The 51,481-nt window shown below is 64.2% G+C and carries 47 protein-coding genes; 25 read left to right on the top strand and 22 right to left on the bottom strand.

Features of this window, described 5'->3' with window-relative positions; all coding sequences use genetic code 11:
• From V7P99_RS09680 to V7P99_RS09670, 3 genes are all read left to right on the top strand, one after another.
• Positions 1 to 185 (top strand): F0F1 ATP synthase subunit C (locus tag V7P99_RS09680; RefSeq protein ID WP_442909892.1); only part of this gene is annotated, 185 nt, incomplete at its 5' end.
• A gap of 79 nt (positions 186 to 264) precedes the next feature.
• The gene (locus V7P99_RS09675; protein WP_333794604.1) at positions 265 to 846 is read left to right on the top strand and encodes a F0F1 ATP synthase subunit B family protein; all 582 of its coding nucleotides are present in this window, start codon (positions 265 to 267) and stop codon (positions 844 to 846) included.
• Between the two features lie 6 nt (positions 847 to 852).
• Complete coding sequence (locus V7P99_RS09670) at positions 853 to 1,344, top strand: F0F1 ATP synthase subunit B family protein (protein ID WP_333794603.1); 492 nt, start codon at positions 853 to 855, stop codon at positions 1,342 to 1,344.
• A 169-nt stretch (positions 1,345 to 1,513) separates the two neighbouring features.
• Here the strand turns inward: V7P99_RS09670 and V7P99_RS09665 are convergent, their stop codons facing one another.
• Complete coding sequence (locus V7P99_RS09665; protein ID WP_333794602.1) at positions 1,514 to 2,167, bottom strand: hypothetical protein; 654 nt, start codon at positions 2,165 to 2,167, stop codon at positions 1,514 to 1,516.
• Positions 2,168 to 2,392: 225 nt separating this feature from the next.
• Between V7P99_RS09665 and ispH the strand changes: the two genes are divergently transcribed.
• From ispH to rnhA, 3 genes are read left to right on the top strand one after another with little or no spacing between them, the layout of a single operon-like run.
• Complete coding sequence (ispH, locus tag V7P99_RS09660) at positions 2,393 to 3,358, top strand: 4-hydroxy-3-methylbut-2-enyl diphosphate reductase (protein WP_333794601.1); 966 nt, start codon at positions 2,393 to 2,395, stop codon at positions 3,356 to 3,358.
• Positions 3,359 to 3,413: 55 nt separating this feature from the next.
• Complete coding sequence (locus tag V7P99_RS09655) at positions 3,414 to 4,385, top strand: homoserine kinase (RefSeq protein WP_333794600.1); 972 nt, start codon at positions 3,414 to 3,416, stop codon at positions 4,383 to 4,385.
• Positions 4,382 to 4,840, top strand: coding sequence for a ribonuclease HI (gene rnhA / locus V7P99_RS09650; protein WP_333794599.1), 459 nt, complete (start codon positions 4,382 to 4,384; stop codon positions 4,838 to 4,840). Before V7P99_RS09655 ends, rnhA begins: the two co-directional genes overlap by 4 nt.
• A gap of 208 nt (positions 4,841 to 5,048) precedes the next feature.
• On the opposite strand, the gene V7P99_RS09645 is transcribed toward rnhA, so the two are convergent.
• The 3 genes from V7P99_RS09645 to V7P99_RS09635 form a co-directional block, all read right to left on the bottom strand.
• On the bottom strand, positions 5,049 to 5,573 hold the full coding sequence (locus tag V7P99_RS09645; RefSeq protein ID WP_333794598.1) for a hypothetical protein: 525 nt from the start codon (positions 5,571 to 5,573) through the stop codon (positions 5,049 to 5,051).
• Positions 5,574 to 5,738: 165 nt separating this feature from the next.
• Positions 5,739 to 6,230, bottom strand: a complete 492-nt coding sequence (locus tag V7P99_RS09640; RefSeq protein ID WP_333794597.1) for a peroxiredoxin — start codon at positions 6,228 to 6,230, stop codon at positions 5,739 to 5,741.
• Between the two features lie 88 nt (positions 6,231 to 6,318).
• Complete coding sequence (locus V7P99_RS09635; protein WP_333794596.1) at positions 6,319 to 7,206, bottom strand: protein-disulfide reductase DsbD domain-containing protein; 888 nt, start codon at positions 7,204 to 7,206, stop codon at positions 6,319 to 6,321.
• 161 nt (positions 7,207 to 7,367) lie between these two features.
• On the opposite strand from V7P99_RS09635, the gene V7P99_RS09630 reads away from it, so the two are divergent.
• Positions 7,368 to 7,979 (top strand): YqgE/AlgH family protein, encoded by a 612-nt coding sequence (locus V7P99_RS09630; protein ID WP_333794595.1) that lies wholly within the window; start codon positions 7,368 to 7,370, stop codon positions 7,977 to 7,979.
• 53 nt (positions 7,980 to 8,032) lie between these two features.
• Here the strand turns inward: V7P99_RS09630 and V7P99_RS09625 are convergent, their stop codons facing one another.
• Positions 8,033 to 9,769, bottom strand: coding sequence for a serine hydrolase (locus V7P99_RS09625; protein ID WP_333794594.1), 1,737 nt, complete (start codon positions 9,767 to 9,769; stop codon positions 8,033 to 8,035).
• Between the two features lie 443 nt (positions 9,770 to 10,212).
• Here V7P99_RS09625 and V7P99_RS09620 point away from each other — a divergent pair, with 443 nt between their 5' ends.
• The 3 genes from V7P99_RS09620 to clpA all read left to right on the top strand — a co-directional run bounded on the left by V7P99_RS09620 (position 10,213) and on the right by clpA (position 13,603).
• Positions 10,213 to 10,539: a phasin family protein gene (locus V7P99_RS09620; protein WP_333794593.1), complete on the top strand. Its 327-nt coding sequence runs from the start codon at positions 10,213 to 10,215 to the stop codon at positions 10,537 to 10,539.
• Positions 10,540 to 10,803: 264 nt separating this feature from the next.
• Entirely contained in the window at positions 10,804 to 11,142 is a 339-nt protein-coding gene (gene clpS, locus V7P99_RS09615) for an ATP-dependent Clp protease adapter ClpS (protein ID WP_333794607.1), read from the top strand.
• A gap of 7 nt (positions 11,143 to 11,149) precedes the next feature.
• Positions 11,150 to 13,603, top strand: a complete 2,454-nt coding sequence (gene clpA, locus V7P99_RS09610) for an ATP-dependent Clp protease ATP-binding subunit ClpA (RefSeq protein ID WP_333794592.1) — start codon at positions 11,150 to 11,152, stop codon at positions 13,601 to 13,603.
• Between the two features lie 134 nt (positions 13,604 to 13,737).
• Here clpA and V7P99_RS09605 read toward each other — a convergent pair whose 3' ends face one another.
• On the bottom strand, positions 13,738 to 14,745 hold the full coding sequence (locus V7P99_RS09605; RefSeq protein WP_333794591.1) for a zinc-dependent alcohol dehydrogenase family protein: 1,008 nt from the start codon (positions 14,743 to 14,745) through the stop codon (positions 13,738 to 13,740).
• 44 nt (positions 14,746 to 14,789) lie between these two features.
• Here V7P99_RS09605 and V7P99_RS09600 point away from each other — a divergent pair, with 44 nt between their 5' ends.
• Positions 14,790 to 15,359 carry a hypothetical protein gene (locus tag V7P99_RS09600; protein ID WP_333794590.1) on the top strand — a complete coding sequence of 190 codons (570 nt, stop codon included), beginning with the start codon at positions 14,790 to 14,792 and terminating at the stop codon, positions 15,357 to 15,359.
• A gap of 3 nt (positions 15,360 to 15,362) precedes the next feature.
• Here V7P99_RS09600 and scpA read toward each other — a convergent pair whose 3' ends face one another.
• Together scpA and V7P99_RS09590 are read right to left on the bottom strand one after the other, a co-directional pair.
• A complete protein-coding gene (gene scpA, locus V7P99_RS09595) occupies positions 15,363 to 17,543 on the bottom strand; it encodes a methylmalonyl-CoA mutase (RefSeq protein WP_333794589.1) in 2,181 nt (726 codons plus the stop codon).
• Positions 17,544 to 17,595: 52 nt separating this feature from the next.
• Complete coding sequence (locus V7P99_RS09590) at positions 17,596 to 19,512, bottom strand: methylmalonyl-CoA mutase family protein (protein ID WP_333794588.1); 1,917 nt, start codon at positions 19,510 to 19,512, stop codon at positions 17,596 to 17,598.
• A gap of 350 nt (positions 19,513 to 19,862) precedes the next feature.
• On the opposite strand from V7P99_RS09590, the gene V7P99_RS09585 reads away from it, so the two are divergent.
• Positions 19,863 to 21,368, top strand: coding sequence for a helicase HerA-like domain-containing protein (locus tag V7P99_RS09585; RefSeq protein WP_333794587.1), 1,506 nt, complete (start codon positions 19,863 to 19,865; stop codon positions 21,366 to 21,368).
• Positions 21,369 to 21,458: 90 nt separating this feature from the next.
• Positions 21,459 to 22,742, top strand: a complete 1,284-nt coding sequence (locus tag V7P99_RS09580) for a hypothetical protein (protein ID WP_333794586.1) — start codon at positions 21,459 to 21,461, stop codon at positions 22,740 to 22,742.
• Between the two features lie 177 nt (positions 22,743 to 22,919).
• On the opposite strand, the gene V7P99_RS09575 is transcribed toward V7P99_RS09580, so the two are convergent.
• On the bottom strand, positions 22,920 to 23,510 hold the full coding sequence (locus V7P99_RS09575) for a superoxide dismutase (RefSeq protein WP_333794585.1): 591 nt from the start codon (positions 23,508 to 23,510) through the stop codon (positions 22,920 to 22,922).
• A 673-nt stretch (positions 23,511 to 24,183) separates the two neighbouring features.
• Between V7P99_RS09575 and V7P99_RS09570 the strand changes: the two genes are divergently transcribed.
• From V7P99_RS09570 to V7P99_RS09540, 7 genes are all read left to right on the top strand, one after another.
• Positions 24,184 to 25,665, top strand: a complete 1,482-nt coding sequence (locus V7P99_RS09570) for an efflux RND transporter periplasmic adaptor subunit (protein ID WP_333794584.1) — start codon at positions 24,184 to 24,186, stop codon at positions 25,663 to 25,665.
• Positions 25,666 to 25,670: 5 nt separating this feature from the next.
• A complete protein-coding gene (locus V7P99_RS09565; protein WP_333794606.1) occupies positions 25,671 to 26,456 on the top strand; it encodes an ABC transporter ATP-binding protein in 786 nt (261 codons plus the stop codon).
• Positions 26,453 to 27,685: an ABC transporter permease gene (locus V7P99_RS09560; protein WP_333794583.1), complete on the top strand. Its 1,233-nt coding sequence runs from the start codon at positions 26,453 to 26,455 to the stop codon at positions 27,683 to 27,685. Before V7P99_RS09565 ends, V7P99_RS09560 begins: the two co-directional genes overlap by 4 nt.
• Positions 27,686 to 27,927: 242 nt before the next feature.
• Positions 27,928 to 28,239 carry an H-NS histone family protein gene (locus V7P99_RS09555; protein ID WP_333794582.1) on the top strand — a complete coding sequence of 104 codons (312 nt, stop codon included), beginning with the start codon at positions 27,928 to 27,930 and terminating at the stop codon, positions 28,237 to 28,239.
• Positions 28,240 to 29,018: 779 nt separating this feature from the next.
• Positions 29,019 to 29,333 carry a co-chaperone GroES gene (gene groES / locus V7P99_RS09550; RefSeq protein ID WP_333794581.1) on the top strand — a complete coding sequence of 105 codons (315 nt, stop codon included), beginning with the start codon at positions 29,019 to 29,021 and terminating at the stop codon, positions 29,331 to 29,333.
• A gap of 39 nt (positions 29,334 to 29,372) precedes the next feature.
• Entirely contained in the window at positions 29,373 to 31,016 is a 1,644-nt protein-coding gene (groL, locus tag V7P99_RS09545) for a chaperonin GroEL (RefSeq protein ID WP_333794580.1), read from the top strand.
• Positions 31,017 to 31,203: 187 nt separating this feature from the next.
• Complete coding sequence (locus V7P99_RS09540) at positions 31,204 to 31,386, top strand: hypothetical protein (RefSeq protein WP_333794579.1); 183 nt, start codon at positions 31,204 to 31,206, stop codon at positions 31,384 to 31,386.
• A 150-nt stretch (positions 31,387 to 31,536) separates the two neighbouring features.
• Here the strand turns inward: V7P99_RS09540 and V7P99_RS09535 are convergent, their stop codons facing one another.
• Genes V7P99_RS09535 through V7P99_RS09525 form a run of 3 tightly spaced genes read right to left on the bottom strand, consistent with a single transcriptional unit; the run spans position 31,537 to position 33,711 of the window.
• Positions 31,537 to 32,808 (bottom strand): CCA tRNA nucleotidyltransferase, encoded by a 1,272-nt coding sequence (locus V7P99_RS09535; RefSeq protein ID WP_333794578.1) that lies wholly within the window; start codon positions 32,806 to 32,808, stop codon positions 31,537 to 31,539.
• 7 nt (positions 32,809 to 32,815) lie between these two features.
• The gene (locus V7P99_RS09530; RefSeq protein ID WP_333794577.1) at positions 32,816 to 33,115 is read right to left on the bottom strand and encodes a DUF6111 family protein; all 300 of its coding nucleotides are present in this window, start codon (positions 33,113 to 33,115) and stop codon (positions 32,816 to 32,818) included.
• Complete coding sequence (locus V7P99_RS09525) at positions 33,112 to 33,711, bottom strand: CoA pyrophosphatase (RefSeq protein ID WP_333794576.1); 600 nt, start codon at positions 33,709 to 33,711, stop codon at positions 33,112 to 33,114. The genes V7P99_RS09530 and V7P99_RS09525 overlap by 4 nt, the downstream gene beginning before the upstream one ends.
• A gap of 375 nt (positions 33,712 to 34,086) precedes the next feature.
• Here V7P99_RS09525 and V7P99_RS09520 point away from each other — a divergent pair, with 375 nt between their 5' ends.
• Both V7P99_RS09520 and V7P99_RS09515 read left to right on the top strand, forming a co-directional pair.
• Entirely contained in the window at positions 34,087 to 35,331 is a 1,245-nt protein-coding gene (locus tag V7P99_RS09520; RefSeq protein ID WP_333794575.1) for a hypothetical protein, read from the top strand.
• A 120-nt stretch (positions 35,332 to 35,451) separates the two neighbouring features.
• Positions 35,452 to 36,228 (top strand): carbonic anhydrase, encoded by a 777-nt coding sequence (locus V7P99_RS09515; protein ID WP_333794574.1) that lies wholly within the window; start codon positions 35,452 to 35,454, stop codon positions 36,226 to 36,228.
• 192 nt (positions 36,229 to 36,420) lie between these two features.
• On the opposite strand, the gene hemF is transcribed toward V7P99_RS09515, so the two are convergent.
• Positions 36,421 to 37,332, bottom strand: coding sequence for an oxygen-dependent coproporphyrinogen oxidase (gene hemF / locus V7P99_RS09510; protein ID WP_333794573.1), 912 nt, complete (start codon positions 37,330 to 37,332; stop codon positions 36,421 to 36,423).
• Positions 37,333 to 37,497: 165 nt separating this feature from the next.
• Between hemF and V7P99_RS09505 the strand changes: the two genes are divergently transcribed.
• A complete protein-coding gene (locus V7P99_RS09505) occupies positions 37,498 to 39,339 on the top strand; it encodes an ABC transporter ATP-binding protein (protein WP_333794572.1) in 1,842 nt (613 codons plus the stop codon).
• A 306-nt stretch (positions 39,340 to 39,645) separates the two neighbouring features.
• On the opposite strand, the gene V7P99_RS09500 is transcribed toward V7P99_RS09505, so the two are convergent.
• The 9 genes from V7P99_RS09500 to ruvX form a co-directional block, all read right to left on the bottom strand.
• Positions 39,646 to 40,155 carry a nucleoside-diphosphate kinase gene (locus tag V7P99_RS09500; protein ID WP_333794571.1) on the bottom strand — a complete coding sequence of 170 codons (510 nt, stop codon included), beginning with the start codon at positions 40,153 to 40,155 and terminating at the stop codon, positions 39,646 to 39,648.
• A 412-nt stretch (positions 40,156 to 40,567) separates the two neighbouring features.
• A complete protein-coding gene (locus tag V7P99_RS09495; protein WP_333794570.1) occupies positions 40,568 to 42,043 on the bottom strand; it encodes a catalase in 1,476 nt (491 codons plus the stop codon).
• A gap of 180 nt (positions 42,044 to 42,223) precedes the next feature.
• The gene (gene groL / locus V7P99_RS09490; protein ID WP_333794569.1) at positions 42,224 to 43,858 is read right to left on the bottom strand and encodes a chaperonin GroEL; all 1,635 of its coding nucleotides are present in this window, start codon (positions 43,856 to 43,858) and stop codon (positions 42,224 to 42,226) included.
• A gap of 137 nt (positions 43,859 to 43,995) precedes the next feature.
• On the bottom strand, positions 43,996 to 44,286 hold the full coding sequence (locus V7P99_RS09485; protein ID WP_333794568.1) for a co-chaperone GroES: 291 nt from the start codon (positions 44,284 to 44,286) through the stop codon (positions 43,996 to 43,998).
• A 264-nt stretch (positions 44,287 to 44,550) separates the two neighbouring features.
• The gene (locus V7P99_RS09480; RefSeq protein WP_333794567.1) at positions 44,551 to 44,820 is read right to left on the bottom strand and encodes a hypothetical protein; all 270 of its coding nucleotides are present in this window, start codon (positions 44,818 to 44,820) and stop codon (positions 44,551 to 44,553) included.
• A gap of 10 nt (positions 44,821 to 44,830) precedes the next feature.
• Positions 44,831 to 46,003, bottom strand: a complete 1,173-nt coding sequence (dprA, locus tag V7P99_RS09475; protein ID WP_333794605.1) for a DNA-processing protein DprA — start codon at positions 46,001 to 46,003, stop codon at positions 44,831 to 44,833.
• 16 nt (positions 46,004 to 46,019) lie between these two features.
• On the bottom strand, positions 46,020 to 46,646 hold the full coding sequence (gene plsY / locus V7P99_RS09470) for a glycerol-3-phosphate 1-O-acyltransferase PlsY (protein ID WP_333794566.1): 627 nt from the start codon (positions 46,644 to 46,646) through the stop codon (positions 46,020 to 46,022).
• A gap of 407 nt (positions 46,647 to 47,053) precedes the next feature.
• Positions 47,054 to 47,521 carry a MarR family winged helix-turn-helix transcriptional regulator gene (locus V7P99_RS09465; RefSeq protein WP_333794565.1) on the bottom strand — a complete coding sequence of 156 codons (468 nt, stop codon included), beginning with the start codon at positions 47,519 to 47,521 and terminating at the stop codon, positions 47,054 to 47,056.
• Between the two features lie 516 nt (positions 47,522 to 48,037).
• Complete coding sequence (gene ruvX / locus V7P99_RS09460) at positions 48,038 to 48,562, bottom strand: Holliday junction resolvase RuvX (protein WP_333794564.1); 525 nt, start codon at positions 48,560 to 48,562, stop codon at positions 48,038 to 48,040.
• A 234-nt stretch (positions 48,563 to 48,796) separates the two neighbouring features.
• Here ruvX and V7P99_RS09455 point away from each other — a divergent pair, with 234 nt between their 5' ends.
• Entirely contained in the window at positions 48,797 to 51,112 is a 2,316-nt protein-coding gene (locus V7P99_RS09455) for a fused MFS/spermidine synthase (RefSeq protein WP_333794563.1), read from the top strand.
• An 83-nt stretch (positions 51,113 to 51,195) separates the two neighbouring features.
• A partial coding sequence (gene gatC, locus V7P99_RS09450; RefSeq protein WP_333794562.1) for an Asp-tRNA(Asn)/Glu-tRNA(Gln) amidotransferase subunit GatC occupies positions 51,196 to 51,481 on the top strand: 286 nt, incomplete at its 3' end.

Raw genomic sequence — 51,481 nt, 5'->3', positions numbered from 1 at the left:
CCTGCTTCGCGCTCATCGGCGCCGGCATCGGCATCGGCAACATCTTCGGCAACTATCTGTCGGGCGCCCTGCGCAATCCGTCGGCTGCTCCTGGGCAGTTCACGAACCTGCTGATCGGCTTTGCTCTTGCCGAGGCGACCGGCCTCTTCGGTCTTCTCATCGCGCTGATCATCCTCTTCGGCTGATTTCCATCGAAGGCGGCAGGCCAGGGGTCGGCATAGCGCCGGCCCGTTGGCCCGTCGTCGTTTCATCCTGGAGTGACCCATGCCTGCAGCGATGACCGCGCTCGTCGCGGCTGCGATCGAAATCCGTGAAGACGTGGCGGAGGCCTTCGATGCGGGGGCGCAGAACGGCGGCCTTCCGCAGCTTCATTCGCCCGACTTCGCGCCGCAGCTCTTCTGGCTCGCGCTCACCTTCGTGCTGCTTTACTGGATCATGGCCAAAATCGCCCTGCCGCGCATCGGCGAGGTGATCGAGGAGCGCCAGGACCGTATCCGGCGCGATCTCGCCGCAGCCGAGCGTCTCAAGAGCGAGACGGAGACGGCTTTGCAGGCGTACGAGAAGGCGCTTGCGGATGCGCGCGCCAACGCCTCCTCCATCGCCAGCGAGACACGCGATACGCTCAACGCCGAGGTCGAGCGCGAGCGCAAGGCGGTTGAGGATCAGCTGACGAAGAAGCTTGCCGACGCCGAGGCCGCTATCGGCGCCACCAAGGCCAAGGCCCTTGCCGGCGTGAAGGACATCGCTGGCGAAACGGTGACGGCCATCGTCGGTGCGCTTTCCAACGTCGCGGTATCGAAAGACGAAGTGGACAGTGCGCTGGCAGCATCCGGCGCGAAGAAGTGAGGCATCATGTTCGATCCTGCGCAGCCTGATTTCTGGGTTCTGGTTTCATTTTTGCTGTTCTGCGGCCTCCTTGTCTGGAAGGGCGTTCCAGGGCTCGTCGGCAAGGCGCTCGACAAGCGCGCCACGTCCATCCGTACCGAGCTGGACGAGGCGCGCCGCCTGCGCGAGGAGGCCCAGCAGCTTCTTGCGGACTACCAGCGCAAGACGCGGGAAGCCGAGGGCGAAGCCAAGTCGATCATCGAGGCGGCCAAGCGCGAAGCTGGAAACCTTGCCAGCGAGACCCGCGCCGCACTTGACGAGCAGGTTCAGCGGCGCACCAAGGCTGCGGAAGAGAAGATCGCCCGCGCCGAGGCTCAGGCTCTTGCTGACGTCCGTGCCGCGGCCGTCGACCTCGCTGCGAAGGCGTCCGAGAGCATCCTGAAGTCGAAGCTTGCGGGCGAGAGCGGCGCATCGCTCGTCGATTCCGCGATCCGCGATCTCAAGGGCAAGTTGAACTGATTGCCGATATCCGAGAATTTCGAGCCGGGCGGTAGCGCCCGGCTTTTTTTATGGCGTGGATCACATGCAGGTGCCGCTGCGAGCAGCGGGCGGTGTTGCCGGTTGCATGAGCTGGGGCCGGGTGGGCTCGTAAAAGCCTTCTCGCCGTATCAGACCGGCCTGTGTGATTTTAACCTGCGTTCGGGGTGTTCCGGTCGAAGCCGACGTAGACCTCGAATTCACCGGGGCGGGAGCCTTCCGGCACGCTGAACGTCACCTCGCGCACGGCAGAGAAGTAGCCGATCGGGTTCTCCACCGCGACGGACGCGTCGACTCGCAGGTTGTCGGTCGTGATGCGCTCGCGCTTGGCATCGGTGACGAAGACGTTGATCGGGAGCGAGATCGGCCCCGAGTTGCCGCGCGGCCCGAGCAGGATACGCCCCGAGAAGCCGTATTTGACGGTCACTTGCGAGCCGTTCACATGGCACTCGCGCGCCGTCTTGGTGATCTCGCCGCGATGCATGATGGCCAAACCGTCGCCCACACGGCCCGGCTCATAGATGGTGATGTAGCTGTCGCGCGGCCAGGTGACGAAGCGCGGGCAGCCTGGCTGCGAATCCGCGCCTGAGAAGGACGGCGTCGCATCTCCTCCCGCCTTCGCCGCCGCGATCAGGTCTTGCTCGCTGACGCTCGTCGATTCGCTCGATGAGCCGCCCCCGAGCACGCTGGTGCCAAGGCCCGACGTGATCGAGCCCATGCCGCATCCATTAAGCGTGAGCGCCGCCAGAATGGCGGTCGCCGCGCCGAGCCCCCGCGCGCGGCTCTTCATGACGGATTGCGTCATCCCGCTCCGATCCGCATAATCCCCGTACCTTGTCCGATCGTCGCGCTGGCCGCGGAGGGCGTGCCCCCGGCCTGTCGCGCCGCTATGATGCCCGAACGATCGATTCAAGCTCTATCACCCCTGTATCGAAGCACAAAGCGGCCCGCCGTGCTGATAAACATCATGGATGCCGCACCACTTGAGGACACTGCTGCGATGCCGTCACCCCGAGCCGAGAGTTCCGAGATGAATGCATCGAGGCGTCCGGCCCTGAATGTGCTTCTCGCCGCCCCGCGCGGTTTCTGCGCTGGCGTCGACCGCGCCATACAGATCGTAGAATTGGCGCTCGCCAAGTTCGGGGCCCCCGTCTACGTGCGCCACGAGATCGTTCATAACAGATACGTGGTCGAGTCTCTGAAGGCCAAAGGTGCCGTTTTTGTGGAGGAGTTGAGCGAGATTCCGGACACGGACCAGCCTGTGATCTTTTCGGCACACGGAGTGCCCAAGTCCGTGCCGGCGGCGGCCAAGTCCCGTAACCTCTTTGCGATCGACGCCACGTGCCCGCTGGTCTTCAAGGTCCACATGGAAGCGGCACGCCATTACGCTGAAGGCTGCAAGATCGTGCTGATCGGGCACGCCGGCCATCCGGAGGTGGAGGGCACCACCGGCCAGCTGCCGGAGGGCGCCGTGACGCTCATCCAGTCGGCGGCCGATGCCTGGGCTTTCGAGGCCGAGGATCCCAACCGGCTCGCCTACGTGACGCAGACGACGCTTTCGGTCGACGATACGGCCGAGATCGTGGCCATCCTCCGTGAGCGGTTCCCGGCCATCGTCGGACCGCATAAGGAGGATATCTGCTACGCCACCACGAACCGCCAGGCAGCCGTCAAGGCCATCGCCGGCAAGGTGTGTCTGACGCTGGTGGTGGGCGCGCCGAACTCCTCGAACTCGCTGCGTCTCGTCGAAGTGGCCCAACGCGCCGGCTGCCCGAAGGCGATTCTCATTCAGCGCGCGAGCGACATTCCCTGGGAGGAGCTGGACGGTCTGTCCGGAGTTGGGATCACAGCCGGCGCCTCGGCTCCGGAGACGCTCGTCGACGAGGTGATTGCGGCGCTGCGGGACCGTTTCGAGGTGACCATCGAGCAGGTGACGACAGCGAGCGAGCGCATTGCCTTCAACGTCCCGCGTGAGCTGCGCGAGCCGGCAGCCTGAGAAGCCCCTGCCTCTTCCTTAGATATCAAGCCATCCCAAAAGAAGAACGACATCCATGGCCGTTTACACGGAAGTGACGGACGACGAGCTTGCGGCATTGATCGCCGACTACGGACTTGGCGAGCTACTGTCCTACAAAGGCATTGCCGAGGGAGTGGAGAACACCAACTTCATGGTGCACACCACCAAGGGCGCCTATATCCTCACGCTCTACGAGCGCCGCGTGGATGCGGCGGACCTGCCGTTCTTTCTCGGCCTGCTCGAGCATCTCCATGCGCGCGGCATCTCGTGCCCGCAACCGGTGCGTAATCGTGCCGGCGACGTGCTGACCGCGATCGCGGGGCGCAGCGCGGCCGTCGTCACATTTCTCGAAGGCGTCTGGCCGCGCCACCCGCGCGAAAGCCATTGCCAGGCGGTCGGGCGGGCGCTCGCTGAGCTGCATCTGGCGGGCGACGGCTTCGCACTCGAGCGGCCCAACGCGCTCGGCCTCGAGGGCTGGCACGATCTCTATGAGCGTTTTGCCTCGCGGGCGGATGAGATCGCGCCAGGCCTCGGCACGCTGATCGCCCATGAGCTCGCCTTCCTGGACCGGGCTTGGCCGAAGGATCTTCCGTCGGGCGTCATCCACGCTGACCTCTTCCCCGACAACGTTTTCTTCATCGGCGACAAACTTTCCGGCCTTATCGATTTCTATTTCGCCTGCAACGACGCCTGGGCCTACGATCTTGCGATCTGCCTCAATGCCTGGTGCTTCGAGCCGGACGTTTCGTTCAGCGCCGCGAAAGCCCGCGCACTGCTGTCCGGCTATCAGACTTTGCGTCCGCTGACGGAGGCCGAGCAGGCGGCGTTTCCCGTGCTGGCGCGCGGGGCGGCACTGCGCTTTCTGCTCACGCGCGCTTATGACTGGCTGCATACGGACCGCAATGCGCTGGTGAGACCGCACGACCCGAAACCTTACATCCGCCGCCTGCGGTTCCATCAGGAGGTCGAGGTCGCGGCTGACTATGGCGTGGAGGCATCCTCGTGAGCGGCGACGCGAAATCGGTCGAGATCTATACCGACGGCGCCTGCTCGGGAAATCCCGGCCCGGGTGGCTGGGGCGCCATCCTGATCTGGAATGGCCACCGCAAAGAGATCAAGGGCGGCGAGACCCTGACGACCAACAACCGTATGGAGCTGATGGCGGCGATCTCGGCTCTGGAGGCGCTGAAGGTCGGCGTGGATGCGGACCTTTATACGGACAGTAGCTACGTGCGGAACGGCATCTCATCTTGGATCCATGGCTGGAAGCGCAATGGATGGCGCACGGCGGACAAGAAGCCGGTCAAGAACGCGGAGCTCTGGCAGCGGCTCGAGACGGCGCTCGCCCGCCATCAGGTGCGCTGGCATTGGGTCAAGGGCCACGCCGGACATCCCGAGAACGAGCGCGCGGACGAGCTGGCCCGTGAGGGCATGGCCGCGTTCAAGCCGAAGCGACCATGACGGGCTGAAAAGCGTGCAGCGCGGATGATAGCAAAGGACCGCCGGTTTATGGCCGGCGGCCCTTTGAAGCCAGAATGCTTCCGTAAACTGGAAGGCCAGAGTGCTTCCGAAAAGTGGGAACCGGTTTTCCGGAAAGAAGCACGAAGAACATAATCTTAGAGCCGTTCCCCGAGTCCACTTAAGCCGGAACGGCTCTAAACCGAACCGATCAGCCGACGCGGAAGACGGCCCCGGCCACGGAGCGCGCGCGTGTGCGCACGGCGCCGCCGTCGTTTCCGGAGCGAACCAGCCACTGTCCGTTCGGCGCCTTGCCGACGATCTCGCCCACATGGTGGCGCCAGACGACGACCGCGCCCACCTGCGGCCCGCTCGGACGGCCCCACTTGCTCCAGTTCCAGGCGACGTTCAGGTGTGCGCCGCCGCCGCGCTGCGTGCGCATCCACCAGCCGCACCAGGCGCGCGGACGCGGGCCTGCGTTGTGGCGGCCCGTGCTGTGCGAGGCGTGCCGGGCTTTCTGATGGCGGGCGGCGTAGCGCATGTGCTGGCCGCGCTGGCGGGAGGCGGAGCGTTGACGCTTCGCCTGGGAATGTGTGGCGCGGCTCTCGCTCGAAACGGACGAGGACTGCTGCACGAATGGATTCCAGCTTTCGTCGCGAGCGGGACGCGCATCCGCAGACGTCACACCGGCGCACGCCAGCAGCGTCGCCGCGGCGGCGAGAACGGTCTTTCTCATGTCTTGGATCCCCTAACTTGCTTACTGAACAGCGGCGCAGTCGCATGGGCAGTTGGCATAAACAAGGAAAGGGAAGGCGGGCGCGTCAATATGACCACCGCGGTGGAGCCGAAGGCGCCGCCGCGGTTTGTAAGTAGAGTCCAAGTATAAAACCGTTAAATTATCTCAGAAGGACGCAAGTAGCTTCTCTGCCGTGGCTTTTTCGTGAGCTGCAGTACTGTCTTCAATTGCGAAATACTTGATAACCCCATCATCGACGATCATGGCGTAGCGGTGCGAACGAGTACCCAGGCCGGCTGCGGACAGATCCACGTCAACTCCGATCGCCCTTGCGAAGTCGGCTTTATCGTCGGCCAGCATGGTGATGCAGTCGTCGGCGCCGCTCGCCTTGGCCCAGGCGCGAAGAACGAACGGGTCGTTGACGGAGGTGCAGGCGATGGTGGCGACGCCCTTGCCCTTGATCGCGTCCGCTTGCGCGACGAACCCGGGAAGGTGCTGTTCGCTGCAGGTGGGAGTGAACGCGCCCGGCACGCCGAACAGCACGACCGTCTTGCCCTTGAACACGTCGCTGGATGAGACCGTCTCGAGACCGTTCTCGCCCATGGTCATGAATGTTCCCTCGGGTATCCTGTCGCCGACTTTGATGGTCATCGTCATTCGTCTCCATGCTTGGGTGTGAAAGGTTGCGTGTGTCCTGGCCGGCTGCCCCAGCCGTTTTGAACGGCGGCGGCCGAGCGCATGCGCTTCAAGGCACTCCGAACGTTGCGACGGAGGCACCGGATCGCCCGACCAGCGTCACCGTGACGGTTTTGCCCCGGAGTTGGGCGACATCCACATCCTCGCCGAGGGGCGCTTCGAACACGACCAATCCATCGCTGCTGGCCCGGTTCAGGCGCTTGGGAAGCGGCAGGAAAATTCCATCAGGCGCCTCGAGGAACGCATCGGCCGAGATGGCGTCGTCTTTTGTAAACCGCGCTTCGATCAGGATCTTCGGCGCGGGCTCGCTCAGGATCGCCTGTGCCTGAACAAGCACCGGATCTCCCGGACGCAGCTTGTCCTGCGGCCTTGGAACGTGTTTGAGCGCCTCGAGCGCGTCTGCTGGTGCCGCATCCGTGGCGCCAGCTGCCGGTACCTCCAGAGCCAGCTCCGCTTCGCCGGGAATGCAGATGTCCTTGCAGATGCCGTAATGCATTCCGACGACGAGCGAGATCGGCTGCCCCGCCTCTTGCGGCCTGAGGGCAATGGGAAGCACGACGCCGTTCTCATAGCCGATCGTGTTGCCCGACCTGTCAGTGAAACGGCGTGGCGCCGGGAAGGCCACATCGGCGGCAGCGAGGTTTGACGATTTCGACCAGTCGAACGATGGCGGCAGGCCGCCGGCATCGCCCGGCGTTCGCCAGTACGTTTTCCATCCCGGCTCGAGGGCGATCTGGACGAAGGCATGGATCGCCCCGTCCTGGTCCGGAACGCGACCGGTCAACAAGCGCACTTTGCCCTTCGGTCCCTCGGCCCACGGCGTGGCGCCTGCAGCGGCGGCCGCCGTTAGGGGAAGGGCCCCGCTTGAAGCGACCGCCATCAGAGCGAATATGAGTGTGGAAACGATGTGTGCGAGGTGGAGTTCGGATCTGATCATGAAGGGTGGGAACTCTCCAGGCTTGCCGGGCGTGTCCATTCACTTAGCATACATCGCGCAGCTTTTTTACATCGCGACACGAACGGATTGAGCGCAATGCACCGATGCCTCTCGCATTTCCAAGCTTCACAGAGGACCCTCACGGGAGCTAGTCTCTCCTCATGAATACGACGAGACTGAAGCGAAAGCGCTCCGAAGCCAATCTCAAGGGCCAGCTTCTCGTTGCCATGCCCTTGATGACCGACCGGCGGTTCGCCCGTTCCGTAATCTACATGTGCGCCCATTCGGATGATGGCGCCATGGGTCTGATCATCAATCACCGTGCCGACCACATCAACTTTCCCGATCTTCTGGAGCGTCTTGGGATCGTTACGCAAGGTGCCGAGGACGGCATTCCGAACGACATTCTGGAGCGGCAGGTGCACGTCGGCGGCCCCGTCGAAACCGGACGCGGCTTTGTGCTTCACAGCTCCGACTATCATTCCGATGATGCGACGCTCCCGATAGACGCCGACGTCAGCCTCACGGCCTCGATCGACATCCTGAAGGCCATGGCCTCGGGCGAGGGGCCGATGCACGCCATGTTGGCGCTTGGCTATGCGGGCTGGTCGGCGGGGCAGCTCGAGAGCGAGATCCAGGCCAATGGCTGGCTGCACTGCCCGCCTGACCTGAACCTCCTGTTCGATGATGATCTCGAGGGCAAATACGCGCGCGCGCTTGCGAAGATCGGCGTCGATCCGTCTCATCTCGTGAGCGATGCCGGGCACGCCTGAGCGGTGATCAAAAAACGGATCGCAATTCCGTGCGCCGACGCGGATGACCCTGTTTAGTCCGCCCGCATGACGAAGCAGTCGACGGCAATGCGGCGCAGTTCGAGGCACGTGTTCGAGGCAGCTCGCTCGTCGAAACCGACGAAGCGCGCGCGGAAGAGACGGCCGTTGTTTCTCTCCACGGCAAGCGTAACGCCCTGGTGGCCTTCGAGCAGGCTGGCGGCGCGGGCGCGGACGGTTTCGAGCCGAGCCTGAGCCTCGTCGGCGGACCGATAGGCACCGATCTGCACCTCATAGCCTGGGCCCGTATGCGCCGCCGGCGCGAGAGCCGCGACTTGCGTCGCCGCGTGGGGCGGGGGAGCTGCGCGAGGCTGCGGCTCGGACGGCTCCGCAAGGGCGGCGAGTGCCGTCGCCTGCTGGTTGAGCGTCGAGGGCGCGCGCACACGCGTGGCAGGCCCCGGGGTGCCTTCGACGATGGTCTCGCGCATGCGGCCAAATTGTTCGGACTGCGTGCCAGCGCCCGGCGTTCCGAGCGAGCCCGTGAGGGCCGCTCCAGGGTGCGGGTGAGCATCGCCGTTTTCCGATATCGCCTGGCGCAGGCCTTCGAGATCGAGACGGGGCGCAGTGACGGCGGGAGACGGCGGCCAGGCTTCGTCGCTTTCCGCAGGCGACTCATCACCTTCCGCCAGGACGGCGGCGATGGCGTCGTGTCTGGGGGCGGGCTCCAGCTGCTTTTTTGCGCTGCGCACCGGAACGGGGATGGGTGCCGATATCGGCGAGGGGGCCTGCGCCGCGGGTCTCGCAGCAGCCTGGACCTTTTCCGGGCGCGACGGCGTCTGCGTTGCGGACGCCCACGTGGCGTCGATGCGGGCCTGCGCACGCGGCGGAGAGGCCGCCCGCGCCTCCGCGACGAGCATCGGTCCGCCCTGTCGTGTCCGCGTCGTCGAGGCCTTCTCCAGGGCCGCAAACAGCAGCGAGCGCATGTGCGCGTTGCGCGTCGCCGCGGTCTTGCCGCCGAACACGGCGCCGACGACATGTTTTCCGCCCGCACGCACGGATGAGACGAGATTGAACCCCGAGGCGCGCGTATAGCCCGTCTTGATGCCGTCCATGCCCGGGAAGGCGAGCATCAGCGTGTTGTGCGTGCGGTAGGTCTTGCCGCCGTGCGCGAACGAGACCGTCGAGAATAAATGGTAGTGCTGCGGGAAGTCGTCTTGCAGCCGGAGCGCCAGGGTCACCATGTCGCGCGCGGTGGAATGCTGGGAGGGCTCCGGCAATCCCGAAGCGTTGCGGAACGTCGTTGACTTCATGCCGATCTGGCGGGCGCGCTCCGTCATCATGCGCGCGAACTGGTGCTCGGTTCCGCCGATGTGCTCGGCCACGGCCACGGCCACATCGTTGGCCGACTTCACGACGAGCGCCTTGACGGCATTGAGAACCGTGATCTCCTCTCCGACCTTGAGCCCGAGCTTCGACGGCGCCACGCCGGTCGCCCGCACGCTGAAGCGGATGCGGCTCTGAAACGTCAGCCGCCCCCGCTCGATCTCGCCGAACACCATGTAGAGGGTCATCATCTTGGTGAGCGACGCGGGGAAGCGGGGCTCGTCCGCGGCCTGGGCGTGAAGGGCTTTGCCCGTGTTGGCGTCGATCACGAAGGCTGCCTGCTTGGGCGCCGCCGCTTGTTTCTGTTTGGACTTGGCCTGCTGGGCGAGCGCGGCCTGGGGATGCGCCGTCACCGCAACTGCGCACGCCGCAAACGCCAGAACCATCGATCGTATGACGGCGATCGCCAAAGATCCCCTCTCTCGTGCTCTAGCGTGCTGCGGAACCCGGTTTTCCGGCCTGGAGCACGGCATCACGGGCTGCTTCCAGAAAAAAGCACGATCAATCAAACCCAAAGCCGTTCCGCGACGCGGCTTGAACCGAACAGGCCTCAGGCGAGAGCCCCCCTCCCGCTGCAGCCTCGAACCTATCTGATCCGGTTCTGCATGCCTACGCTTCACGGCCACTTTGCGGCCTTTGCGCCCAATAATTGGGACAGCACCCGCCCGCGGCGGTATCGGCGAGGCTACCGACTGGGACGCTTCGATTTGGTTAACGACGCGGCAATTGTCTTCAGGCGCTCATTGCTGCGCCGCAACAGGATGCTTGAAGCCATGATGCAGTGCGTCTAAATTAAGGCCAAGGCATGCGTCGCCGACTATGGTCCCCATCGCAGCAGCAGGCAGACAATCCCATGATCGACAATTTCCAGGACTTCCAGAAGCTCGGCCAGAATAATCTCGGCACCGCATTGAAATTCTTTGGTGATTGGAACAAGGGATGGCAGGCCATCGCGGCTGAGATGTCGGACTATTCCAAGCGTGCGTTCGAGGACGGCACGGCCACATTCGAGAAGCTCGCGGCTGCGAAGTCGCTGGAGCAGGCGTTCGAGATACAATCCAATTTCGCCAAGCGCGCGTATGAGGACTATCTCCACCAGGTCACCAAGATCGGCAGCATGTGCACCGCGCTCGCGCAGGATGCGTATAAGCCGGTGGAGAATGCCTTCCAGGGCAGGTGAGCATGCCTCTTTGGCGCGGCCTCAAGTGCGAGGTCCGATGCGAAAGGTCCGGCGGCGCACGCCCCGGGCCTTTTTTATTTGGCGCGCCATCCCACTTTCTTTTCGCCCGATTGCTTTGATGATCTGCGATTGTTGGGCCCAGAGAAACTCAAGGAGGGCATTGCTGGCGCAAGCTACCTGCGCGAACATGAGCCACACGCCCCGACCTTCTTTGGGCGACGGGGGATAAGAACGATAACGGATACGATGACACTGGGACTGACAATGGCGGGCAAGAACGGTGCCGGCAACGATCGGGGCGGGGACGAGGGCAAAACCGGCCTCGTAACGAAGACACGCCCGAAGACGAAGAAGCCGTCACTCTACAAAGTGCTGCTCCTCAACGACGACTACACCCCCATGGAGTTCGTCGTCCTCGTGCTGGAGAAATATTTCAGCAAGGGGCGGGAGGAGGCGACACGGATCATGCTGCACGTGCACCACAAAGGTGTCGGCATCTGCGGGGTGTTCACCTACGAAGTCGCCGAAACGAAGGTGACACAAGTTATGGACTTCTCGCGCCAGCATGGCCATCCTCTGCAATGCACCATGGAGAAAGAGTAGGTCGATCGTGCCATCCTTCTCGAAGAGCCTTGAATCCTCTCTGCACCGTGCGCTCGAGTTCGCCAACGAGCGCAGTCACGAATTTGCAACGTTGGAGCATCTGCTCGCAGCCCTGATCGACGATCGGGATGCGGCGGCGGTCATGCGCGCCTGCAACGTGGATCTCGACCAGCTTCGCGCGCGTGTCGGGGAGTATCTCGATACCGAGCTCGGCGCGCTCGTGCACAAGGGCACCGCCGAGGCGCAGCCGACCACGGGCTTCCAGCGCGTGATCCATCGTGCCGTCGTACATGTGCAGTCCTCGGGCCGCGAGGAGGTGACCGGCGCCAACGTGCTGGTCGCCATCTTTGCCGAGCGCGAGAGCCATGCCGCGTTCTTCCTGCAGGAGCAGGAGATGACGCGCTTCGATGCGGTTCAGTACATCAGCCACGGCATCGCCAAGCGTGCTGGCATGTCGGAGCCGAGAGGAGTACGCGGCGTGGACGACGAGCAGGCGAGCGAAGCTGGCGACGACAAGAAGCCCGGTCAGGACGCACTCAATACCTACTGCGTCAATCTCAACAAGAAGGCGCGGGAAGGCCGCATCGATCCGCTCATCGGGCGGGAGCAGGAGGTGCTGCGCACCATCCAGGTGCTGTGCCGGCGCCAGAAGAACAATCCGCTGTTCGTCGGTGATCCGGGCGTCGGCAAGACGGCGATCGCCGAGGGCCTGGCGCGCAAGATCCTGCGCGGCGAGGTGCCCGAGGTTCTGAAGCACGCCACCATCTTCGCGCTCGACATGGGCGCGCTGCTCGCCGGCACCCGCTATCGCGGCGACTTCGAGGAGCGCCTCAAGGCGGTGATGAAGGAGATCGAGAACTATCCCGGTGCGATCCTGTTCATCGACGAGATCCACACCGTAATCGGCGCTGGCGCCACGTCCGGCGGCGCGATGGATGCGTCCAACCTTCTCAAGCCCGCGCTGCAGTCGGGGACCGTGCGCTGCATCGGCTCCACGACTTACAAGGAGTACCGGCAGCATTTCGAGAAGGACCGCGCCCTCGTGCGCCGTTTCCAGAAGATCGACGTCAAGGAGCCGACGGTCGAGGACTCAATCGCCATCCTCAAGGGCCTCAAGCCCTACTTCGAGGAGTTCCACAAGCTCAAGTACACGGGCGACGCCATCAAGGCGGCGGTGGAGCTGTCGGCGAAGTACATCCATGACCGCAAGCTGCCCGACAAGGCGATCGACGTCATCGACGAGACGGGCGCCTCGCAGATGCTGCTCCCGGAGAGCAAGCGCAAGAAGAAGATTACGGTGAAGGAGGTGGAGGCCACCGTCGCCACCATGGCGCGCATCCCGCCGAAGACGGTCACCAAGTCCGACGCCGAGGTGCTCTCGAACCTCGAGAAGGACATGAAGCGGCTCGTGTTCGGACAGGACAAGGCCATCGAGGCGCTGTCCGCCGCCATCAAGCTTGCGCGGGCCGGGCTTCGCGAGCCTGAGAAGCCCATCGGCTGCTATCTGTTCTCGGGCCCGACCGGTGTCGGCAAGACCGAGGTGGCAAAGCAGCTTGCGGCGCAGATGGGCGTCGAGCTCCTGCGCTTCGACATGTCGGAGTACATGGAGAAGCACACGGTCTCGCGTCTGATCGGCGCGCCTCCGGGCTATGTCGGCTTCGACCAGGGTGGGCTTCTGACCGATGGCATCGACCAGCATCCGCATTCCGTGCTTCTGCTGGACGAGATCGAGAAGGCGCACCCGGACCTATTCAACATCCTGTTGCAGGTGATGGACCACGGCAAGCTGACCGATCACAACGGCAAGCAGGTGGACTTCCGTAACGTCATCCTGATCATGACGACGAACGCCGGGGCGGCCGACATGGCGCGTCCGCCGATCGGCTTCAACCGCGAGAAGCGGGAGGGCGAGGATACCGAAGCCGTGAACCGCTTGTTCACGCCGGAGTTCCGCAACCGTCTCGACGCGGTCATTCCCTTCCAGGGGCTTTCGCCGGAGATCATCGGGAGGGTGGTCGAGAAGTTCGTGTTCCAGCTCGAGGCTCAGCTCGCCGATCGTGGCGTGATGATCGAGCTTTCGGAAGGCGCGCAGAAGTGGATTGGCGAGAAGGGCTACGACGAGAAGTTCGGTGCCCGTCCGCTGGCCCGCATCATCCAGGAGCACATCAAGAAGCCGCTCGCCGACGAGCTTCTGTTCGGCAAGCTCGAGCACGGCGGCACCGTGAAGGTGCTCGTCCAGGGCAAGGGCGAGGACAGCAAGCTAACCTTCGAGATCGTTCCCGCCGATCCCTCGAAGAAGCGCGTCCGTGAAGAGGATGACGACGACGAGGAGGGCGCGGAGCCGGTGCTTGTCGACGCGACGCCGCCGCGCAAGGCTCTTCCGGGGCCGAAGGAGAAGAAGGAGCGCGCCTCGCGCTCCGGCGGCGCCGTCCCGAGCGTGCCCCGCAAGAAGGAGGAGTGAGACGTCAGCCGCGCTTCTCCTCCGCACGAAAAAAGAACGCCGCGAAGCTTGAGCCTCGCGGCGTTTTTGTTCTCGATAGCCGCCAGCCCGGGCGGTGATGCCTTCATGTCCCTCAGGCCGCGCAGCGGTCCGCTTCAGATCTCGACGCAGATCTTGCCGAAGTGGGCGGCCTCTTCCTCGTAGCGGAACGCGTCCGCCAGATCCGCGAGCGGAAATGTCTTGTCAACTACGGGACGGATGCCCGTCGCTTCGAGGCCGCGGATCATGTCGCGCTGATGCGCGCGGCTGCCGACGATGATGCCCTTGAGCTTGATCTGCTTGGCCATCAGCAGCATCGTCGGCACCTCGCCCTTGGTGCCGGTCAGGATGCCGATCATCGAGATGTGCCCGCCGATGCGCACCGCTGTGATCGATTGCGCGAGCGTTCCCGGGCCTCCGATCTCGAGCACATGGTCCACCCCGCGCTTGCCCGTCCACTCGCGCACGGTGCTACCCCACTCGGGATCGGTCTTGTAGTTGACGGTGAAGTCCGCGCCCATCGCGCGAGCCCGCTCGAGCTTGGCGTCCGACGACGAGGTGACGATCGCGGTCGCGCCCATCGCCTTGGCGAACTGCAGCGCGAAGATCGCGACGCCGCCGGTGCCGAGGATCAGCACGCTGTCACCGGCCTTGAGCTGCCCCTCGACGACGAGCGCGCGCCACGCCGTCAGCGCCGCGCAGGGAAGCGTCGCGGCTTCCAAATGGCTCCAGCCTTTCGGCGCATGCGTGAACCAATCGGTCGGCACGACGATCGCCTCGCGCGCATATCCGTCGAGCCCATCGCCCGGCACATGAGAGAAGTTGCCGTGCGGGGCTTCCCCCTCCTGCCAATAGGGAAAAAAGCACGAGACCACATGATCGCCGGCCGCGAACTCGGTGACGCCCTCGCCAACCGCTTCGACGACGCCCGCGCCGTCCGACATCGGGATGCGCCCGTTGGCGGTGGGAATGGCGCCGATGGCGACGGCATAGTCGTGATAGTTGAGCGAGCTGGCATGCAGCCGCACACGAACCTCGCCCGGCCCCGGCGCGCCCGGATCGTCGATATCCGTTACGAGAAGCTTGTCGAGCCCGCCGGGTCTCGCGATCTTGATGGCTTTCATAAAAGCGTGATCTCCTTTCGAATCCTAGCCCTGCGAGGCTTGCTATGCTCAAAATTGAAGTAGCGCGACGGCAGCTCGGAGTCGCCACGTATCTATTCGTGAACGATCTTGATCCAATCTCTGTGCACACGCTTGCCTGCGCGTCCAGAGAGATCCTAGAGAGGTTGTGTGCTGTATCCGCTCAAGCTTCTATTATGGGGCAGATTGCTGCCAACGCAGATCGGCCAATCACTGACATTCGCAGGTTAGCTAATCAATACTGCCGTGCATTCAAGCATCATGCTCCCGAGCGAAATGATGATGAATTATTGAATGCGTTCTCAGATCAACAGAACGATTTTCTGCTCTTTATTGCATGGCATGACTACAATCGACTGACTAGAAAAATGCCTGTCGAAGCTCAAGCTCTGTATAGTTGGATTGAAGCTCTGTACCCGGAAAAGATGTCAATTAAGAGAGAGTTTGAAAATTTCCCGCCGTTCCTCAGGCTGATCAGCCTAGGAAGGCGCGAGCAAAAGGCTCGCCTCCTTGAGGCTGTGCGAATTGCGACCCAGATTAAGGAACTCTCTATGCATCCCCAAACGGAGGCACTTGATCTCGTCCTGTGCACATAGAAGCTACTCCGCCGCCGATCTCGCGTATCCATACTTATCGTTGAGCTTGTTGATCAGATCGCCCGCCGCTTTCGGGATGTTTGTTCCAGGGCCGAAGATGGCTTCCGCGCCGGCTGCGTAGAGCGCCTCGTAGTCATGCGGCGGGATTACGCCGCCGACAACCACCATGATGTCTTCTCGCCCGTCCTTCGCGAGTGCGCGCTTGAGTTCGGGCACCAAAGTGAGATGGCCGGCCGTCATGGTCGAGACGCCGATCACATGCACGTCGTTCTCGACCGCCTGCCGTGCCGCCTCGTCGGGGGTCGCGAACAGCGGGCCGATGTCGACGTCGAAGCCGAGATCGGCAAATGCCGAGGCGATCACCTTCTGCCCGCGGTCGTGTCCGTCCTGGCCCATCTTGGCGATCAGGATGCGTGGGCGGCGGCCGTCCACCTTCTCGAACGCGGCCGCCATCTGGATGACCGTGCCCACCTCGTCGCTCATGGCGCCAGCCTCCGATCTGTAGACGCCCGAGATCGCGCGGATCTCGGCGCGGTGCCGTGTAAACACACGCTCCATCGCCTCCGACATTTCGCCGACGGTCGCCTTGGCGCGCGCCGCCTTCACGCAGAGATCGAGCAGGTTGGCGTGGCCCTTGGCGCCCTCGGTCAATGCCGCGAGCGCCGCCTGTGTTTCGGCCTCGTCGCGCTCGGCCCGCAGCCGCTCGAGCTTGGCGATCTGACGCTCGCGCACAGCGGCGTTGTCGACCTTGAGGAAGTTGATCGGGAGGTCGTCCTTCGCCTGTAGCTTGTTGATGCCGACGATGGTCTGCCGGCCGCTGTCGATGCGCGCCTGCGTGCGGGCCGCCGCCTCCTCGATGCGGATCTTCGGAATGCCCGCCGCGATGGCCTTGGCCATGCCGCCGAGCTTCTCCACCTCGCCGATGTGCGCCTTTGCCTTGATGGCGAGCTCGTAGGTCAGCCGCTCGATGAAGTGGCTGCCGCCCCAGGGGTCGATCGGCCGCGTCGTGCCGCTCTCCTGTTGCAGCACGAGCTGCGTGTTGCGCGCGATGCGGGCCGAGAAGTCGGTCGGCAGCGCGATGGCCTCGTCGATGCCGTTCGTATGGAGACTCTGCGTGTGCCCCTGCGTTGCTGCCATGGCCTCGATGCAGGTGCGCGTCGCGTTGTTGAAGATGTCCTGTGCGGTGAGGCTCCAGCCTGACGTCTGGCAGTGGGTGCGAAGCGAGAGGGAGCGCGCATCCTTGGGCGCGAACTCGCGCTTGATGAGCTTAGCCCAGAGGAGCCGCGCGGCCCGCATCTTGGCGATCTCCATGAAGTAGTTCATGCCGATCGCCCAGAAGAACGAGAGGCGCGGCGCGAAGGTGTCGATGTCGAGGCCTGCGGCCACGCCCGCGCGTGCGTATTCGATGCCGTCGGCGATGGTGTAGCCGAGCTCGAGGTCTGCCGTCGCGCCGGCTTCTTGCATGTGATAGCCGGAGATCGAGATCGAGTTGAACTTCGGCATCTTGGCCGAGGTGTAGGCGAAGATGTCCGACACGATCCGCATCGAGGCTTCGGGCGGATAGATGTAGGTGTTGCGCACCATGAACTCTTTGAGGATGTCGTTCTGGATAGTGCCTGCGAGCTTGGCGGCCGGCACGCCCTGCTCCTCGCCGGCGACGATGAAGAGCGCCAGCACCGGCAGCACGGCGCCGTTCATGGTCATGGAGACGGTCATCTGCTCGAGCGGGATGCCGGCGAACAACGTGCGCATGTCGTAGATGGAATCGATGGCGACGCCCGCCATGCCGACATCGCCCGTGACGCGCGGATGGTCGGAATCGTAGCCGCGGTGCGTGGCGAGGTCGAAGGCGACCGAGAGGCCTTTCTGGCCGGCGGCGATGTTGCGCCGGTAGAACGCATTGGAGTCTTCTGCCGTCGAGAAGCCCGCATATTGCCGGATGGTCCACGGCTGCGTGACGTACATCGTCGGATAGGGGCCGCGCAGATAAGGCGCAATGCCGGGCCAGGTGTCGAGGAAGTCGAGGCCCGCGGTATCCGCTGCGGTATAGATCGGCTTGACGGGAATGCCTTCCGCGGTCGTGAACGTTTCCTCGGCTCGGGGGGGTGCCGCCTCGTGCGCCGTGGCGCTCGCCTTGCGGGCGTCATCGAGGTCGATCGTGGTGAAATCCGGAATGCTGGTCATGCCTTGAGCCGTTCCTGGAGCCTGATCGTTCCGATATCGGCAGCGCCGAAGCTTACGAAATTCCAAGTCTCTCCTGAAGTCCCGCGAGGATCGCGATTGCGTCGGCGCCGGCATAGAGGAACTGGTCGACCCCGGCAGCCTTGAGCGCCGCTTCCCGCTCGCCCGGGCGGCCTGCCATCAGGACGAGTTTTGCGTCCGCTTGCTTGAGGGCTTTGGCCGTCGCCTCGGCGTGCTCCGCATAGAGCGCGTCCGACGATGCGATGCAGGCGGCAGCGGCGCCGGAGGCCTGAAACGCACGGGCCGCTTCCTCGGGCGAGGCATAGCCGTCCGAGGTCAGCACAGCGATGCCACCGGCGGCGAGATAGTTCTTGATCCAGGTGGAGCGCTGGGTGTGTTCGATGACCGGGCCGAGGCTCGCTAGGAAAACGCGAAGCTCATGGCCCGTCTTCGCCGCATGCGCATCGGCCGCGTCGCGCAGCACCTCGAACGGCTCGGCGAGCCGGTACGGGGTGAGGGGGCGCACCATCTCCGCGCCGGCGACGGGCGGCGCTTCGCGCGGCGGCTTCACTGTGACGCCATCGTCGCCGAGTAGCGGAAAGGCCGAGACGCCGGTGAGTTCCTGCCGTCCCGTTGCGATGGAGCCGGCGCGCTTCGCGGCATCGGCGGCAATCCTGTCCTGCACGAAGCCCTGCTCGAGCGCGGCGGCGATGCCGCCCCGGCTCTCGATCTCCTGCAGCAGGGCCCAGGCCGCCTTGGCGGTCTCGTCCGTCCGCGCTTCGATGTACCAGGAGCCGCCCATGGGATCGATCACGCGGCCGAGCCAGGATTCCTCCTGCAGCACGATCTGGATGTTGCGCGCCATGCGCCGCGCGATGTCGTCCGGCTCGCCGATCGCGGCGGTGAACGGCAGCACGGTGATCGCGTCGGCACCCCCGAGCACCGCGCCCGCGCAGGCAAGCGTCGAGCGCAGCATGTTGGTCCAAGGATCGCGCCTGGCCATCATGCGGAAGGAAGCCTGTGCGGAGAGATGCAGCCGCGAAGCAGCCTCTCCCGCGCCCGACGCATCGGCGATCCGCCAGATGAGCCGGCGCGCCGCCCGCAGCTTGGCGACGGTTGCGAAAAGATCCGTGTCCGCAGCCAGCGTGAACGAGATCTGTGCCAGCGCGTCAGCCGGTGAGACACCGGCAGCCTCGAACGCGCGGAGATAGGCGATGAGAGTGGCGCCAAGCGCCGCCAGCTCGAACGCTTCCGTGGCGCCGGCTTCATGATAGAGCGCGGCGTCGACCTTGATCGTGCGTGCGGAGGGCATGGCCTCGCGGGCCTCGCGCGCGATTGCAAGGGTTTCGGTCAACGCTTGCTGGAGGGGCGAGGGCAGCCTGCCCCAGCGGGCGAGCGATCCGATCGGATCGAGCCCGATGAACACCTGGGCGGCGTGTGGCGGCACGCCGAGCTTCGGAAGCGCCGCCAGGAGATGGCGCGCCGCATCCCCTGCGCCGAGGCCCGCGCGAAGCTCGAGAGGGGCGAGATCGAGGCGCATGCCGGCGAGCGCGGACGCCATGTCCTCCGCGCTCCCGATGCGGCAGCCGGCTTGTCCCGGTGCTTCGATCACGAGCGCGACGCCGTTGCTGCCGCCGTCGAGCTCGGTGAGGATTTCGCGGTTGGCCCCCCCTGGGCTTGCTGCCCCGACGCGCTGCCGGATCTCCCAACCGAGCCCATCGAGGACCGCGCGGGCGCCGCGCGTGTAAGGGGGCTTGCCCGGCACGGCAGCCTGCAGCTCTGCAACGCTCGTCTCGCGTGCGTAAATGGGTTCGATGCGAAGCCCGTCCGCCGTCCGGGAGACGAGCTTCTTCTCGTAGTCCGCCCCTTTCAGCACCTTTTCGACCAGCGCCATCCATTGGGCGCGCGTGGCGGGCTCGAAATCCGCAGCAAGCGCTGCAGAGGCGTCTTTGGGTGTGTCGGCGGCCGTCATCGGGGCTCCGAGCTCTGTTTACGCAGATGAGTGTCGCACGCTCAGCCGAGCATCGCGATAAATTCGCTCTATAAGAAAGATGGCACGTCCGCGCACGAGGAAATCGCGGCTGGGGCAGCGGGACGGCCATGGCGCGCGCGGCCGGTCGCCAGTCCGCTGCCTGTAAAAAACTTTCCCCAACATGGGGGGAGAGGGCCATGCAACTGGTTTGCAATGGTCTCGGCACCATGCAATGAGGGCTTGTGGTCGAGAGCGGCCCGAGTCGGCGTTTTGCGTGCCGCGGGCGTCCGGTGGCTGAGCCGGGCGGCAAGTCCGCGGGTGCCGGGGGGGGTGTCAATTCGGAGAGCGCGATGAGCCAGTCAGTGCTTCAGGATGGAAAGATCTTTGTCGGCAAGAGCACGAAGCCTGAATACCTGGATCTGCGCTTCGCCAACCGCCACGGCCTGATCACGGGAGCCACCGGCACCGGCAAGACGGTGTCGTTGCAGGTGCTGGCGGAAGGCTTCTCGGCCGCCGGCGTCCCGGTTTTCGCAGCCGACATCAAAGGCGATCTGTCCGGCCTCGCCGCTGTCGGCGAGCCCAAGGATTTCATTCTCAAGCGCTCGGAGGAGGTCGGCCTTTCGGCTGATTGGAGCGCCAAAGCCTTCCCCACCATTTTCTGGGATGTGTTCGGGAAGGAAGGCCATCCCGTCCGCGCCACGGTGCTGGACATGGGCCCGCTGCTGCTGGCGCGCATGCTCGAGCTCAACGAGGTGCAGGAGGGCGTGCTCAACATCGCCTTCCGCGTTGCCGCCGACGAGCAGATCCCCGTCCTCGATCTCAAGGATCTGCGCTCCATTATCAGCAATGTGGCCGAACGCTCGAAGGAGCTCGCGCAGAAGTACGGCAACGTGGCGACGGCGTCTGTCGGCGCCATCCAGCGCCGCCTTCTGGTGCTCGAGGAGCAGGGGGCTGATCAGTTCTTCGGTGAGCCCTCGCTCGACATCCAGGACTTCATGCGCGTCGCGCCTGATGGCCGTGGCGTGGTGAGCATCCTGGCCGCCGACAGGCTGATGGAGAAGCCGCGCCTTTACACTACGTTCCTGCTTTGGATGCTGACCAAGCTCTGGCAGACGCTGCCCGAGGCGGGTGATCTGCCGAAACCAAAGCTCGTCTTCTTTTTCGACGAGGCGCATCTCTTGTTCAACGAGGCGCCGAAGGCGCTGCTCGAACGTATCGAGCAGATCGCGCGTCTCATCCGCTCGAAGGGCGTCGGTGTCTACTTCATCACGCAGAGCCCGCTCGACGTGCCGAACGCCGTCTCGGCCCAGCTCGGCAATCGCGTCCAGCATGCGCTGCGCGCCTTCACCCCGCAGGAGCAGCGCGCCGTTCGCGCCGCCGCGGAGACGTTCCGCAAGAACCCGGAGCTCGATACGGCGCGTGTGATCCTCGAGCTCAAGGTCGGCGAGGCGCTGGTCTCCATGCTCGAGAACAAGGGCGAGCCGTCGATCGTGCAGCGTACGCTGATGCGCCCGCCGGAAGGCCGCATCGGCCCCATCTCCAACGACGAGCGCTTGAGCGTCATCGAGTACAGCCCCGTCTACGGCAAATACGAGGAGGCTGTCGATCGCGACAGCGCCCATGAGATTCTCGCCAGGCGCGCCAACAAGGCTGCGGAGGAGGCGGGGGGTGCGAGCGGCGGCGGCTGGACCGACATCATCTTCGGCGGCGGCGGTGCAGGCTCCGGCGGCAAGGGACGTCCGCGGCAGGGAATGGGCGAGATGATCGGCCGGGAATTCCAGCGCTCTCTTTCGCGGACCATCGCTACCACGATCAAGAACATCATTGTGAAGTCGATCACCGGACGGAGCCGTTGAGGCCCGCCCACCGGGCACGTCCGGCGGTGTAATGTCTCTCGCCGGAAACGGCGTTTCAGGCGCGGGGCTTGAGGAAAAAACGAAACCAGCATGGCACGCGTCCTCCTCTGTCATGTTCCGAAGGATGGCCATATCGCCCGCGACCTTGGGGCCGCGCTCATGGGGCGGGACCACTTTGTCTCCTTCGATGGAGAGCCCGACACGCCGCGTCCGGACCGCCTCACGCGTTTGCGCCAGTTCGAGGCGGTAATCGTGCTCTGGACGGAGACGTCGGCGCAGAGCGCCGGGCTCGCCGCCATCGCCCGCGAAACGCTGCCGCTCAACGTCCTGGTTCCGGTGCGGGATGCCGATGTCGCCGCGGCGCGGCTGCCGCTCGCCTTCCGCAAGCTCAACATGCCGGCACCGCGCGACTACGACGGCATTGCACGGATCGTCGCCCGCATGAGCGCGGCTGCCGCATCGCTGCGCGAGATGGCCGAGCGCGAGATCGCCCGGCGCTCCGGCGTCTTGCCCGCGCCATCGGCGGAGGCTTCCCCGTGGCCGCAGAGTTACATGCGCCCTCTGCCGCCTCCGCGTTTGTCCTCGCCGCCACCAAAGGCGGCCGAGGAGCCGGCTCAACCTATCGCTCTGCAGCCCGTCGCTGAGCCGGGGTCCGGTATTCGGGTGCGGCCGCTCCTGGACTTGCCGGAGGTGGGCACGCCGCTTGAGACCGAGGCTGAACTCGAGCCCGAACCCGAGATCGAACTCGAGGTTGAGACTGAGTATCCGGCGGAGCCGGCTGGCGGGGAAGGTGCGCCTGAGAGCGAGCCTCAAACCGAGTACGAGGATGTTACGCTCGCCGCGATGCCATCCGCGCCCACGCCGGCCCCAGTTGCGCGCCTCATTACCGCAGAGGACCTCGCACAGGCCGTCGAGGCGGGTCTTCTTTTGCACCACATTCCCGCCGCCATGTGGCTCGGCGCGCCGACGATGGTCGAGATTGCGCTCTGCCGCGACGTGCTTGCCGAGCTTTTTCCGCCGCGCCAAGGCCGCAGCGGCCCGGCGCAAAACCTCGAGACGCTGTCCGTCAGCCTCTATGGCATGCCTGAAGTTTTCGAGATCGAACGCCAGTCCGAGCGCACTCAGTTCGTCGCCGCAAAGCATGCGCTGGCGTCGCGCGATCCGGCGACGCTCGGGCGTTGGACATGGCTTGTTACGCCGACCGCGGCTGGGCCGCACGATCTCATTGTCCGCGTCTCAGCCCTCTTACGCGACGCAAAGGGTGTTCCGGCTCCGGTCGCTTTGCCGGATCGGCGCCTTTCAGTCGAAATCCAGGTACCGGAGGAAGAGAGCTTTCTTGCAGCACCTGCCGGCTGGAGCAGCGCCGATCGATAGCGTGCTTCCAGGGAGAAACACGACCAAACAAAAAAACTTAGAGCCGTTTCCACTTAAACCGGAACGGCTCTGGCGCAGGCCGCCTTTGGCACCGGCGCTCTGCCAGAAGCGGGCATAAAAAAGCGCGAGCCGTTTGGGCCCGCGCTTTTCCTTTTACCTCGAAAGGGGCCGTTGAACTCAGCCGGCCAGCTCTTCGACGTGCTCCCAGTTGACGAGGTTATCGAACCACGCCTCGAGATACTTCGGGCGAGCGTTGCGATAGTCGATGTAGTAGCTGTGCTCCCAGACATCGACGCCGAGGATCGGCTGGGCGCCGTGCATCAGCGGGTTCTCGCCGTTGAGGGTTTTCGTCACTTCGAGCTTGCCGTCACGGATGGCAAGCCACGCCCACCCAGAGCCGAACTGCGTCACGCCCGCATTGATGAAGTCGGCGCGCATCTTATCGAACCCGCCGTATCCGTCGACGAGCTTCTGAACGCTGCCAGGCAGCTTGTTGCCCCCGCCGCCCTTTTTCATCCACTGCCAGAAGTGGATGTGGTTGTAATGCTGGCCGATGTTGTTGACGAGCGGCTGGTTCTTGCCGTCGTAGGCGGCCTTGCAGACTTCCTCGATGGACTTGCCCTCGAGGCCGGAGCCGACGATCAGCTTGTTGCCATTGTCGACATAGGCCTTGTGATGCTTGTCGTGATGGTACTCGAGCGTTTCAGCGGACATGTAGGGCGCGAGCGCATCGTAGGCATAGGGCAGATCGGGGAGCTTGAAGGTCACGGCATTACTCCGGTTGGCGCAAAAATATTTCACTCTGAATGCGTACCGGCTCAGGGAGTTCCGTTCAAGCCTTTGTGGGGGCAGAAGCTTCGCACCGGCCATTCATGACCGCGCGCTAATGTCGAAAATGGATAAAAGGTTGGGGGTGGGGGTGCACCGACCCTGAGCGATGCACCCCCGTGGATCACGCCGGGGAAGATAGGATCTCAGGGTAGGCACACGCTAGCTCAGCGCTGCTGAACCCGCCCTGAATGGCGTATTCATCCCCCGTTCATCGTCGCGGCTCTTTGCGTCATCGCGCCACAGCGGGATGCAGATCCAGCGAAAGCGACGGAAACGGCTTCAAGATCCGTCTTTGGATCATGGGTCGTGCTTGGTGCCATCGTGCCCGCGCGCGATCCCGTGTCTGGGAGCCGTTGTTTGGCGAAGGGAGCTGGCCCACGTTGCGTGTGCGTCCACGGCGCGCAACACCTTTCGCCTCTCAGCCTCTATTGGTGCCCGCAACTAGGCTTCGGAGCGAGCTTCGAAATCACCAAGGGCACTGGAAATATGGACTTGCTAGTGTGATCCCCTCGAAAGGCACTCAAAGCCGCCGAACAGCATGGTCGGGTGAAGTTTTTCGATCATTACACTGGAACATGATGAGAACTGCAGAGCCGAGCGAACAAAGATCATGGCAAAACGCCTGAGTTCCCTTTTTACCCTAGCAATTCCGGTCGCTGCGGCCGGGGTCCTCGCCCTTTGGCTTTTCAATCCCGGAGGCGGGGGCGACCGGAGCGTGGTCTACGAGACGGTTCCCGCCACCAAGGGCCAGATCCGAAAGATCGTGTCCACCTCGGGTCCGGTGCGCGCCCTCGTGACGGTCAAGGTCGGCTCTCAGCTCTCGGGGCAGGTCGAGGACGTCCGTGTCGATTTCAACAGCGAGGTGAAGCCCGGCGACATCCTGGCGACCATCGACGCTCAGACGTTTGCTGCCAAGGTGGCCCAGGCGGAGGCGGACCTCGAGGCGGCGGACGCCGCGCTGCATAACCAGGAAGCGGCGCTGTTGAAATCAAAGGCGATACTGGAGGCGGCGGAGCTCAACGTCTCGCGCCAGGAAAGCCTGGCCGAAAAGCGTCTCTCACCGCAGCTCACCTACGAGACGGCTCTGCGCGACCGCGACGTGGCGAAGGCCGACATCGCGGTGGCGGAGGCGCAGGTCATGAGCGCCCGTGCGACCATCGCCCAGCGTAAAGCCGCTCTCGATCAGGCCAAGATCGACCTCGAGCGTGCCGACATCCGCTCGCCCATCGACGGCACGGTGATCTCGCGCACGGTGGATCCCGGGCAGACCGTCGCGGCGAGTCTTCAGGCGCCGGAGTTGTTTCAGATAGCGGAGAACCTGTCGCGCATTCGCATTGAGGCGCAGGTCAACGAGGCCGACGTCGGCGCGGTTTCCGAGGGAAATCCGGCCACGTTCACAGTCGATGCCTATCCTGATCGCCAGTTCGAAGGGCGCGTGACGCAGGTTCGCCTCGCCGCGACCGAGCTCAATAGCGTCGTGACCTATACCGTCATCATCGAAGCGGACAACGAGGGGCGCAAGCTCTTCCCCGGCATGACGGCGAGCGTGCTTATCGTGTCCGATACGCGTGAGGGAACGCTGCGCGTCTCAAACGATGCGCTCCGCTTCCGTCCCAAGACGCTGGCTCCGCAATCGGATGCGCCCCGCTCTGGCGGCCCGGGTGAGCGTGGCAGCCAGATGGTCGAGAGGCTTCAGGCCGACATAGAGCTTTCCGACGCGCAGGCCGCCGCCGTGCGCGAAGCCATGGAGCACCTGCGCAGCGAGGCGCGGGCGGAAGGCGGAGCGGCGAGCTTTGGCGGCGGTGGTGGTCGCGGCGGTGATCGCGGCAACTTCCGCCAGAAGATGGTGTCACGGATCGAGCAGGCTCTTGCCCCGACGCTCACGGACAGCCAGCGTCTCGCGTTCCAGCGCTGGAAGGATGGGCGCGAAGCGGTCCGGCCGGCGACGATCTGGGTGCTCGGCCGCAACGGACAGCCTGAGCGCCGCAACATTCGCACCGGTCTCTCCGATGACCAGTTCACTGAGGTGGTCGGCGGCGATCTCAAGGACGGCGATCCGATCATCGTGCGTGCCCGGGACGTGAAATCGTGACTCTTATCGAGCGCCCGTCAGGCTCTGAGCCGCAGCAGCGGGCGGACCCCGCCCTTGGTCCGCCGCTCGTTTCCGCCCGCGATCTGAGCAAGATTTATCAGATCGGCGACCAGCGCGTCGTCGCGCTCGATCACGTCTCGCTCGAAATCGCCACCGGAGACTTCGTCGCCATCATGGGCCCGTCCGGCTCAGGCAAGTCGACGATGATGAACCTGATCGGCGCGCTCGACGTGCCGACCTCGGGTCAACTCGTCCTCGACGGGCGTGACATTGGCGCCCTCTCGGTCGATGAGTTGGCCGATCTGCGCAACCGCACCATCGGCTTCGTTTTCCAGCAGTTCAATCTCCTGGCGCGCACCTCTGCGCTCGAGCAGGTGATGCTGCCACTGCTTTACGCCAAGCCACGCCCCGCAGAGAGCGAGGCGATGGCACGCCGGCGGCTCGAACAGGTCGGGCTCGGAAACCGTATGGATCACACGCCGCGGCAACTTTCGGGCGGACAGCAACAGCGCGTCGCCATCGCGCGGGCGCTCGTCAACAACCCGAAGCTCATTCTCGCCGACGAGCCGACGGGCGCTCTCGACAGCCGCACGTCGGAGGAGATCATGCAGGTTTTCACCGATCTCAATCGTGAAGGCATCACGATCGTCGTCGTGACGCATGAGCCCGAGATCGCTCTGTGGGCCGGCCGGCGCATCACGTTCCGCGACGGGCATATCGTGGACGACATTCGCCAGACGCCCTATGTCGCGGGCGGCGGCGTAGCCACGAAAGTAGGGAGTTCGACATGAACCTCCTGGACAGCATCGCCATCGCCATCCGCGCGCTCCGCACCAACCTTCTGCGCTCGGTTCTGACGACGCTCGGCATCGTCATTGGTGTCGCGTCGGTCATCATCCTGGTCGCTGTGGGCACCGGCGCCTCGAGCGAGGTGGACAAGCAGATCAAGGCGCTCGGCACCAACATGCTGGTGGTGTTTCCGGGCTCCATGCGGGTCATGGGCCGGGCGAGCGGGGCGGGCACAGACATTCCGCTGAGCGAGACCGACGTTGCCGGCATCCGTGACAAGATCCCGGGCGTCGTGGCCGTGTCCGGCCAGATCGATGACTCGGGGCCGATCGTGCGCGGCAACGCCAACTGGACGTCGAGCCTGAATGGCGTGCATGCGGAATACACGATGGTGCGCGATTGGCCCGTGGTCTCAGGTCGTGAGATCGAGCCGTCGGATGTGCGTACCGGCGCCAAGGTTGTCGTGATCGGCGATACGGTCGCGAAGGAAGTTTTCGCGGGCGAAAATCCGGTCGGCGCCACGATCCGCATCAGGAACGTTCCGTTCGAGGTGATCGGCGTGCTGGCAGCCAAGGGCCAGTCGGTCATGGGGCGCGATCAGGACGATATCGTGCTCATTCCCATCACGACGGCGCGGCTCCGGGTGTCGGGACGCAGCCAGGTGCAGAACGATCGCGTCGGGCGCATTTACGTCAAGGTCGACGAAGGCGCCGACATCGATGAGGTGCAGGAGGAGATCGAAAGCCTTCTGCGCCAGCGCCGCCGGACGCGGGCCAATGCCGAGGACAGTTTCTCGGTGCGCAATTTGGCGGAAACGATGAAGGCAAGGAGCGAGGTGCTCACGACGCTCAGCTATTTGCTCGCGGCAACCTCGGTCATTTCGCTCGTTGTCGGCGGGATCGGAATTATGAACATCATGCTGGTCTCGGTGACGGAGCGCACGCGTGAGATTGGGCTCAGAATGGCGGTTGGCGCCCGCAGGCGCGATATAATGCTGCAGTTTCTGGTCGAAGCTGTTTCTCTTTGTCTTCTTGGCGGATTGATCGGCATTGCCGCAGGCGTGTCCGCGTCTGCAATCATCGCTTTTGCGGCAAATTGGCCAGTTTTGGTCTCTCCGTCGGTTCTCGGCGGCGCCCTTGCTGCTGCGGCTGCAACTGGTATCTGTTTCGGATTGTTTCCGGCCCGCCGGGCGGCTCGCCTCAATCCGATTGATGCATTGCGAAGTGAATAAAGGCCGAGATTATTTTCTCGGCCTTGACGAAACCTTCTAAAAGATTTTATTGACCTGGTGAATCCGCGGCCGTTGGTTGCGGATCGCTTGGCACTGCCAGAATCCATGAAAGTTTGTGAACATATCAAGGGGTGAAGAAGACTTTCATCAATTCTGGGTGCTTTGATGCGTTGAGAATTGAAGGGGCAATGCCTCGTCCCCGACATCCTATCCCGACCAGATACCCACCAATGGAGTACGGAATGGCCGCTATCAATTACGACAAGATGTCGGTTAAGGAGCTTTCGGATATCATTGCTCGTGCACAGAAGGCTTTGAATGCAGCCAAAGAGCGTGAGCGGTCCGAGATAAAGCAAAAAATCACGACCCTCGCCGAGACGGCCGGGTTTTCGGTTGGCGAGCTGTTTGGCCAGCGTGGGCGCGGCAAGTCTGTGACCGTGAAATACATGAACCCCGACAATCGGGCAGAGACCTGGACTGGCCGTGGCCGCAAGCCAAATTGGCTCGTTGCCAAGCTGAGCAAGGGTGCGAAAATCACGGATTTCGCTGTCTAGTGTCCCGATTTTGAAGTTCGCGGAGCGTGCCAGTTGCGGGACCGGCTTCGGGATCATAAAAGAACGCGAGAATTAACCCGGAACTGCGCTGCGTAAGGGGTGAATTTTTAGATCATCGCACGAGAGCTCGATCGTTCTCGATACGAGCAGTCTTGTTTGCCCGCCTCGTTAGGAGGCCGCGTATCAAGAGTGTGAAAGAGCCTCTCAAACGAAGACCTGGAGCGCGTTTCTCGCACGGTTCTGACCCGAGTGAACGCAATCGCTTCCCTGCGAAAATCTGCCGCATTCAGTGCGCCGCCAATCTGGCGGCGCACTTGTTATTTGGCCCGTTTGCTCCTCGAAACGCCGTGCACGGTTGAATCTGTAAAGCAGCTTTCGTAGGGCAGGAACGTTAATGCCAAAACGCCTCCCCGACTGTGGGGATCATAAGCAAAGCGATCCCGCTGAACGGTGGGTGGGGATTGAAGGGGATTGAAAAGGTGTCCGGAGCTATGTCGGTCCAGGACCGGGCTTGGGCGCCGTATGAGTCTTTTAAGCGAGAAAGCCTTACCTCCACAGCGAGCCGTCGAGCGCTTGGCGCGCTCACGATGCCGCCCGCGGGCGCCGCTATCTGGCACTCCACCCTTGACAGTGCTAGCACCCTTTCTCATATAGGCGCTGCGTCTCCGTCGTTCGAGGTCGCGAAGACGGGTCGCAGACTGTCCGAAGAGCGCGGCGCAGCCCCTCTATCGGATTAAATTTCTTAACATGATCAACCATATGCATCATGAGGGTAGCCCATGAAGTTCCGTCCCTTGCATGACCGCGTTGTCGTCAAGCGCGTCGAAGAGGACACCAAGACCGCTGGCGGCATCATCATTCCCGACACGGCTAAGGAAAAGCCCCAGCAGGGCGAGGTTGTCGCCGTCGGCCCCGGCGCTCGCGACGAGCAGGGCAAGATCGTTCCCCTCGAGGTGAAGGCCGGTGACCGCGTCCTGTTCGGAAAGTGGTCTGGCACCGAAGTCAAGATCGACGGCGACGATCTCCTGATCATGAAGGAGAGCGACATCCTCGGTATCCTCGAGGGCAACGCGTCGGCCAAGGCCGCGGCCTGATAGAATTATTTCTCAAAGTTTTCAACGGAGTTGCATCACATGGCAGCTAAGGACGTAAAATTCTCGCAGGACGCGCGCGAGCGGATGATCCGCGGCGTCGACATCCTCGCCAACGCGGTCAAGGTGACGCTCGGCCCCAAGGGCCGCAACGTCGTCATCGAGAAGAGCTTCGGCGCTCCGCGCATCACCAAGGACGGCGTTTCCGTCGCCAAGGAGATCGAGCTCGAGGACAAGTTCGAGAACATGGGCGCGCAGATGCTGCGCGAGGTGGCTTCGAAGACGGCGGATCTCGCCGGTGACGGCACCACCACGGCCACCGTGCTCGCCCAGGCCATCGTGCGCGAAGGCGCGAAGTCGGTCGCGGCCGGCGCCAACCCGATGGATCTCAAGCGTGGCATCGATCAGGCGGTTCAGGCCGTCGTTGACGAGCTCAAGACCAAGGCGAAGAAGGTCACCTCCAACGACGAGATCGCCCAGGTCGGCACCATCTCCGCCAACGGCGATATCGAGATCGGCTCCAAGATCGCCGAGGCCATGAAGAAGGTCGGCAACGAGGGCGTAATCACGGTCGAGGAAAGCAAGAGCCTCGAGACCGAACTCGATGTCGTCGAGGGCATGCAGTTCGACCGCGGCTATCTCTCGCCGTACTTCATCACCAACGCCGACAAGATGATCGCGGAGCTCGAGAGCCCGTACATCCTGATCCACGAGAAGAAGCTCTCGGGCCTCCAGGCCATGCTTCCGGTGCTCGAGGCCGTGGTGCAGACGGGCAAGCCGCTGCTCATCATCGCCGAGGACGTCGAGGGCGAGGCTCTCGCCACGCTGGTCGTCAACAAGCTGCGCGGCGGCCTCAAGGTCGCGGCCGTCAAGGCCCCGGGCTTCGGCGATCGCCGCAAGGCCATGCTCGAGGACATCGCCATCCTGACGGGCGGCACGGTGATCTCCGAGGATCTCGGCATCAAGCTCGAGACGGTCACCCTCGATATGCTTGGTAAAGCCAAGCGTGTCTCGATCGACAAGGAGAACACCACCATTGTCGACGGCGCGGGCAAGAAGGCCGACATCGAAGGCCGCGTGAAGCAGATCAAGGCGCAGATCGAGGAGACGACCTCGGACTACGACCGCGAGAAGCTTCAGGAGCGTCTGGCGAAGCTCGCGGGCGGCGTTGCCGTGATCAAGGTCGGTGGCGCTACCGAGGTCGAGGTGAAGGAGCGCAAGGATCGCGTCGACGACGCGCTGCACGCGACCCGCGCCGCCGTCGAGGAAGGCGTCGTCCCGGGCGGCGGCGTTGCGCTGCTGCGTGCGGCCAAGGCCCTCGATGCACTCAACGTCCAGAACGAGGATCAGAAGGTCGGCGTCTCCATCGTGCGGAAGTCGCTTCAGGCGCCGGCGCGCCAGATCTTCCAGAACGCGGGCGAGGATGGTGCCGTCGTTGCCGGCAAGATCCTTGAGAACGCGGAGTATGCCTACGGCTTCAACGCCCAGACCGGTGTCTACGGCGACCTGCTCGCTGAGGGCGTCATCGACCCCGCCAAGGTCGTGCGTTGTGCGCTGCAGGACGCTGCCTCCGTGGCTGGTCTCCTGATCACGACTGAGGCCATGGTTGCCGAGAAGCCGAAGAAGGATGCTCCGGCAATGCCGGGCCCCGGCGGCATGGGTGGCATGGGCGGCATGGACTTCTAAGGTCCGCCGTGCGGGGCTCGATGAGCCCCGCGCGTGTCGCAGAGATTGGGCCGGAGCGGTATGCTGCTCCGGCTTTTTTTGTGGCGTGAGTTCATGGGGCGGGGACTTGCCTGGCCGTGCAAGGAACCCACATGGAGACGAGACGGAAGATTGCCCGATCTTGGAAACGAGCAAAGGAGGTCGCGCCATGCTTGCCGTTCAGATCGAGGAGCACGCCCGCAAGCTGATGGAGGTTCAGGGCCCGAAGGCCATCGCCGAGGCTGCGCAGAAGGCCCGCCTGTTCGAGGAGCAGGGCGCGGCGGATGAGGCGGCGACCTGGCGCCGGATCGAGGGTGCGATGCGCCGTCTGCAGGGGCCGCGGGCGAAATAAGTGAAGCACGGCGGACCGAGTGCTTCCGGAAAAGTGGATGCCGGTTTTCCGATCAGAAGCACGATAAAACGAGTGCTTCCGGAAAGGTGGATGCCGGTTTTCCGATCAGAAGCACGATAAAACGAGTGCTTCCGGAAAAGTGGGCACCGGCTAATGGGGGTCGCGGTTCGCCTTGATGATGTCGGACAGCTTGTGCGCGAGCAGCACCTCGTCCGTTGCAAAGTCCTCGCCGATCCACCAGTCCTCGAACGTGCGCATCACACGCCCGATGGCAGGGCCTTCCGCAAGGCCGCGCGCGAGAAGGTCGCTACCGCGCACCGGCAGCGTCGGGACGGACCAGTGGCTTGGAACCGCGAAGCGCTCACGCCAGTGCGAAGACTCGGCCGCCGCCCCGCCCTGGGCCCAGGCCAGCATGACGCCATCGCGAAAGGCCTCTTCGCCGAAGCGATAGAGAAAGGCCCGCGCCTCCCGCACGTCCGTCGCGGGATCGAAAGCGCGGTCCCGAAGCATGAGCCGGGCCAATCGCTCGCCCTCGGTGTTCGAGAGCCGGAGACGTGTGGCGAGCCCGATCATGGCCCGCCCCCCGCCGGCGAGCGCCGCCAGTCGCAAGAGAGGATCGGGATCGAGAGCCAATCCTGCCTCGATTTCTGCCAACCGTTCGAGAAGGCCGATATCGCCGGCCGTTCCGATGAGGGCCCTGATAAGCTCTGCGTCCGCCATGACGCGCGCGATCTCAACCGCCCGCGGTGCGCTGAGCAGTCTTAGGAGCTCGGCGCGCACCCGTTCGGCGGAAAGCTGCGCCAGACCGTCTGCAAGATCGATCGCGGCGGCGAGCCCTTCGGGGTCGGGCGTGCCCTCTGCATACGTCGCCGTGAACCGGAAGAAGCGCAGGATGCGCAGATAGTCCTCCCGGATGCGCGCCCGGGCGTCGCCGATGAAGCGAACGCGCCGCGCGAGGAGATCGCCATAGCCGCCCACGGGATCGTGCACCGTGCCGTCGAGTCCGCAGTAAAGTGCATTGAGCGTGAAGTCGCGCCGAGCGGCGTCCTCCGCCCACTCCGTCGTGAACGTCACGCGCGCATGCCGGCCGAAGGTCTCGACATCGCGCCGGAGCGTCGTCACCTCGATCGGATCATGATGGGCGATCACCGTCACGGTGCCGTGTGCGAGGCCAGTCGGAATGGCGCTCAATCCCGCCGCCGCGGCGAGGTGCATCACCTCCTCGGGAGGGGCTGTGGTTGCGATGTCGATGTCTTTTACAGGCGCGCCGATCAGGGCGTTGCGCACAGCTCCGCCGACGACGCGCCCCTCGAAGCCACCGCCTTTAAGCGCTTCGAGCACCGCCTGCGTACTCGCGCGCTCGAGCCAGGACGAGCCCTTGAGGCTCGGCGGCCGCTCCGGCAGATGGTCGTCGCCGCTCATCGTCGCATTACTCGATATGGCCCGGCTGTATCTTACCGTCCTGGAGTGAGGGCGGCGTGTAATGCTGGCCGGGCTTGCCGCCGGAGGAGGAGCCGAATACCGCCAGCGTAACGATGACGACGAGCGCGCCGCTTGCGAACAGCCAGAGCAGGGGCGCATCGTCGAGCACGCGCGTGAAGTGGCTTTGAGCGGCGCCGTCCTCGCCGGTCTCCGTTTCCGCACGTGAGCGCCGGACAAGCACCCAGGCCACATAGAGGAAGGTCGGCAGCAGAAACAGCAGGAGGTTCTCGATGACGGTGCGGATCATGATGCGAAGAGCCTCTGATGCATGTTGCGGAGAATACCGGCCGTTGCCCCCCAAATGAAGCGGTCGCCGAACGGAACGGCATGGAAGTGCTGCTCGAGCCCATCGATCATGAGCGTGTGCCGCTGATAGTTCATGGGATCCATCAGAAACGGCAAAGGCACTTCGAAGGCATCAGCAACTTCGTTGCTGTCGAGAGTAAGCTTGAAATCGGGATCGACGAGTCCGATCACCGGTGTGATCCAGAAGCCGGTGCCCGTGAGATAGCGGTCGAGTATGCCGAGCGGGACGACGAGCGAAGGGTCGAGGCCGATCTCCTCGCGTGCTTCCCTCAGCGCAGTGTCCAGCGGACCGGTATCCGAAGGTTCCGTTTTGCCGCCCGGGAACGCGATCTGGCCTGCGTGCGCTGTGAGATGGGCCGTGCGCTGCGTTAGGAGCAGCGAGACGGTTTCGCGCGCGATGGCAGGAATGAGCACGGCGGCCGGGCGTGCCTTGGCAAGGGCATCGGGAAAGGGGCGCGCGGCCGCAAGTTCCGGAGTGAGGTCGAAATCGCTGGGACCATAGGGCTCGTCCGGTGGCGGATTGGCCAGGGCACCCATGGCCAGATCGCGAAAGGCGGTCGGGCTGAAGCGGTGCAAATTGGACGGAGTTAAAGGAATCATAAAGCTTCGTAAGCCAGAAGTGCGCGAATGGGAATGGCCCTGGGGATTCGCAGAACGGCCGAAAACGCAGCGTTCGCCCGCCGCACGTCCAAGGAAATGCCCCATTCTCCTGGCAATCGCGCGCCTGTTGGCCCCGTTCGGTTGGCCGGCAAGGTGTGAATTTACTGCCAAGTCGCGTATGAGACGTCTGAGTTCGCCTTCGGTGCCGGCGCTTCAAGGCACGGCGTAGCGCCTGCTCCGACCGACAATCCGCTTCCCTGTCAGCACGCCCGGTGCGGCCGCGCGTGAGCTCGATCCGGAGGATGGCTTGCTATGAGACCCACTCGCAGTCTTGCTGTTCCAATGCTGAGCCCGAGGTCGCTCGCCCTTGCGCTCGCGAGCCTCCTGCTCGCGCTCGCCGTTGCGTCGCCCGGCGCCGCGGCGCGCAGCGTGGACGCATTCGCCCGGACGCTGACGGCAGCCGAGCGGAAGGTGTTCGAGGACTATCTCTCCGCCCAGGCCACGCATGAGTTCAAGAGCGATGCCTATTGGCGCGAGGTCACGAACCGGAAGGCCCTGCGGCGCGGCAAACGGAGCCGGGGCGAGGCGATCGCGCCCGCGGACTACGTGCGCAGTTTCCCGCCGAAATACGCAGGTCCCGAGCTTCCGCCCGCGCTCGCCAAGCGCTGGCAGGCGTACCAGGCTGCTGATGATGTGAAAAAGGACAGGCCGCCGCCGCGCTCGCTGCCGGGCCTCGATGATTTTCTGGCGGCAGCGAGGACGGAATACGGTTTCCGTCCAGAACGCATTCCCGAACAGGAATTCAAGCTGCGCTATGCGCGCGAGGCCGTTTCGCTCGGGCTCACTGGCGATCAGGTCGTGCGGGTTTATGCGCTGGAGACGAGTGGCCTCGGCACAGCCGACATGGTGGCTGGCATTCACCCGATCCGCAAAACAGGAAAGCCGATCTCGTCGGCGATCGGCTATGCGCAGCTCCTGTGCGCCAACACCAGCGACGAGCTTGCACGGCATGGACCGAAGTTTCTTACCCGCCTGAAGAAGATGGCGGCTGACCGCCGCCTGCCGCCGCCGCGTCGCCAGGCGCTCGCCGAGAAGCACGCGAGGCTCGCCGTGATGGTGAAAGCCGCGCGCTCGATCCCGCATAAGTGGGACCGCCATGTCGCGTTCGCCCGCACGCAGCGCGGGATGGGGCTTCACGCCATAAATCTCGATGGCGACATCGGGCCTTGGCTGCAGGCGGTGAAGCTTCATGGATTGAAGCAGATGGCCGAGAAAGCGGGTCTGCCGGCGCTCACCGGCGCTGAGATCGAGCTGATGAACCTCGCGGGTCCCGGCACCGGCCTCGAGATGATGCGGCCGGCTGCGCGCAATGCCGCGACGGCGAACTTCTTCGCGCGCGACGCTTATTTCCGCAACACCATTGTGCGCGACAAGACCAGCGCCGAGCTTCTCGCAGCCCTTGACGAGCGCATGGATCGGAACATCACCAATCCCGGCGCCATCGAGTTCGCAGAAGCGTTCCGGCAGGTCTCGCGCGAACTCGCCTCGAGCCGTTGAGTGAGGCGCGCCGGGAGGCTACGGCCTCCCGGCGCGTTCATCCGGCTTTTACCTCCGTATGCGCACTCTTTCCGGACGGCCGGCAGCGCGCCTCGTGCGCACGGCAGCCAAGGGGGCGGAATGGCAATCGAGCGGCGCACGTTCTTGAAATATGCGGTTGCCGGCTGTGCCTGCTGCGCGCTGCCTGGCTTGGCCGGTGCGGACGAGCATGCTGCCCCTCACTGGTCTTATGAGGGCGCGACAGGTCCTGACCATTGGAGCGGCCTGTCGCCCGAGTTCCAGGCTTGCCGGCTTGGGACGCAGCAGACCCCCGTCGATCTCTCGAGCGTCCTGACGGGCGAGGCATCCATCGCCGTGGACTATCGCCCGGCTCCGCTGCGCCTCGTGAACAACGGCCACACCGTCGAGGCCGCTGCTTGTCCGGACTGCGCGGTCACCATTGACGGCACTCGCTACGGGCTGGCGCAATTTCACTTCCATCACCCGAGCGAGCATCTCATTGACGGGAAGGCCTTCGACATGGAGGCGCACCTGGTGCACAGATCTGCCGAGGGGAGCCTTGCCGTGGTCGGCGTCTTCATGAAGGCCGGGGCGCACAACACTGCCCTCGGTGCCCTGTTCGATCATCTGCCGCAGGACGAGGGGCGCGAGGTTCTCTTGGCTGAGCGGTTCGATCCGGCCGCGCTGCTGCCGGCGAACCGGTCCGGCTTTCGCTACATGGGCTCGCTGACGACCCCGCCCTGTTCGGAGGGGTTGGTCTGGACGGTCTTCCGCGAACCCATCGAAGTCTCGCCGGACCAGATCCGGACGTTCGCCGCGCTGTTCCCGAACAACGCCCGCCCGGTGCAGCGCACGAGCGATCAGCTTCTCCAAGCGGGCGAGCTCAGGCATCGTTAGCAGGCTTGGAGCCGGTCCCCGTTGGAAGAAGCGGCTCCGGGTATTTGCTCTTGCTCGTTTCCTGTTAGGCGAGCCAGCGTAGCTCGCACGGGGTGAAAGCTTCTTCTGCGTCATCCCGGCGACGGCCAGGATTTACGTCAGCCTCCGCCGGCGCCGCCGCCACCTCAGCCTCCACGCATGATCGGCAAAGCTTTACGGCCACTTCACCACTGGCGGGAGCGAGGAGAGGATGCTGTCCACGTTGCCGCCGGTCTTGAGGCCGAACACCGTGCCCCGATCATGGAGCAAGTTGAACTCGACGTAGCGTCCGCGGCGGACAAGCTGCTCCTCCCGGTCGGCATCCGTCCACGGCAGCGTGTAGTTGCCGCGCACCAGCATCGAATAGACGCGCTGGAAGGTGCGCCCCACGTCCTGCGTGAACGCGAACGCGGCATCCCAACCGCCCTTCTCGTCGCCGGGCGTTAGATAATCGTAGAAGATGCCGCCGATGCCGCGCGGCTCCTTGCGGTGGGGCAGGTAGAAATAGTCGTCGCACCATTTGCGCAGCTTCGCGTAGTCGGCGACGGCTTCGTGCGCCGCGCAGGCGCCGTACATGGCGGCATGGAAGGCGAGGCTGTCGGCATCGTCCTCCTTGCGCCGCCGGTCGAGCACCGGCGTGAGATCGGCGCCGCCGCCGAACCACCACTTGTTCGTCACCACCATGCGCGTGTTCATGTGCACGGCCGGCACGTTGGGATTTTGCGGATGCACGATGAGCGAGATGCCGGAGGCCCAAAACCGCGGATCCTCTTCGGTGCCGGGAATCTGCTTTCTGAACTCGGGCGCGAACTCGCCGAACACCGTTGAGGTGTGCACACCGGCCTTCTCGAACACGCGGCCCTTGAGAACGCTCATTTTGCCGCCGCCACCCGGTCCGCCAGTGTGATCCTGGCGCTCCCAGGGCGTCTGTACGAAGCGGCCCGGGGCCTCTCCTCCGAGCGGCGCCGAAGGTGGAAGGTCTGTCTCGAGCGCTTCGAAGCCTTTGCAGATTTCGTCGCGGAGTTCTTGGAACCACGTCTCCGCCACACGCTTTCTGGTTTCGATATCGCTCGCCGTCCCGGCCATGGTTGTCTTTTCCTCGCGTCTTGCCCATCTGAGGGTGTTCGAGGCCATCGTTTGGGCACGATGGCCGGTTAGCGCATACCGCGAACCTTGCCAAACGAGAAGGGGTTTGCGCCTGCACGCGGCCGCGGGCTCGCGAAAGAAAGAGTTGCAGTAAGAAAGAGCCTGATGTTCCGCTGGTTTGAGACCCGCATCGACCCGTTTCCGCCTGTAGCGCCGGGCCGTCCGCCGGAAAGCATTGCGGCCTTCTATTGGCACTATATCAAGCCGGTCTGGCCTCCGTTCGCAGCACTCCTCGTCGTCGGCTTCCTTGGCTCGCTGATCGAGGTCGCGCTGATGGCCTTCGTCGGCAATCTCGTCGACATGATGCGCGACGCTGCCTCGCCCCGCACATTCTTTTCAGAGAACGCCGGGTCGCTCCTGTTCATGGCGTTCGTCGCCCTGATCGCCCGCCCGCTCGTCTCGACGGCGCACGATCTCGTGAAAAACCAGATGATCAGCCCGTCGGTGACGACGCGCATCCGCTGGCAGACGCACACGTATGTGTTGCGCCAGTCGCTGGGTTTCTTCCAGAACGATTTCGCCGGCCGCATCGCCACGCGCATCATGCAGACCGGCGCCTCGCTCCGGGAATCCATGGTGCAGGCAGTTGACGCCATCTGGTACATGGCGGTCCATGTCATCGGCGCGCTCGTCATCTTTTGGGAGGCCGATTCCCGCCTCGTGCTGCCGCTTCTCGCCTGGATCGGTCTCTATGCGTTCGTCGTTCGCATCTTCGTCCCACGCATTCAGAAACTCTCGACGGAAGCATCCGAGGCGCGCTCCTGGCTCACGGGGCGTGTCGTCGACAGCTTCACGAACATCCTGACCGTCAAGCTCTTCGCCCACGCCGAGCGCGAGGAGGCCTACGCGCGCGAGGCCATGCAGGGCCATCTCGAGCGTCATCAGGCCTCGCTGCGCAATCTCACGATCATGGAGCTCGTGCTCTACAGTTTGAACGGAGCGCTGCTCGTCTCCGTTGCGGGGCTAGCGCTCTGGCTCTGGAGCCACGATGCGGTGACCATGGGCGCAATTACCGTGGCCATGACGCTGTCCATCCGCATCATCGCCATGTCGGGCTGGATCCTGTTCACGGTGGCCGGTATCTTCGAGAACATCGGGGTCGTGCATGAAGGCATGCAGACCATCGCCCGCGGCTACGACATCGTGGACCGCCCTGGTGCCCGGCCCCTTGCTGTGACAAGGGGTGAGATCCGTTTCGACGACGTCCGTTTCCACTACGGCAAGGTGAAGAGCGTGCTCGAGGAGCTGACGCTCACCATCAAGCCGGGCGAGAAGGTGGGTCTCGTTGGCCGCTCCGGCGCAGGCAAGTCGACGCTCGTGAGCCTGCTCTTGCGCTTCTATGACGTCGAGGCGGGTCGCATCATGATCGACGGCCAGGACATCTCGGAGGTGACGCAGGAGAGCCTGCGCGCCTCCATCGGCGTCGTCACGCAGGATACGTCGCTGCTGCATCGCTCGGTTCTGGACAACATTCTCTATGGCCGCCCCGAGGCGAGCCCAGGGGAAGCCGTCACGGCTGCAAAGCGCGCACATGCTCACGAGTTCATCCAGGGGCTCGAGGATATGGCCGGCCGGCTTGGCTACGACGCCCACGTCGGCGAGCGCGGCGTCAAGCTTTCGGGTGGCCAGCGCCAGCGCATCGCCATCGCGCGTGTTCTCTTGAAGAATGCGCCGATCCTGGTTCTCGACGAGGCAACGAGCGCGCTCGACAGCGAGGTGGAGGCGGCCATCCAGGAGAGCCTGACAACGCTGATGGCCGGTAAAACGGTAATCGCCATTGCGCACCGCCTCTCGACCATCGCCGCCATGGACCGTCTGATCGTCATGGACGAGGGGCGCATCGTGGAGCAGGGGACCCATACCGAGCTCCTGCGCAAGGGCGGCCTCTACGCCAGCCTCTGGGCCCGCCAATCCGGCGGATTTCTCACCGAAGAAGCCGCTGAATAGAGTGCTTCCGGAAAAGTGGGAACCGGTCATGGCGAAGCCATGCAAGTTAAAGTGTCCGGAAAGAAGCACGATCAAACAAAAAGTTAGAGCCGTTCCGGGGTTCCACCTAAACGGGAACGGCTCTAGGCCGGCCGGCGTCAGTATCGGCTGCGGCGCTCCTGGCCGCGAATGCAATGTCTGCTGGGCACTCCGCCCCCTTTGTGGGGGGTAGAAGGAGGATGCCAGACTGATTGATGTCGTCATCCTCCGCCTCGAGCCGTTCCGCTTCAATCGAGGAACGGCTCCACGTTTTTGTTGGATCGCGCTCTATGCCGCGCGGGGACCGGGATCGTCGTCCTCTGGCGATGATGGCGCCGGCGCGCTGCGGATCGTCGCGGCGAGCGGTGGGAACGCGACGACCGTTCCCTCGGCGGCCGATCGGCGCGTCGCGCTTTCGGGCTGATAGCAGACCTTCTCGAGACGCAGCGGCTCGATGATTCCATCGGGTCGCCGCAGCGGAAACACATCGCCTTCCGAGAGGCCGAGCAGCGCCAAGCCGCGCAACGTGGTAACGGGCAGCGGCGCGCCGCCCGCGACGGTGGCTTTCTCGTCGCGCGTGAGCACGCGCTGCTCGCTGCTGCCGCCGCCGACACTGAATGCGATGCGGCTGTCGATCGTCGCCGTTTCTGGCCCGATCATTTGCGCCAGGACGACGTCCGCCGTGTCGAGCTTCTGGCGCAGGAGCTGAAGATAGGCTTCTTCGTGGTTCCGCCCGTGGAGGAGGCTCTCGAGGAAGATGTGGTCTTTGGCCGTCAGGCGAAGGACGGTGGATGTCATGGCAAACTCCGTCAAGCGGGGCTTTCTGCCCCGGCCGTGGGTCGTTTCTGCGATGCGTGATGAGCGTGACGAAACATATCCCTGGCCTCGGCAACCGATGGCCTGGCCAGGGTTAGGCACCTGCGATGGAGGCGCCTCTATCGATAAACAACATTGGGACGAGAACGCGCGGCATGGCTCTCCAATTCCGAAAACGGCGCCATCATACCAGACATGCCGCAAATAGCGAGGGAGGCGGGGCGCTCCATGGGGCGCGTGTCGGCGCTCGTTCGTGGTGGGGAGGGGCGCAGCGCGGCCGGGCTCGCGCGGGATCCGATACGCGCGGGAGTTTTGTTGCACGGCAAAAAAGATCGGCCGGAGAGCATGCGTATGCTCCCCGGCCGACGTCGTGACGTGGTTTGCTTCGCGAGGCTTACTCCGCGGCTTCCGCCAACTGCAGGTCGGCGGCGCTAACACCCATGCGTTCGGCGACGCCGAGGCCATAGTTCGGGTCGGCCTTGTAGAAGTGGCCGATCTGCCGCTTCACGATCTCCACCGGAACGCCCTGCATGGCGGCCGCGATGTTGTCCATCAGGCGGCCCTGCTGCTCCGCCGTCATCAGACGGAAGAGGTTGCCGGGCTGCGTGTAATCGTCGTTGCCCTCGCGGTGATCGTAGCGATCCGCATCGCCCTCGATCGCGAGCGGCGGCTCCGCAAAGCGCTTGTCCTCAGCCGGGCCGCCGAACGAGTTCGGCTCGTAGTAGGCGTCCGGATTGCCGGTGTCGTTGCGGAAGAAGCGCATCGGCCCGTCCTTGTGATAGTGCTGCATCGGGCACTTCGGCGCGTTAACGGGCAGGTGCTCGTAATGCGTGCCGAGCCGGTAGCGGTGCGCGTCGGCATAGGAGAAGATCCGCGCCTGCAGCATCTTGTCGGGCGAAAAGCCGATGCCCGGCACGATGTTCTTGGGCGCCAGCGCGAGCTGCTCGATCTCTGCGAAGTAGTTGTCGGGGTTGCGGTTGAGTTCGAGCATACCGACCTCGATCAGCGGGAACTCGCCGTGCGGCCAGACTTTCGTGAGGTCGAACGGATTGTAGCTCGTGTGCTTGGCCTCTTCCTCGGTCATGACCTGAACGAAGAGCTTCCACTTGGGGAACTCGCCGCGCTCGAGCGCGTGGTACAGGTCTTCCTGGGTCGATTCCCGCGTGCGTCCGACGACTTCGGCGGCTTCCGCATTGGTCCAGTGCTTGTGGCCCTGCTGGGTCTTAAAGTGGAACTTCACCCAGTGGCGCACGCCCTCGGCGTTGATGAACGAGTAGGTGTGCGAGCCATAGCCGTTGATGTGGCGCACGTCCGTCGGCAGGCCGCGGTCGCTCATCAGGATGGTCACCTGATGCAGGCTCTCCGGCGAGAGAGACCAGAAGTCCCACATGGCCGTCGGCGAGCGCATGTTGGTGCGCGGGTGCCGCTTCTGGGTGTGAATGAAGTCCGGGAACTTGAGCGGATCGCGCACGAAGAACACCGGCGTGTTGTTGCCGACGAGATCCCAGTTGCCTTCGTCGGTATAGAACTTGATGGCAAATCCGCGCACGTCGCGCTCGGCGTCGGCAGCACCAAGCTCACCCGCCACCGTCGAAAAGCGCAGAATGAGCGGCGTTTCCTTGCCGACCTTGGAGAAAATCGAGGCCTTCGTGTACTTCGTGATGTCGTGGGTCACGGTGAAGGTGCCGTGCGCACCCCAGCCCTTGGCATGCACGGTGCGCTCGGGGATCCGCTCCCGGTTCTGATGCGCAAGCTTCTCGATCAGCTGATAGTCCTGCAGGAGCAGCGGACCGCGCGGACCTGCCGAGAGCGAATTCTGGTTGTCGGCGACAGGCGCGCCATTGGAGGTCGTGAGAGTGGCTTTCGTCATGATGCACCCACCAGTTGTTTAGACTTATTCCAATCCATTAGCCACATCTCTCTATAAGATCAAATTGTATTGTCGATAGATGTGATAGGAAAAACTTATGGGCATCCGAACGCATAACGCCCGCGGAAAGGGGCCGCGGGCGTTCTGCATTTTCGTGTGCTTGGGAGGCGTGAGCCGCCGTTACATATCCATCCCGCCCATTCCTGCGCCATGCGCGTGGCCGAAGTCGTTGTCCTTCTTCGGCGCGTCCGCAATGGCGGCTTCGGTGGTGATCAGGAGACCTGCGATCGAGGCGGCGTCCTGCAGGGCCGTGCGCACGACCTTGGCCGGATCGATGATGCCTTTTTCGATGAGGTCACCGTAGGCGTCGCCCTGGGCGTCGTAGCCGAAGTTGGGCTCCTTGGCCTCCATCACCTTGCCGACGACGATCGAGCCCTCGGTGCCTGCGTTCTCCGCGATCTGGCGGATCGGTGCCTGCAGCGCGCGCTTCACGATGGCGATGCCGGCGGCTTGATCCTCGTTGTCACCCTTGGCCGTGATGGCGACCGACGCCTTCAGAAGGGCGATGCCGCCACCCGGGACGACGCCTTCCTCGACGGCGGCGCGGGTGGCGTTGAGGGCGTCGTCGACGCGATCCTTGCGCTCCTTCACCTCGACCTCGGTAGCGCCACCGACCTTGATCACGGCAACGCCGCCCGCGAGCTTCGCCAGACGCTCCTGAAGCTTCTCGCGGTCGTAGTCCGAGGTCGTCTCCTCGATCTGCGCCTTGATCTGCTTCACGCGGCCTTCGATGTCGGCCTTCTTGCCCGCGCCGTCGACAATGGTGGTGTTCTCCTTGTCGATCGAGACACGCTTGGCTTTACCAAGCATATCGAGGGTGACCGTCTCGAGCTTGATGCCGAGATCCTCGGAGATCACCGTGCCGCCCGTCAGGATGGCGATGTCCTCGAGCATGGCCTTGCGGCGATCGCCGAAGCCCGGGGCCTTGACGGCCGCGACCTTGAGGCCGCCGCGCAGCTTGTTGACGACCAGCGTGGCGAGAGCCTCGCCCTCGACGTCCTCGGCGATGATGAGCAGCGGCTTGCCCGTCTGCACCACGGCCTCGAGCACCGGAAGCATGGCCTGGAGGCCCGAGAGCTTCTTCTCGTGGATCAGGATGTACGGGCTCTCGAGCTCCGCGATCATCTTGTCGGCGTTGGTGATGAAGTACGGCGAGAGATAGCCGCGGTCGAACTGCATGCCCTCGACGACATCGAGCTCGGTGTCGAGGCTCTTGGCCTCCTCGACCGTGATCACGCCCTCGTTGCCGACCTTCTGCATCGCTTCGGCGATCATGTTGCCGATGGCCGTCTCGCCGTTGGCGGAGATGGTGCCGACCTGGGCGATCTCGGATGAGTTCTTGACCTTCTTGGCGCTCTTCCCGATCTCGGCCACCACTTGCGCAACCGCCTGCTCGATGCCGCGCTTGAGGTCCATCGGATTCATTCCGGCCGCGACGGCCTTGAGGCCTTCGCGCACGATGGCCTGCGTCAGCACGCAAGCGGTGGTGGTGCCGTCGCCGGCAAGGTCGTTGGTCTTTTGCGCCGCCTCGCGCACCATCTGCGCGCCCATGTTCTCGAGCTTGTCCTCGAGCTCGATCTCCTTGGCGACGGAAACGCCGTCCTTGGTCGTGCGCGGGGCACCGAAGCTCCGCTCGATGACGACGTTGCGGCCCTTGGGGCCGAGCGTCACTTTGACGGCGTTGGAAAGGATGTCGACGCCGCGCAGGATTTTTTCGCGGGCCTCGGCGGAGAAACGGACGTCTTTTGCAGCCATGTGTCGTTCCTGAAGCTGGTCGTCACCCGCGGCTATCAAAGCGCAACGGAGACGATATCTGGTGGATGAGACGCGGCAGGCAGCCCATGAATGGCCGCGCGCTCGCGTTGATATCTTGCTTAGCTATGTAAGCGTGATCACGCGTCGATCACGCCGAGGATGTCGCTCTCTTTGAGGATCAGCACATCGGTCCCGTCGATCTTGACCTCCGTGCCGCTCCACTTTCCGAACAGCACCTTGTCGCCCGCCTTCACGTCGAGCGGCACGAGCTTGCCCGTCTCGTCGCGCGTGCCCGGGCCCACAGCGAGCGCCTCTCCCTCCTGGGGCTTTTCGGCAGCCGTGTCAGGAATGATGATGCCGCCGGAGGTCTTGGCCTCGCTCTCCACGCGGCGCACGACGATGCGATCGTGCAAGGGTCTGAATTTCATATCGGTATGAACTCCATCAATGTGGGCCAGCGGCCCGCCGGCATGCCACCGAGCCGAAGCGTAGGGAGGAGAAATGACCCTCCGAACGAGCCCTGGTTCGCGCTTGCAACGAGAGGATGGGAAGTGCGCTGCGCAGCGATGCTTCCAGCGCTTCCATCCCGCTCGTCATGCAAGATAGGTCACGATTTAGCACTTGGGAGCGTCGAGTGCCAGATGGAAGGAGGTCTCTGTTTTTAGCAACCACAGGCTGTTCAAATTGGTAGTTTACAACTTAATGCAGGTAGGGTTAACTTGACCTGCTTGATGACCGTCGGGAGCTTGCGAGACGCCGTGAGCAAGACTGAACATGACCGCCTCACCGATGCTCGTCCCGAGCATTGCCGGCCCGCCGCCAGCCAGACGGGAGACCAGGTCGAATATATTGCCGACCTTCTGCTGGAATTGAAGGAGATGGCCGGAGGGCATGGCTTTGCGACGCTCGCCGGCATCCTGGATCTCGCCCATGCCGAAGCCCGCGTGCAGGCTGAGGCTCATGTCGCACCCGTCAGTCGGGTGTCCGCGAGACGAGTTGATGGCCATGGCGGATGATCTCGCCTGCGAGGTCGAGCTCCATGAGAACGGCCCGTACCTCTCGTGCACGTAGTGCGGCGGCACGCGCCAGCTCATCGATGTCGATCGGGTGCGGGCCGAGAACGGACAAGACACGCTGCCGCTCGGCCTCTCCCGCCTGCCAGCGCTCCGCCGCCATTTCCGTTTCAGTAGCCTCTGAGCCCGGCGCTTCGTAGTCGGCCGGAATGTCTGGAATCTCTCGCAGGCCACCGGCGAAGGTCCGTCCCGCAAGTTGGGGAGACAGGGCCTCGATCACGTCTCTGGGTTCTGTGACGAGCGTGGCGCCCGACTTCAAAAGACCGTTGGTTCCTTCCGCCCGCGGGTCCAGCGGATGCCCTGGCACCGCGAACACCTCGCGTCCCTGCTCGCCGGCGAAGCGGGCCGTCACCAGCGTGCCCGACCGGTGCGCGGCCTCAATGACGACGACGCCGAGTGAGATGCCGGAGATCAGCCGGTTGCGCCGGGGAAAATCCCGCGCTCTCGGTATGAACGCCGGCGGCTGCTCGGAAACCAGGCATCCCTCCTGTCCGATGCGGGCTTGCAGCGTGACATGTTCGGGCGGGTAGACGATATCGATGCCGCCAGCCACCACGGCCACGGTCCCTTTATCGAGGCTCGCGGCGTGGGCGGCTCCGTCGATGCCGCGGGCAAGCCCGGATACCACCGTGAGGCCCGCCGCCGCCAGTTCATGGGCGAACATCCGTGCGAGCTTGAGGCCCGCGGCCGAGGCGTTGCGGGAGCCGACGATGGCGATGGCCGGCCGGTTCAGAAGCTCGCACCGGCCCTTCACGTAGATGAGCGGCGGAGGGGCATCGATGGCGGCGAGAGCGGCCGGATAGCCGGGCTCGATGGTGAATACCGGACGGGCTCCGGCTTTGCGCGCCGCGGTCAGCTCAGCCTCGGCCTCATGCTCGGGAAAGATTTTCGTTGGCGCACGCCCCGATTTCCGGACCAGCGCCGGCAACGCTGCGAGCGCCGCCTTCGCGCCGCCAAAGTGATTGATCAGTTCTCGAAACGTCGCCGGACCGACATTGGTCGAGCGGATGAGCCGCAAGCAGGCGAGGCGTTCGTCTTCGTCAAGCACGGAGACGGGCAGTGGGGCCGCCATGAACGGAAATGTCTGATCATGCTTTGGCACCGATCCGCGGCTCCTCTCCCCTGATGAGGCGCCTGATGTTGCCCTCGTGCTTCCAGAATAGGAAGAGGCTCATGACGAGCGCGAGCAGGGCCTCCGATACATGACCCACACCGAGGAGTGCGATCGGCGCCACGACGGCGGCAGCCAGTGCTGAAGCGGATGAGTAGCGAGTGAGGAACGCTGTCGCGAGCCAGGCGGCACAGAAGACGAGAGCGCTGGGCCAGGCAAGTCCGCCGAGGACGCCGATGTAGGTTGCGACGCCCTTGCCACCCTTGAAGCCGAGCCAGACGGGGAAGAGATGGCCAAGAAAGGCGGCGAGCCCGGCGATCAGGCTCGCTTCGGCCACGAGCCCGAAACGCGCGCCGAGCGCGGATCCGAGAAGCACGGCGATCGTGCCTTTGAGCGCATCGAGAACGAGGGTCAGCACCGCCAGGCCCTTGTGGCCCGTGCGTAGAACGTTGGTTGCCCCGATGTTGCCCGAGCCGACGCGTCGGATGTCGCCGAGCCCGGCGAGCCGCGTGAGAAGAAGGCCAAACGGGGTCGCGCCGAGCAGGTAGCCGAGGCAGGCTGGCAGGAGGCAGGCCATCAGGAAATCGAGCGGTGCCGGTGTCATCGTCAGGATGCGCCCATCATTGGGAAAGTGGAGCGGCGGACGGTAAGTGCCGCAGCGGAAAGGCCGCAGGGAACTTCAAGATGAAATTCGCAGCTTCAGAAAATTCTAGGGGCGGCGGCGGGATCCGGCAACTCGGAGATCGCATCCTGTTGCGCATAAGCGTGTCCCATAGGCCATTCGGCCAAAAAAGGGCGCACGCTCCGTAGGGTGTGGAGCCCTGCGCTCACTGTCGCAGGGCTTTGGCATGGCACGACATGCGTACCGCCCGCCCGCCTATGCGTGGGCGATCGCCTCGGCCGGAGTGCTTCAGATGGTTGCATCCCGAGCGTCGGAATCCGATGCTCGCGAGGACGCACGATCAAACAAAGCTTAGAGCCGCGCTCGAGTCCAATCGGACCGGAACGGCTCTACGAGCGGCTGCCGCGCGTGGCGCTGTCGGGATCGACCGCCATCACGATGCGTGAAAGCGAACGCAGGAACGCATCCCGCTGCGTGGGCGCGAGGGCAGAAAGGATCTTCTCGTCGGTCGTGCGTGCGGCCGGTTCGGCCGTGCGCAGCGCCGTCTCGCCCTTGTCGGTGAGCCGCACCGCATAGCGGCGCGCATCCCGCCGGGTGCGCCGGCGCTGGACGAGCCCGCGCGACGTGAGCCGGCGCACGATGTCCGCCATCGTCGACCGGTCGATTCCCGTTCGTTCCACAAGCGTCGTCTGGCTCGGTTCCTCGCTGTTGGCGATCGCCATCATGACGGCGAACTGTCTGGGCGTCAGCCCAAGTTCGCCCACACTGATCGCAAACATCTCGTCCGCACATTGCCCGGCCCGATGCAGCAGATGCAGCGCCGACGACATCCTGTCGTCTCCGTTGTCATGTTTCATTCTTCATCCTGTCCTCTTGCTCGCGTTGGTCTTTCCCCGGGGCGTCTTCTGGTCCGCGTGCGCAGCAGTGGCGCATACGCTTTGCATGCTCGAAATATGGTAACGCCAAATTCGATCTTGAATTGGACGAAAGGTTGGGCCGTACACCGCTATTCCGCATATTGAACGTGCAGCAATGTCCTATGACGTAGATCGTTCGTTTCGATGCGCCTGTGAAGACAGCCGTTTGCGGAAATTGTCAGCGCGGCGTGAGGTCACGTAAGGTGCGCCCAGTCCTGCAAAGCGCCGCGCCGGCCACGTTTCGCTTGGGCCAAGATCTAATTCCCGCGAACGCGCGCCAGTTCCCGATCCCGATGCCCGGTTGAAAAAATGAGTCCCCCTAAGAGGCGTCCCTGCGATCGGTCGCCCGGCCGATCCGTCGGCAAGCGGAGGTTGGTGCAGCGGATGTCACCGGACGATCGGCATACGGGTGCATGCAAGTCCGCCGATGGGCAGCAGGACGGACCGTCTTCGACGTCAACTCTCGCCGGCCAGGCCCCGCATGCGGTCGAGCGCGCCCTGCAGGATCAACGTGGCGGCGAGCTTATCGATGACGTCTGCACGGCGTTTGCGGCTCGTATCGGCGGCGATCAGCATGCGCTCGGCTTCGAGCGTTGTCAGCCGTTCGTCCCATAGCAGGATAGGGAGCGGAGAGAGCGCGTTCAGATTCCGCGCGAATGCACGCGTCGCCTGGGCGCGCGGTCCCTCCGTGCCGTCGAGGTTCGCCGGTAGTCCCAGCACGAAGCCTTGAACTTTGTGCTCCATAGCAAGCGCAAGAAGGCGCGCCGCATCCGCTCTAAACTTCGTGCGCCGGATCGTCTCGAGCGCTGAGGCGATCGAGCGTCTGACGTCGCTGAGCGCGAGGCCGAGCGTCTTTGTCCCCGCGTCGATGCCGATCAGCCGCCCCGGACCAATTTGGGCCGCGAATGCTTGTGGATCGCTGAGGGTGTTGCGGCGCTCGATGGCTTGGCTGTCGGCAGTCGTGGATGGGGTGTCGGTCATGACGTCATTATAAGGATCATGGTCTGCAATGCACAGGCGGGCTTGCAGCCCCCCACAGGACAGAATGCGCCACCCTCCCTTATGTCAGATGCAGTAGAAGGCCCTGACAGATCAGAGCTTTCCATCTATGGTCCGGCGCAACGAGAGACGGGCTGCTCGAAATGCGGCCACGTTTCTCACACGGGGAACGTGACCCGGTCCCCGGTCCCTCGTCGAGGAGAAGAAGGAAAGCGCGTGTCGGCAGACATCGATATCCAGCCCGCGGGCTCCGGGAGCGTGTCCGAGCGCCGCGGCTGGGGCATGTTGTGGCTTTTCACGGGAACGACGTTCCTGTCGGCGTTCCTTCTGTTTTTCGTCCAGCCGATGTTCGCCAAGATGGTGCTGCCCCTGCTCGGCGGCTCGCCCTCCGTATGGGCGGTGGCGCTCCTGTTTTTCCAGGGTGCGCTGCTCGTCGGCTATGCTTACGCGCACCTCCTGGTGCGTCTTGTCCCGGCTGCGCGCTCGGGCTTCGTGCATCTCGCCGTTACGGCCCTGGCCTTTCTCAGTCTTCCGATCGCAATCCCGGCCGGCTGGTCCGAGCCGCCGGTGAGCGAACCTTATTTCTGGCAGCTCGGGCTGTTCGCCGTGGCCATCGGCCTGCCGTTCGTCGCGGTCTCCGCCAACGCGCCGCTGATTCAGGCCTGGTTCGCACGCACCGGCCATAAGAGCAGCGCCGACCCGTATTTTCTCTACGCGGCCTCGAATTTCGGCAGTCTCTTGGCTTTGCTCGGCTATCCGTTCATCTTCGAGCCCGCGTTCGGCCTGCGGTCCTTGGCGGCCATGTGGACGGGCGCTTTCGCCGTGCTGCTGCTGGCATTGGGCGTCTGCTTTGTCGTGGTCCGCAGCACTGCGGCAAACGGTGCCGGCGAGCAGGTTCAGCCGGCCGGAGGCTCTGCGGTACCATCGGATGCGCGGCGCGAACCCGATTGGCACGCGCGCGCGGCCTGGGTGGGGCTGGCGTTCGTTCCGTCCGCGCTGCTGACCGCCTTCACGACGCACGTGGCGACGGACGTCGCCTCGGCACCTCTCATCTGGGTGATTCCGCTCTCTCTTTATCTGGCCACCTTCGTCATCGTGTTCCGCGAGCGGGCGCTGATCCCGCGTCCGGTTCTGCTGACGGTGCATGCGGTTGCGGTCATCCTCGCGCTGCTGCAACTCGCGCAGACCGAGAAGGAGACCTGGTTCTATTCCGCGGGCTTTGGCGTGGCCGCCTTCTTCGCCGCCACCCTCGTTGCCCACCGCACGCTTTACGAAGCCCGCCCCGACGCCCGGCACCTGACCGAATTCTATCTATGGATGTCGGCCGGCGGCGTCCTCGGCGGCATCTTCGCGGCCCTCGTGGCGCCGCAGATTTTCCCCGAGGTGTTTGAATATCCTCTTCTGCTCGCCCTGAGCTTTGCCTGCCGTCCGGGCGCCCTTGATGTCCGTCGCGAAAGCCCGCGCGCCCTGGCGCTTCTGGTGCTGATGGTGTTTGGGGCGGCGGCGGTCATCTATTGGGGGCCCGGGCTGGCGTCCACCTATCAGCTCGACCTTCGCGGCTGGGGATCGACGGCCGGCATCGCGGCCGCCTTCGCGCTTGTGGCGCTCCTCGTCTGGCGCCACCCGCCACACATGCTCTTCGTGGCGATGAGCCTTTATCTGGTCGTCGTGCTGCTGCCTTCGGGCGTCCATCGCGGCAACGCGCAGCGCAGCTACTTCGGCGTCTACCGCGTCATACAGTCGGGCGATGGCGAGTTCAACGTGCTCCAGCACGGCACCACGCTCCACGGGGCACAGCGCATCCGCGACAAGAGAGGCAAGCCGGTCGCCAGCATCACGCCCGCCACCTACTATCATCCCCATAGCCCCATGGCCTCGGCCGTCCGCGTCACGAGCATACTTGCCGCCAGGGCCCGCACTGAGGCCAAGTTCGGCATCATCGGGCTCGGCGCCGGCTCGCTCGCCTGCCATTCTTCGGCCGGCGAGGTGTGGCGCTTCTTCGAGATCGACCCCGTCGTCGTATCGATCGCGAACTCGCGGAAGTTCACGTTCATGGCCAACTGCCAGCCGGACGCGGACATCGTGCTCGGCGATGCGCGCCTCACGTTCGCGCGGGAGCCCGACGAGAGCTACGATCTCGTGATCGTGGACGCGTTCTCCTCGGATGCCATCCCGGTGCATCTCCTGACGGCCGAGGCGCTGCAGCTTTACGCCTCGAAGATCAAGCCGGACGGGGCGGTGCTGCTACACATATCGAACCGATATTTGGACCTGGAACAGGTGCTCGCTGCAACTTTCCCGGCGATCGGCGGTCTCTCGGCGGTCACCATCGAGGACCAGACCGAGGAGGACGGCTATGCGGTGACGAGCTCGACCGTGGTCGTCTACGGCAAGAGCTGGCAGGCCATTGATCAGTTCCGGGCCATTCCCGGAGCCCGCAACCTGCCGGCGCCGGTCCTTCGGAAGCCCTGGACCGATGATTTCTCAGACCTTTTAGGGCCTTTCCTGGCCCAATACCGCAAGCGGTTCTGAACGGCCGGTGTTGCGCGCCATGGGCCGGCCCGCTATGAGGAACACGCGGCGTCCGCCGCCACTTCAGACCAACGCAGGATCCCATGCAGGTTGACGAGAAGACCGTGCGCCGCATCGCACGCCTGGCACGTATCAAGATCTCCGATGAGGAGGCCAAGAGCCTCGAGGGGGAGCTGTCAGGCATTCTCGACTGGGTCGAGCAACTCGGCGAGGTCGATACGTCGGATGTCGAGCCCATGACTCGGGTCGTGGCCCAAAAGCTCAAGATGCGCGAGGATCGCGTCACCGACGGCGGCATCGCCGACGACGTTGTGAAGAACGCCCCGATGATCGACGACCACTATTTCGTCGTCCCCAAGGTCGTGGAAT

It is taken from the genome of Hyphomicrobium sp., from assembly GCF_036780825.1.
Classification (GTDB): domain Bacteria; phylum Pseudomonadota; class Alphaproteobacteria; order Rhizobiales; family Hyphomicrobiaceae; genus Hyphomicrobium_C.
Note: the sequence above shows the minus strand (reverse complement) of the source record. Positions and strands in the feature narration are given on the sequence as shown.

Excerpts from the sequence above, each read along its gene's own strand:
- V7P99_RS09675 (WP_333794604.1), top strand. The coding sequence starts at position 265 with ATGCCTGCAGCGATGACCGCGCTCGTCGCGGCTGCGATCGAAATCCGT.
- V7P99_RS09670 (WP_333794603.1), top strand. The coding sequence starts at position 853 with ATGTTCGATCCTGCGCAGCCTGATTTCTGGGTTCTGGTTTCATTTTTG.
- V7P99_RS09665 (WP_333794602.1), bottom strand. The coding sequence starts at position 2,167 with ATGACGCAATCCGTCATGAAGAGCCGCGCGCGGGGGCTCGGCGCGGCG.
- ispH (WP_333794601.1), top strand. The coding sequence starts at position 2,393 with ATGAATGCATCGAGGCGTCCGGCCCTGAATGTGCTTCTCGCCGCCCCG.
- V7P99_RS09655 (WP_333794600.1), top strand. The coding sequence starts at position 3,414 with ATGGCCGTTTACACGGAAGTGACGGACGACGAGCTTGCGGCATTGATC.
- V7P99_RS09645 (WP_333794598.1), bottom strand. The coding sequence starts at position 5,573 with ATGAGAAAGACCGTTCTCGCCGCCGCGGCGACGCTGCTGGCGTGCGCC.
- V7P99_RS09640 (WP_333794597.1), bottom strand. The coding sequence starts at position 6,230 with ATGACGATGACCATCAAAGTCGGCGACAGGATACCCGAGGGAACATTC.
- V7P99_RS09635 (WP_333794596.1), bottom strand. The coding sequence starts at position 7,206 with ATGATCAGATCCGAACTCCACCTCGCACACATCGTTTCCACACTCATA.
- V7P99_RS09630 (WP_333794595.1), top strand. The coding sequence starts at position 7,368 with ATGAATACGACGAGACTGAAGCGAAAGCGCTCCGAAGCCAATCTCAAG.
- V7P99_RS09620 (WP_333794593.1), top strand. The coding sequence starts at position 10,213 with ATGATCGACAATTTCCAGGACTTCCAGAAGCTCGGCCAGAATAATCTC.
- clpS (WP_333794607.1), top strand. The coding sequence starts at position 10,804 with ATGGCGGGCAAGAACGGTGCCGGCAACGATCGGGGCGGGGACGAGGGC.
- V7P99_RS09605 (WP_333794591.1), bottom strand. The coding sequence starts at position 14,745 with ATGAAAGCCATCAAGATCGCGAGACCCGGCGGGCTCGACAAGCTTCTC.
- V7P99_RS09600 (WP_333794590.1), top strand. The coding sequence starts at position 14,790 with ATGCTCAAAATTGAAGTAGCGCGACGGCAGCTCGGAGTCGCCACGTAT.
- scpA (WP_333794589.1), bottom strand. The coding sequence starts at position 17,543 with ATGACCAGCATTCCGGATTTCACCACGATCGACCTCGATGACGCCCGC.
- V7P99_RS09590 (WP_333794588.1), bottom strand. The coding sequence starts at position 19,512 with ATGACGGCCGCCGACACACCCAAAGACGCCTCTGCAGCGCTTGCTGCG.
- V7P99_RS09585 (WP_333794587.1), top strand. The coding sequence starts at position 19,863 with ATGAGCCAGTCAGTGCTTCAGGATGGAAAGATCTTTGTCGGCAAGAGC.
- V7P99_RS09580 (WP_333794586.1), top strand. The coding sequence starts at position 21,459 with ATGGCACGCGTCCTCCTCTGTCATGTTCCGAAGGATGGCCATATCGCC.
- V7P99_RS09570 (WP_333794584.1), top strand. The coding sequence starts at position 24,184 with ATGGCAAAACGCCTGAGTTCCCTTTTTACCCTAGCAATTCCGGTCGCT.
- V7P99_RS09560 (WP_333794583.1), top strand. The coding sequence starts at position 26,453 with ATGAACCTCCTGGACAGCATCGCCATCGCCATCCGCGCGCTCCGCACC.
- V7P99_RS09555 (WP_333794582.1), top strand. The coding sequence starts at position 27,928 with ATGGCCGCTATCAATTACGACAAGATGTCGGTTAAGGAGCTTTCGGAT.
- groES (WP_333794581.1), top strand. The coding sequence starts at position 29,019 with ATGAAGTTCCGTCCCTTGCATGACCGCGTTGTCGTCAAGCGCGTCGAA.
- groL (WP_333794580.1), top strand. The coding sequence starts at position 29,373 with ATGGCAGCTAAGGACGTAAAATTCTCGCAGGACGCGCGCGAGCGGATG.
- V7P99_RS09540 (WP_333794579.1), top strand. The coding sequence starts at position 31,204 with ATGCTTGCCGTTCAGATCGAGGAGCACGCCCGCAAGCTGATGGAGGTT.
- V7P99_RS09535 (WP_333794578.1), bottom strand. The coding sequence starts at position 32,808 with ATGAGCGGCGACGACCATCTGCCGGAGCGGCCGCCGAGCCTCAAGGGC.
- V7P99_RS09530 (WP_333794577.1), bottom strand. The coding sequence starts at position 33,115 with ATGATCCGCACCGTCATCGAGAACCTCCTGCTGTTTCTGCTGCCGACC.
- V7P99_RS09525 (WP_333794576.1), bottom strand. The coding sequence starts at position 33,711 with ATGGGTGCCCTGGCCAATCCGCCACCGGACGAGCCCTATGGTCCCAGC.
- V7P99_RS09520 (WP_333794575.1), top strand. The coding sequence starts at position 34,087 with ATGAGACCCACTCGCAGTCTTGCTGTTCCAATGCTGAGCCCGAGGTCG.
- V7P99_RS09515 (WP_333794574.1), top strand. The coding sequence starts at position 35,452 with ATGGCAATCGAGCGGCGCACGTTCTTGAAATATGCGGTTGCCGGCTGT.
- hemF (WP_333794573.1), bottom strand. The coding sequence starts at position 37,332 with ATGGCCGGGACGGCGAGCGATATCGAAACCAGAAAGCGTGTGGCGGAG.
- V7P99_RS09505 (WP_333794572.1), top strand. The coding sequence starts at position 37,498 with ATGTTCCGCTGGTTTGAGACCCGCATCGACCCGTTTCCGCCTGTAGCG.
- V7P99_RS09500 (WP_333794571.1), bottom strand. The coding sequence starts at position 40,155 with ATGACATCCACCGTCCTTCGCCTGACGGCCAAAGACCACATCTTCCTC.
- V7P99_RS09495 (WP_333794570.1), bottom strand. The coding sequence starts at position 42,043 with ATGACGAAAGCCACTCTCACGACCTCCAATGGCGCGCCTGTCGCCGAC.
- groL (WP_333794569.1), bottom strand. The coding sequence starts at position 43,858 with ATGGCTGCAAAAGACGTCCGTTTCTCCGCCGAGGCCCGCGAAAAAATC.
- V7P99_RS09485 (WP_333794568.1), bottom strand. The coding sequence starts at position 44,286 with ATGAAATTCAGACCCTTGCACGATCGCATCGTCGTGCGCCGCGTGGAG.
- V7P99_RS09480 (WP_333794567.1), bottom strand. The coding sequence starts at position 44,820 with ATGAGCCTCAGCCTGCACGCGGGCTTCGGCATGGGCGAGATCCAGGAT.
- dprA (WP_333794605.1), bottom strand. The coding sequence starts at position 46,003 with ATGGCGGCCCCACTGCCCGTCTCCGTGCTTGACGAAGACGAACGCCTC.
- plsY (WP_333794566.1), bottom strand. The coding sequence starts at position 46,646 with ATGACACCGGCACCGCTCGATTTCCTGATGGCCTGCCTCCTGCCAGCC.
- V7P99_RS09465 (WP_333794565.1), bottom strand. The coding sequence starts at position 47,521 with ATGAAACATGACAACGGAGACGACAGGATGTCGTCGGCGCTGCATCTG.
- ruvX (WP_333794564.1), bottom strand. The coding sequence starts at position 48,562 with ATGACCGACACCCCATCCACGACTGCCGACAGCCAAGCCATCGAGCGC.